The 57,671-nt window shown below is 33.4% G+C and carries 49 protein-coding genes and 1 tRNA gene (2 of these 50 cut by a window edge); 24 read left to right on the forward strand and 26 right to left on the reverse strand.

Annotation, left to right across the window (positions count from 1 at the left end):
- The 3 genes in view from cysD to AC2H4K_RS04400 are tightly spaced (each overlapping or abutting the next) and all read right to left on the reverse strand, a layout consistent with a single transcriptional unit that may run on beyond the window.
- Positions 1 to 200 carry the beginning of a sulfate adenylyltransferase subunit CysD gene (gene cysD, locus AC2H4K_RS04390; protein ID WP_493742897.1) on the reverse strand. It extends 706 nt beyond the left edge of the window, so only the first 200 of its 906 coding nucleotides appear in the window; it begins with the start codon at positions 198 to 200; its stop codon lies off the left edge, out of view.
- On the reverse strand, positions 193 to 795 hold the full coding sequence (cysC, locus tag AC2H4K_RS04395) for an adenylyl-sulfate kinase (protein WP_281138574.1): 603 nt from the start codon (positions 793 to 795) through the stop codon (positions 193 to 195). The genes cysD and cysC overlap by 8 nt, the downstream gene beginning before the upstream one ends.
- Complete coding sequence (locus tag AC2H4K_RS04400) at positions 792 to 1,232, reverse strand: DUF2061 domain-containing protein (RefSeq protein WP_281138575.1); 441 nt, start codon at positions 1,230 to 1,232, stop codon at positions 792 to 794. The genes cysC and AC2H4K_RS04400 overlap by 4 nt, the downstream gene beginning before the upstream one ends.
- A 431-nt stretch (positions 1,233 to 1,663) precedes the next feature.
- Between AC2H4K_RS04400 and AC2H4K_RS04405 the strand changes: the two genes are divergently transcribed.
- The 6 genes from AC2H4K_RS04405 to AC2H4K_RS04430 all read left to right on the forward strand — a co-directional run bounded on the left by AC2H4K_RS04405 (position 1,664) and on the right by AC2H4K_RS04430 (position 13,238).
- Entirely contained in the window at positions 1,664 to 5,242 is a 3,579-nt protein-coding gene (locus AC2H4K_RS04405; RefSeq protein ID WP_281138576.1) for a T9SS type A sorting domain-containing protein, read from the forward strand.
- A gap of 343 nt (positions 5,243 to 5,585) precedes the next feature.
- The gene (locus AC2H4K_RS04410; protein WP_281138577.1) at positions 5,586 to 9,839 is read left to right on the forward strand and encodes a T9SS-dependent choice-of-anchor J family protein; all 4,254 of its coding nucleotides are present in this window, start codon (positions 5,586 to 5,588) and stop codon (positions 9,837 to 9,839) included.
- A gap of 373 nt (positions 9,840 to 10,212) precedes the next feature.
- Positions 10,213 to 10,380, forward strand: coding sequence for a hypothetical protein (locus AC2H4K_RS04415; protein ID WP_281138578.1), 168 nt, complete (start codon positions 10,213 to 10,215; stop codon positions 10,378 to 10,380).
- 15 nt (positions 10,381 to 10,395) lie between these two features.
- Positions 10,396 to 11,520: a hypothetical protein gene (locus AC2H4K_RS04420; RefSeq protein ID WP_493742898.1), complete on the forward strand. Its 1,125-nt coding sequence runs from the start codon at positions 10,396 to 10,398 to the stop codon at positions 11,518 to 11,520.
- Positions 11,521 to 11,550: 30 nt separating this feature from the next.
- Positions 11,551 to 12,585 (forward strand): nucleotidyltransferase family protein, encoded by a 1,035-nt coding sequence (locus tag AC2H4K_RS04425; protein WP_493742899.1) that lies wholly within the window; start codon positions 11,551 to 11,553, stop codon positions 12,583 to 12,585.
- Between the two features lie 65 nt (positions 12,586 to 12,650).
- Entirely contained in the window at positions 12,651 to 13,238 is a 588-nt protein-coding gene (locus tag AC2H4K_RS04430; protein WP_493742900.1) for a hypothetical protein, read from the forward strand.
- 56 nt (positions 13,239 to 13,294) lie between these two features.
- Here AC2H4K_RS04430 and AC2H4K_RS04435 read toward each other — a convergent pair whose 3' ends face one another.
- Positions 13,295 to 14,155: a zinc-dependent peptidase gene (locus AC2H4K_RS04435; RefSeq protein ID WP_281138582.1), complete on the reverse strand. Its 861-nt coding sequence runs from the start codon at positions 14,153 to 14,155 to the stop codon at positions 13,295 to 13,297.
- Positions 14,156 to 14,276: 121 nt separating this feature from the next.
- Between AC2H4K_RS04435 and AC2H4K_RS04440 the strand changes: the two genes are divergently transcribed.
- From AC2H4K_RS04440 to AC2H4K_RS04490, 11 genes are all read left to right on the forward strand, one after another.
- A complete protein-coding gene (locus AC2H4K_RS04440; protein ID WP_493742901.1) occupies positions 14,277 to 15,038 on the forward strand; it encodes an SDR family oxidoreductase in 762 nt (253 codons plus the stop codon).
- Between the two features lie 10 nt (positions 15,039 to 15,048).
- Positions 15,049 to 15,960: a helix-turn-helix domain-containing protein gene (locus tag AC2H4K_RS04445; RefSeq protein ID WP_493742902.1), complete on the forward strand. Its 912-nt coding sequence runs from the start codon at positions 15,049 to 15,051 to the stop codon at positions 15,958 to 15,960.
- Between the two features lie 114 nt (positions 15,961 to 16,074).
- Positions 16,075 to 16,698: an SMI1/KNR4 family protein gene (locus tag AC2H4K_RS04450; RefSeq protein WP_281138585.1), complete on the forward strand. Its 624-nt coding sequence runs from the start codon at positions 16,075 to 16,077 to the stop codon at positions 16,696 to 16,698.
- A 148-nt stretch (positions 16,699 to 16,846) separates the two neighbouring features.
- Positions 16,847 to 17,278, forward strand: a complete 432-nt coding sequence (locus AC2H4K_RS04455) for a hypothetical protein (protein ID WP_493742903.1) — start codon at positions 16,847 to 16,849, stop codon at positions 17,276 to 17,278.
- A 46-nt stretch (positions 17,279 to 17,324) separates the two neighbouring features.
- A complete protein-coding gene (locus tag AC2H4K_RS04460; RefSeq protein ID WP_281138587.1) occupies positions 17,325 to 17,489 on the forward strand; it encodes a hypothetical protein in 165 nt (54 codons plus the stop codon).
- Positions 17,490 to 17,709: 220 nt separating this feature from the next.
- A complete protein-coding gene (locus tag AC2H4K_RS04465) occupies positions 17,710 to 18,045 on the forward strand; it encodes a hypothetical protein (protein WP_281138588.1) in 336 nt (111 codons plus the stop codon).
- A 163-nt stretch (positions 18,046 to 18,208) separates the two neighbouring features.
- On the forward strand, positions 18,209 to 19,693 hold the full coding sequence (locus AC2H4K_RS04470; RefSeq protein ID WP_281138589.1) for an AraC family transcriptional regulator: 1,485 nt from the start codon (positions 18,209 to 18,211) through the stop codon (positions 19,691 to 19,693).
- Positions 19,690 to 20,799 carry a tetratricopeptide repeat protein gene (locus AC2H4K_RS04475; RefSeq protein WP_281138590.1) on the forward strand — a complete coding sequence of 370 codons (1,110 nt, stop codon included), beginning with the start codon at positions 19,690 to 19,692 and terminating at the stop codon, positions 20,797 to 20,799. Before AC2H4K_RS04470 ends, AC2H4K_RS04475 begins: the two co-directional genes overlap by 4 nt.
- Before the next feature lie 191 nt (positions 20,800 to 20,990).
- Positions 20,991 to 22,643 carry an ELWxxDGT repeat protein gene (locus AC2H4K_RS04480; protein ID WP_281138591.1) on the forward strand — a complete coding sequence of 551 codons (1,653 nt, stop codon included), beginning with the start codon at positions 20,991 to 20,993 and terminating at the stop codon, positions 22,641 to 22,643.
- A 357-nt stretch (positions 22,644 to 23,000) separates the two neighbouring features.
- The gene (locus AC2H4K_RS04485; protein WP_243472777.1) at positions 23,001 to 23,645 is read left to right on the forward strand and encodes a hypothetical protein; all 645 of its coding nucleotides are present in this window, start codon (positions 23,001 to 23,003) and stop codon (positions 23,643 to 23,645) included.
- Between the two features lie 1,069 nt (positions 23,646 to 24,714).
- On the forward strand, positions 24,715 to 25,236 hold the full coding sequence (locus tag AC2H4K_RS04490) for a hypothetical protein (protein ID WP_281138592.1): 522 nt from the start codon (positions 24,715 to 24,717) through the stop codon (positions 25,234 to 25,236).
- Between the two features lie 95 nt (positions 25,237 to 25,331).
- On the opposite strand, the gene AC2H4K_RS04495 is transcribed toward AC2H4K_RS04490, so the two are convergent.
- The 16 genes from AC2H4K_RS04495 to mraZ all read right to left on the reverse strand — a co-directional run bounded on the left by AC2H4K_RS04495 (position 25,332) and on the right by mraZ (position 41,913).
- Positions 25,332 to 25,405 (reverse strand) — tRNA-Arg (locus AC2H4K_RS04495).
- Between the two features lie 37 nt (positions 25,406 to 25,442).
- Positions 25,443 to 25,895: a GatB/YqeY domain-containing protein gene (locus AC2H4K_RS04500; RefSeq protein WP_493742904.1), complete on the reverse strand. Its 453-nt coding sequence runs from the start codon at positions 25,893 to 25,895 to the stop codon at positions 25,443 to 25,445.
- A gap of 162 nt (positions 25,896 to 26,057) precedes the next feature.
- Positions 26,058 to 27,995, reverse strand: coding sequence for a cell division protein FtsZ (ftsZ, locus tag AC2H4K_RS04505; RefSeq protein ID WP_493742905.1), 1,938 nt, complete (start codon positions 27,993 to 27,995; stop codon positions 26,058 to 26,060).
- A gap of 49 nt (positions 27,996 to 28,044) precedes the next feature.
- Positions 28,045 to 29,373: a cell division protein FtsA gene (gene ftsA / locus AC2H4K_RS04510; RefSeq protein ID WP_281138595.1), complete on the reverse strand. Its 1,329-nt coding sequence runs from the start codon at positions 29,371 to 29,373 to the stop codon at positions 28,045 to 28,047.
- Between the two features lie 3 nt (positions 29,374 to 29,376).
- Positions 29,377 to 30,099 (reverse strand): cell division protein FtsQ/DivIB, encoded by a 723-nt coding sequence (locus AC2H4K_RS04515; RefSeq protein ID WP_493742906.1) that lies wholly within the window; start codon positions 30,097 to 30,099, stop codon positions 29,377 to 29,379.
- Positions 30,086 to 31,438: a UDP-N-acetylmuramate--L-alanine ligase gene (murC, locus tag AC2H4K_RS04520; RefSeq protein ID WP_281138597.1), complete on the reverse strand. Its 1,353-nt coding sequence runs from the start codon at positions 31,436 to 31,438 to the stop codon at positions 30,086 to 30,088. Before murC ends, AC2H4K_RS04515 begins: the two co-directional genes overlap by 14 nt.
- Positions 31,435 to 32,532, reverse strand: coding sequence for an undecaprenyldiphospho-muramoylpentapeptide beta-N-acetylglucosaminyltransferase (murG, locus tag AC2H4K_RS04525; RefSeq protein WP_281138598.1), 1,098 nt, complete (start codon positions 32,530 to 32,532; stop codon positions 31,435 to 31,437). The genes murC and murG overlap by 4 nt, the downstream gene beginning before the upstream one ends.
- Entirely contained in the window at positions 32,532 to 33,719 is a 1,188-nt protein-coding gene (locus tag AC2H4K_RS04530; protein ID WP_281138599.1) for an FtsW/RodA/SpoVE family cell cycle protein, read from the reverse strand. Before AC2H4K_RS04530 ends, murG begins: the two co-directional genes overlap by 1 nt.
- A 42-nt stretch (positions 33,720 to 33,761) precedes the next feature.
- Positions 33,762 to 34,187 carry a hypothetical protein gene (locus AC2H4K_RS04535; RefSeq protein WP_281138600.1) on the reverse strand — a complete coding sequence of 142 codons (426 nt, stop codon included), beginning with the start codon at positions 34,185 to 34,187 and terminating at the stop codon, positions 33,762 to 33,764.
- 2 nt (positions 34,188 to 34,189) lie between these two features.
- Positions 34,190 to 35,521 carry a UDP-N-acetylmuramoyl-L-alanine--D-glutamate ligase gene (gene murD / locus AC2H4K_RS04540; RefSeq protein ID WP_281138601.1) on the reverse strand — a complete coding sequence of 444 codons (1,332 nt, stop codon included), beginning with the start codon at positions 35,519 to 35,521 and terminating at the stop codon, positions 34,190 to 34,192.
- Entirely contained in the window at positions 35,521 to 36,762 is a 1,242-nt protein-coding gene (gene mraY / locus AC2H4K_RS04545) for a phospho-N-acetylmuramoyl-pentapeptide-transferase (RefSeq protein ID WP_281138602.1), read from the reverse strand. The genes murD and mraY overlap by 1 nt, the downstream gene beginning before the upstream one ends.
- 1 nt (position 36,763) lies before the next feature.
- The gene (locus tag AC2H4K_RS04550) at positions 36,764 to 38,227 is read right to left on the reverse strand and encodes a UDP-N-acetylmuramoyl-L-alanyl-D-glutamate--2,6-diaminopimelate ligase (RefSeq protein ID WP_493742907.1); all 1,464 of its coding nucleotides are present in this window, start codon (positions 38,225 to 38,227) and stop codon (positions 36,764 to 36,766) included.
- Positions 38,224 to 40,185, reverse strand: coding sequence for a penicillin-binding protein (locus AC2H4K_RS04555; RefSeq protein ID WP_493743061.1), 1,962 nt, complete (start codon positions 40,183 to 40,185; stop codon positions 38,224 to 38,226). The genes AC2H4K_RS04550 and AC2H4K_RS04555 overlap by 4 nt, the downstream gene beginning before the upstream one ends.
- 57 nt (positions 40,186 to 40,242) lie before the next feature.
- Positions 40,243 to 40,563 (reverse strand): FtsL-like putative cell division protein, encoded by a 321-nt coding sequence (locus AC2H4K_RS04560; protein ID WP_281138604.1) that lies wholly within the window; start codon positions 40,561 to 40,563, stop codon positions 40,243 to 40,245.
- Entirely contained in the window at positions 40,560 to 41,456 is an 897-nt protein-coding gene (rsmH, locus tag AC2H4K_RS04565; protein WP_493742908.1) for a 16S rRNA (cytosine(1402)-N(4))-methyltransferase RsmH, read from the reverse strand. Before rsmH ends, AC2H4K_RS04560 begins: the two co-directional genes overlap by 4 nt.
- Positions 41,443 to 41,913, reverse strand: a complete 471-nt coding sequence (gene mraZ, locus AC2H4K_RS04570) for a division/cell wall cluster transcriptional repressor MraZ (RefSeq protein ID WP_281138606.1) — start codon at positions 41,911 to 41,913, stop codon at positions 41,443 to 41,445. Before mraZ ends, rsmH begins: the two co-directional genes overlap by 14 nt.
- Before the next feature lie 285 nt (positions 41,914 to 42,198).
- On the opposite strand from mraZ, the gene AC2H4K_RS04575 reads away from it, so the two are divergent.
- The 3 genes from AC2H4K_RS04575 to AC2H4K_RS04585 are packed head-to-tail and all read left to right on the forward strand — an operon-like array spanning position 42,199 to position 44,184.
- Positions 42,199 to 42,963: an alpha/beta fold hydrolase gene (locus AC2H4K_RS04575; protein WP_281138607.1), complete on the forward strand. Its 765-nt coding sequence runs from the start codon at positions 42,199 to 42,201 to the stop codon at positions 42,961 to 42,963.
- A 53-nt stretch (positions 42,964 to 43,016) separates the two neighbouring features.
- Positions 43,017 to 43,631 (forward strand): ribosome biogenesis GTP-binding protein YihA/YsxC, encoded by a 615-nt coding sequence (yihA, locus tag AC2H4K_RS04580; RefSeq protein WP_493742909.1) that lies wholly within the window; start codon positions 43,017 to 43,019, stop codon positions 43,629 to 43,631.
- A gap of 13 nt (positions 43,632 to 43,644) precedes the next feature.
- Complete coding sequence (locus AC2H4K_RS04585) at positions 43,645 to 44,184, forward strand: hypothetical protein (protein WP_493742910.1); 540 nt, start codon at positions 43,645 to 43,647, stop codon at positions 44,182 to 44,184.
- Positions 44,185 to 44,340: 156 nt separating this feature from the next.
- Here AC2H4K_RS04585 and AC2H4K_RS04590 read toward each other — a convergent pair whose 3' ends face one another.
- Entirely contained in the window at positions 44,341 to 45,435 is a 1,095-nt protein-coding gene (locus AC2H4K_RS04590) for an ABC transporter permease (protein WP_493742911.1), read from the reverse strand.
- A 9-nt stretch (positions 45,436 to 45,444) separates the two neighbouring features.
- On the reverse strand, positions 45,445 to 47,625 hold the full coding sequence (locus tag AC2H4K_RS04595; RefSeq protein ID WP_493742912.1) for a carboxy terminal-processing peptidase: 2,181 nt from the start codon (positions 47,623 to 47,625) through the stop codon (positions 45,445 to 45,447).
- Between the two features lie 173 nt (positions 47,626 to 47,798).
- Between AC2H4K_RS04595 and surE the strand changes: the two genes are divergently transcribed.
- From surE to AC2H4K_RS04615, 4 genes are read left to right on the forward strand one after another with little or no spacing between them, the layout of a single operon-like run.
- Complete coding sequence (gene surE / locus AC2H4K_RS04600; RefSeq protein ID WP_493742913.1) at positions 47,799 to 48,572, forward strand: 5'/3'-nucleotidase SurE; 774 nt, start codon at positions 47,799 to 47,801, stop codon at positions 48,570 to 48,572.
- 6 nt (positions 48,573 to 48,578) lie between these two features.
- On the forward strand, positions 48,579 to 49,700 hold the full coding sequence (lpxB, locus tag AC2H4K_RS04605; RefSeq protein WP_493742914.1) for a lipid-A-disaccharide synthase: 1,122 nt from the start codon (positions 48,579 to 48,581) through the stop codon (positions 49,698 to 49,700).
- Between the two features lie 8 nt (positions 49,701 to 49,708).
- Positions 49,709 to 50,221 (forward strand): C40 family peptidase, encoded by a 513-nt coding sequence (locus tag AC2H4K_RS04610; RefSeq protein WP_493742915.1) that lies wholly within the window; start codon positions 49,709 to 49,711, stop codon positions 50,219 to 50,221.
- 32 nt (positions 50,222 to 50,253) lie between these two features.
- The gene (locus tag AC2H4K_RS04615) at positions 50,254 to 52,284 is read left to right on the forward strand and encodes a ComEC/Rec2 family competence protein (RefSeq protein ID WP_493742916.1); all 2,031 of its coding nucleotides are present in this window, start codon (positions 50,254 to 50,256) and stop codon (positions 52,282 to 52,284) included.
- A 72-nt stretch (positions 52,285 to 52,356) separates the two neighbouring features.
- On the opposite strand, the gene AC2H4K_RS04620 is transcribed toward AC2H4K_RS04615, so the two are convergent.
- The 4 genes from AC2H4K_RS04620 to AC2H4K_RS04635 all read right to left on the reverse strand — a co-directional run.
- Positions 52,357 to 52,917 (reverse strand): thioredoxin family protein, encoded by a 561-nt coding sequence (locus AC2H4K_RS04620; RefSeq protein ID WP_493742917.1) that lies wholly within the window; start codon positions 52,915 to 52,917, stop codon positions 52,357 to 52,359.
- 83 nt (positions 52,918 to 53,000) lie between these two features.
- Positions 53,001 to 55,118 carry a peptide MFS transporter gene (locus AC2H4K_RS04625; protein ID WP_493742918.1) on the reverse strand — a complete coding sequence of 706 codons (2,118 nt, stop codon included), beginning with the start codon at positions 55,116 to 55,118 and terminating at the stop codon, positions 53,001 to 53,003.
- A 76-nt stretch (positions 55,119 to 55,194) separates the two neighbouring features.
- On the reverse strand, positions 55,195 to 56,760 hold the full coding sequence (locus AC2H4K_RS04630) for a peptide MFS transporter (RefSeq protein ID WP_493742919.1): 1,566 nt from the start codon (positions 56,758 to 56,760) through the stop codon (positions 55,195 to 55,197).
- A 38-nt stretch (positions 56,761 to 56,798) separates the two neighbouring features.
- Positions 56,799 to 57,671, reverse strand: partial view of a S9 family peptidase gene (locus AC2H4K_RS04635; protein ID WP_493742920.1) — the final stretch only. The gene runs 1,356 nt beyond the window's last position; 873 of the gene's 2,229 nt are visible here — the last part of the coding sequence; its start codon lies off the right edge, out of view; its stop codon occupies positions 56,799 to 56,801.

Here is a 57,671-nt window from a genome sequence, read left to right on the forward strand (position 1 = left end):
TGACCAGTATCGATGTGGATTAATGGAAAAGGGATTTTTGCAGGATAAAACGCTTTCTTAGCTAAATGCGTTAATAAAATAGAATCCTTTCCGCCTGAAAACAATAATGCCGGATTTTCAAACTGCGCAGCAATCTCTCTTATGACGAAAATAGCTTCGGATTCTAGTTCTCTTAAATGATTAATTACGTAATTACTCATATGATGTATTTAATTTTTCTACTATAAAATCAACAATTTGCTTAGTTGATGCTTCTATAGATTGGTCATCGGTTTTTATTTCTAAATCTGGATTTGTTGGTGCTTCATAAGGTGCAGATATCCCAGTCATGTTTTTTATTTCTCCTGCTCTTGCTTTTTTGTATAAACCTTTTACATCTCTACGTTCACATTCTTCTAAAGACGTATTCACGTAGATTTCTATAAAATTCTCTGCACCAACTATTTTTTTAATGTTTTCTCTATCTTTTATATATGGCGACACAAAAGCAGCTAGTGTTACCACACCTGCGTCAACAAATAGGTTTGCAATTTCTGCAATTCTTCTGATATTTTCCGTACGATCTTCTGGAGCAAATGTGAGGTCTTTATTAATACCTTGTCTTATATTATCTCCATCCAAAGTATATGTAGAAATGTTTTGTTTATTCAATTCTACTTCTACGAGGTTTGCTAATGTAGATTTACCAGAACCTGAAAGACCCGTAAACCATAATAGAAAAGATTTGTGCTTGTGTATTTTTTCGCGATCGGCTTTAGCGATCTTGTAGTCATGTCTAACCGTATTTAGACTCATGCTTCTTTTTCATTTTTTAGTTCGTTCAAACGTCTTCTTCTTATTCTTTGATCTAAACCATAATTAATTTGGTACCAAAGTTTTTCGTGACCAAAATACAACAACATTTTGGTAATCACCTCAGCAGCTCCAATTTTTAATCCCGTAAGTGGATTACCTGTAACGAGCCAACCCAACAACATGGTATCCAATGTACCTATACCTCTCCAAGAGAAGGTTTTTAATATATGACGCTTATTAGACGATTTTATTTTAGAATGAAACCACACGCGCTCGTGAAAATAATAGAGCACCATTTTAGTTACAAGCTCAAAAACAGCAATTTTAGACCCTACCGCAAAATCTTCAGAAATAAACCATGACAGCAACAGCGTATCTAATGTTCCAAAAAAACGCCAAGTAATGGTCTTAGCTATGTGTCGTTTACTTAGTTTCAATATTAAAATTTACAAATTAGAATAGCTTTTCTTTAATCTATTAATGACAGAATTTCAACCATTTGGATTTCTACTACTCTTTTTTTTACAAAACTAAAACAAATTGTAAAACTGCCTAGATTCTTACAAAGAATATTATTAAAGTTTAAAAACCATAAAGTCTTATAATACGTAGATTGTATTGTTAATTGAAAACTAACATTAAATTATAAATCTAAAATTACTATTTGTTCAGAATAAAAAAATGGGTTATAACTGAGGTCTACATGGATATAATATTTTTACGTAAGAAAAATCTTTCTTAAAAATACCGTTTATCTAAGATTTTTTATCATAAAATATATTACCTTTGAGCCATCCTAAACTTACTGAAACCCCTTACTTATCAATAAGATAATGTTGGTAATTTTAGATAAAACAAAATTTAAAATATGAAAAAACACTTACTTTTTTGCTTGTTGACACTCTTCATTTCTATTGTTTATAGTCAATCTACAATTGTCACAATAGACCAGTCTAATGTTATAGGTCCTACTGACACAGACAATATACCCTCAATATCATCAGTTGGATTTACAAGAGGGTCTGGTGTATCAATGACAACTAACAGTTCTGCTTTTACTACTGGGTATTGGCCAGTTGGTGGAGATATCTCCACTGCACAATCTGGAAATGATTATATCCAGTGGTCTGTAACTGCCAATTCTACTTTTGAAATTGATTTAGACGAAATTGATATCAAATTAAGAAGAAATATTAACGGCCCAAGTAATTGGCAAATTTTCTACAGTTTAGACAACTTTTCTACTGCAGGAATACCTTTAACGTCTATTCAATCTCTAGCCTCTGGTACAACGACCTCATATAATTTTCCAAGTCTTGGTATATCTTCTGGTAATTCAGGAACTATAACCTTTCGTCTTTATGCTTGGGGAGCTTCTGCCTCACTTGGTTGGTTGAGAATCATATCGGAATCTTCATGGACAGGTTCTTTAGGAATACCTAATCCTGGTGCTCGATTATTAGGATCAGTCTCGACTGCATCTACCAATAGCTTTGATTCTGATATTATAACTTCTACATTTGGTTTGTTTCCAGTTCAGCAAAACATTGATTATACTTCTTATACTGCCACATCAGGGCTTAATTTTTCTAACGCTGTTAACCTAGGTGCATTTACAATAAGAGATGGTGGAGATACTTCTGATGGAGATACAGTTGGCACTACTTTAAGCTCAATTGAATTTGAAGTAATAAATAGTGAGAACATAGCTACACTAGCAATTTTAGATTTATCTACTTTTACAATAGTCTCTGAAATCGATTCGGTTACAGATTTTACCACTTTTAGTGAATTGAACTTAAGTGCTGAAGACGGTGGAACAAGACAGTTTCTAGTATTAGGATCTTTCAAAACAACAGTAACAGATAATGAACAAGTACAACTTATTATAAATACCGTAGAATCCCCAGCTTCCGGAAGCTCTCTTTTTGCACAGGCCAATGCAGGTGGATCTGCAACTTCAATAACAGGAGATGACAACCGTATTGAAGTTACGGCAAGTCAATTTATTTTTGATCAGCAACCAACAGACGGAAACCAATATGAGGTAATGGTTCCTTTCCCAACTATTTTAGCAGTAGATTCTAATTTAAACTTAGATGTAGATTCCAATATTGCTGATTTAACTTTAACTGCATCACCTAGCGGTAGCATTATTGCAGAAAATTACTCTATGACAAATGGTTTTGCTACATTTGATAATGTTGTATTTTCTGACACAGAAAGCAATATCACATTAGTCGCAACAGGAAATTCAATTTCGGGAACTAGTGCTTCATTTAATATTAATGGTCCATTAGTAAACATCATAGAACAAAATTTTGACTCCACTACCAATTGGTCATACACAAGTGACACAGCATTCTTTGGAACAGTTTCTGATTGGGGAAACCCTATCGGTTATTTTGGAGAAATAGCATTAGCAAACGCTTCACCTTTAGACAATCCTTTATTTGATACAAATATATTTGGTGAAAACGACCTAAACGATGGGACTAATGTTTTTGCTACATTAACATTTGATAACGTTGATATAAGTAATTACTCTAATGTCCGTATTGAATTTGATTGGCAAGTTATAGGGTATGATTATGCAAGCAATGATGTACAATATAGAATTGCCACAAATGGATCAGATTTTAGTGGTAGTTGGGTTTTTGTTTTTGATGGTGATACTGTTACTATTGATGGATCTGGACGTGTGAAAATTGATATTCCTAATGAAACCACAAGTGTTGCACTTCAAATAAGATTAAAAAACAATAGGGATACAGGATATTCTGGTTTTGACAATTTCAGAGTAGTAAGTGAATTTGATGGTCTTATATACACTAACGAAGATGGCTGGGCAAACAATATTGAACCAAACGAAACAACAGGAGCTTTTGATGCTTTAGTCATTGATGGTAACTATGATGTTTCCGGTGATGTACAATTAAATAATCTAATTGTAAATGAAGGTGCTACAACAACTGTTGGTTTTGGACAATCTATGACGCTTATTTCAAGTTTGACGAATCGTGGTAATGTTGAATTAAACTCTATAAGCAACAACTATTCTAGTTTAATTGTTAATGGCACTGTAGAGAATGATATTATATATAATCGTTTTGTGAACCAATTAGCAGCGCCTGGAACTACATCTGGTGATAACGACCTTATTTCACCTCCTGTAACTAATGCTTCTCAAACTTTTTTAGCATTTAGAACTACCAATCCTGATTTAGCATCAGGTACTATAGATGGTCAGCCAGCATTTTTATTCGGCCCATTTGATAATGAAACTAATTCTTATGTTATCTACACACCTGCTGATGATTCTGAAATATTAGAGTCTGGCATAGGCTACAGAACAGCTTCAGATACACCATCTGGATCTACTTTTGAATTTTCTGGCTCTGTGCTAACAGATATCAAATCAATTCCTATTTCTCAGGGTTCATCTAGTATATTTAACCTTATAGGAAACCCTTACCCTTCATACGTTACGCTTTCTGGATTCTTAGCGAGTAACAGTAGTGAATTTGAAGTTGAAACTTCTGGTATATATGGCTATAATGGTAATGCTTCACCTGCAAATCATTACACCATATGGAACCAAGCGTATTCTGATATGAATCCAAATGCTAAAATAGCTCCTGGACAAGGGTTCTATGTATCGTCTAAACCTGAAGGTGGAACTATAACTTTTGACCCTTCTATGCGAACTAATGGTACAAGCGACGACTTTATAGCGGGAAGATCTTCTTCTGAACAAAATTTAGCTTTTGTTAAGCTAAAACTTTCAAAAGAAAATAATTTCTATAGTACCGATCTTTATTTTAACAACAACGCTTCGTTAGGTCTGGATAATGGTTATGACACAGCAATGTTTGGTAACGTAACACCTAGCTTCGCACTTTATTCTCATCTTGTTGAAAATAATACAGGTAAAGATATGGCTGTACAAACAGTTAGTTTTACGGATTTGAACAATGTTACTATTCCTTTAGGAGTTAACCTTGCGCAAGGAGAACAAGCTACAATCAGTATCGCTGAGGAAATTGTACCTGATGATGCTACTATTATATTAGAAGACAATATAACTAACACGTTCACAAACTTAAAAGATGGTGATTACACATTTACACCATCCACAACTTTAACAGAAACTGGTCGTTTTTACATACATATGTCTCGCGAATCACTTAGCACGACAGAAAACATATTGAATGGATTAGAAATTTATACGGAATCTAATCCTAAAACTATAACTATTAAAGGTCAGTTAGATAGTAACACAACCTTTAACCTTTACGATATACAAGGTCGTTTGGTAAATTCTCAAGCATTAACTACCAAAAGTAACGAACAGAGAATAGATGTTTCTGATCTAACATCTGGTGTTTATGTAGTACAATTACAAAATACAACAAGTAATAGAACTCAAAAAGTGATTTTAAGATAGTAAAATCACAACTCTCAACAATTATAAGCGCATCCTTAACAGATGCGCTTTTTTATTTTATATAACTGAATAGAATTATTCATTTCTCAAAAACTTATCCTTAAAATTCACAACTTAACAAAAAGTAAACATAGGTAATGGAAACTTAACCTTATTTAACGTGAGAAAATTCTCTGTTTACTATATTTGTCACCCCCTTGTAATCAAACACTTAGCCTAGATTTTACATATTTAAGACAAAGAACATTTAACTAATGTTGTTTAGTAATATTTTGTAGCTTTTTTCTTAAAAGGTCTCATTCTGAATATTTTAATCAGCATGCTAAAATTAACTTAATTGCATATGAAAAATTTTTACAGCTTCTTATTTGCACTTTTAATAAGTGGTTTAGGCTTTGGGCAAGTAATTGAAAACTTTGACTTCAATTTTGGAACTTCTTATAGTAACTATGTTCATAATGACTTTCAAATCATTAATGGCCTTAGCGAAAGCTCATCTAATTCTTTGGGTTCAACCGGGAGATCGGTTAGGCTAAGAAACTCAGGAAGTCCAAGCCTAGAATATATTGGACCAGACGGTAATGGATTAGACGGCGGGGTAGGTACTATATCTTTTTGGTACAGGCATTGGGACGGGAGCCCTGCCATATCTACAATAAATATTGAGTATAGCATTGATAATGGCAATTATATAAATATAGGAACTATAAATAATTTTAGCAGCACTACATATTCTCAATTTTCTTATACATTAAATAACACTTCTGAAAATATTAAAGTCAGAATAACTTCTTCTGGTGAAGAACGTTTCATAATAGATCAATTTGAGATTACAGCACCTACTAGTGGCCCCAGTAATCCAGACACTTTCTCTGCTTCACCAAGCTCTTCAACACAGATAGATTTAGCTTACGATGATAATACCAGTGAAGATAACGTTATCATTCTATTTAACACTGACAATGCATTTACAACTCCTAGTGGTGCACCAACAGCTGTTGGGACTTCTTTTGCTGGCGGAACGATTTTAGTGAACAGCAATGGCACAGGCACATACAATCATACTGGATTATCCGAAAACACTACCTATTATTATATGGCTTACTCTTATGATGGAGCTGAATATTCAACAGGTTTAAGTGGTGAGGCTACTACTCCATGTTCAGCAATTTCTTCATTTCCTTTTACTGAAGGGTTTGAAAGCGGAGTACCTCCAACATGTTGGACATCTTACAGAGGAACAAACAATGAAGGGACATCTGAAGATTGGACTTCTAGTTCTGATGCTAATTCTGGTTCAGTAGCAGCCGTTGTATCTGATGAAAACGCAGGTGTGGAAACGGAGGATTGGCTTGTTACTTCTCCCTTAGACTTATCTGTATTATCTAATACCACATTGAGCTTTTATTCTAAAAATTCATATGATAATGATTACGGAACAGAATACTCTATAAGGGTATCAACTACCTCACAAACTGATCACGGAAGTTTTAGTGTAGTAGAAACTTATACTGAAACTGACTTTAATAATGTTGCTTACACACAACAGATTGTTGACTTAAGTGCTTATGATGGACAAACCATATACATTGCTTTTGTACAAACCCAAAACTGGGGTGATTCATGGTATTTGGACGATATTGAAGTATATGAAGCCATAAGCTCAGATAATGATTCTGAAGTTTATGAGTCAAGCCCACAGATAAGCGCCACTAGTATAGTTGCCGCAGATGTAACCACAAGCGGTTCTTCAGAAGATGTTTTTAGTTTTATAATTGAAGATTTTGGAACATCCGACGGCTTACCAACAAATGTAACTACTATGCGCTTTGTACCAGGTGCAAATAACTCTACAGACTGGAGTAATGCTATCGCTGGAATTACTCTGTATGATGAGAACCTTGTAGACTATACACCTTTTACAACCATTACAGATACAGAAATTATCTTGAATTTTGCTTCACCGATTGTTATCGCTAATGGCACAGCTTTAGAGTTTTTCTTAGGGATTTATTTAAACACAACTAATATCATAGATAACTCAGTAATTCAAGTTCAAATAAATGAAAGCTCTAGTGGATTTTCATCTGATAATTCTGGTTCTGGATTCTCAGATCCATTCCTTCTTGGTGATATTATTGGAAACAACATTACTATCGATGTAGAAGCAACTGAGATCATTTTTTCAGAGCAACCAACTGAGACCATTGTTAACGAAATAATGGACTCTGTTTCCATTACAGCTGTTGACACTAATGGTAATGTTGATTTGGGGTACACCTCTGACATTTCTGTAACTTCAACTGGTACTTTAAGCAGCACTCCTGTTACTGTAGCTGCGGCAAATGGAGTAGCTACTTTTTCAAACTTAACACATACTGCAACAGGAACCGCTTTAACACTTACGGCTTCCGATGACTTATTTACAGATGTTGTAAGTGAAGCTTTTAATATTATTGAAGTTCCTGTAGGCGCTACCGATTTATTTATATCAGAATACATTGAAGGTTCAGCAAGTAATAAATATATAGAAATATACAATGGCACAGGTGCAAATGTAATTCTAACGGATTATTCTGTTGAACTCTATTCAAATGGAGCTACGTCACCTACCAATACAGAAGATTTCACATCTGGTTTTCCTTCTACTTTAGCTGATGGAGAAGTGATAGTATTAAGAAACAACTCCGCAAACATACATGGTTCTCTAACTACATATACCTCTACAGTTGTTAACTTTAATGGTAATGATGCTATTGTTTTAAAACATAACGGAACAATAATAGATATATTTGGTAATATTGGCTGTGATCCTGGAAGCTATTGGAGTGGCAGTAGCAACACTACCCAAGATGAGACTTTAATTAGAAACTCAAATATCTGTGGTGGCATATTAAATGATTCGGGTTCAAATTGTCCTTTCTCTACTTTGGATAGTGAATGGACCAGTTTTCCACAAGATGACGTAAGCAATTTAGGTGTTCATACTGCAAATTGTGGCCCAACCACATACACCTATAATGACGGAGTATGGTCACCAAGTAATCCTGATGGCACTTCTACGGCATCAGAAAATATTGTTATAGAATCTGGTAATGCTACAATTTCTTCAGACACAAACATAAATTCTATCACTGTAAATCCAGGCGCAGGTTTAACCATAGATAGTGAAGTTATATTAACTGTGAACGACGTCTTACTTTTAGAATCAACCTCAACGAGTTACTCTAGTTTAATTGTGAATGGTACCGTAACTGGTACGGTTAATTATTCTCGTTATATAAACAGTGCTGCTGAATCAGGAACAACAACTGGAGATAATGATTTAATTAGCGCTCCACTAACGGGACAAACTTTCGGTGATTTCAAAACCGCCAACCCTAACATACTATCAGGTACTATTGGAGATGTTGGTCCTTACTATTTATTTGGTCCCTTTGATACTTCTAATAATGAATATGTGCTTTATTACGATACTGATAACGATGCTTCTACTCTAGATGCTGGAGTAGGTTACAGAACAGGCTCTAATGGAGGTGGTCCATACACTTTTACTGGTAATGTTGAAACTACGGATGTTACGGTTTCTATCCAAAACGAAACACAAAGCAACTGGAACTTAATCGGAAACCCTTACCCTTCTTACATTTCACTAAGTGACTTCTTAACAGAAAACTCATCTCTATTTGACACCTATAGTTCTGGTGTTTATGGTTATAATGGAGCAGATTCCAACCCTTGGGTGGTATGGAATAATGCCTATGCGTTAGCAAACCCTGGTGCTGTTATTGCACCTGGTCAAGGGTTTTATGTATCATCTCTAAACGAAAATAGCATGGTAACTTTTAACTCAACATCTAGAACTTTTGGTAGTACTGATGATTTCATCGCTGGTAGAAGTACTGAAACTGTAAGTAACATAACCTTATCGTTGAGTAATAACTCATCATCATTCTCCACCGATTTTTATTTTACTGAGTTCTCTACTCAAGGTCTTGACCCTGGTTATGATTCTAGTCTTTACTCAAGCACAATACCTTCTTTCGCAATTTATTCACATCTTGTGACTGACAATACAGGTATTCCTATGGCTATACAATCTTTAGGTGAAACAGATTACAATAATGTTACTATACCTTTGGGTGTAAACGCTAATCAAGGAGAGCAGATTACATTTAGCATTACAACAAATACAATACCTGCTAATATTGATATTTATTTAGAAGATACCGTTGAAAACACCTCAACATTACTGACCTATGGAGATTATACCTTAACTCCTAACACAACACTTAATGGCACAGGTCGATTCTTCTTAAATTTTGTTAATTCTACACTATCTACAATAAATAATGATTTAGAAACTCTTAATATTTATACTAATCAAGGTGATGACACCATTGTTATCCAAGGTCAATTAACGAAAAAAACCACTGTAAACATTTATGATATACAGGGTAGAATAATACAAACTACTCAACTATTAAACACTAAAAATTCCCAAAGTATAGATGCTAGCAGTTTAAGTAACGGTGTGTATATTGTTGAACTCAACAATAATTCACAAACTAAAACTCAAAAAGTAATTTTAAGATAAAAGAATTTAATAAAAAGTCCATGATAAGAAAAGAGTACTATAAATTGGTGCTCTTTTTTTACTTAAAATTATCTCATAATTTTTTACTAGTATAAATAAGGGTGATATTTTTCAGTTATGAACAACAATTAACTGTTACAGTTATTCCCTTTTATACTATGACAAAGAGTAGAAAAGTAAAACATATACCTAATAAAACTTCCGTTGTAAAATATTAGAGACCTTAGAGAAAAGATAATACGTTTAAACTTTTTTTAATAAAAAACCCTATCTTTAAACAAGTTAAGAAATTTAATTTATTGTAAACCTTTTTCATATTTACTTTAAAAACTGAATTATTTTGTTAAATTTGAATCAAATTTAGGCCATATCCATGAAGAAAGAAAATAACCTAGATAAAATTACTCGTAAAGAAGCTATTAGCAAAATGGGCAAATATGCTGCATTGACCGCTATTGGTACGTTTGTAGTTTTAAATCCTCTTAAGGCAGCTCAATCATCAACACCTCCAGATGATACAGGTGGGAACCCTTTTGATTAATAATCACATTTTGCATTGAATAATAGCCTATCACCAACATATAAAAGAATGTTTGGTGACTTTTGTGTTTTATGGTATCAATCTTCCAATACCTACAGTATTGTTGATTACTCGTTCAATACGATACTGGAACTTTACCTACAGTCTGAAAACATTGAAGACTTTGCCTCCTATCTTCAAAGCGAAAACTTAGACATCAAATCAATTATTGAAACAATCAATAATTATCTTAAGAGTTGCAACACTGTATCTTTTTCAGCTTCTAAAACTTCAATAGATTTTAATAATACCAAAAGAAACTTCAAACGGTTTTACAAAATCAATAAATTGATGATTCAGATAAACTACGATTCTGAATTAGTATTAAAAACCATTCATCCGTCTTTATCTCATCTAGAAATAAAAGAAACAAATGATATTCCTAATACCGTTTTCGATTTTTTTTTACAAGATGGTGAACTCCACTTATTTAAAAATAAAAAATGGGTAATCTCTTCTCCAAAAAGAGCGTATCATATTATACAAGGTAAGTTTGCCATCCAATTACTTTGTAGTATTTACGACCTTGAAGAGGCTGATTGGATTGGTACTTTTCATGGCTCTACAATTACCGATAATGATTCTTCTGTTCTATTTGTTGGAGAATCTGGTAAAGGAAAAAGTACCCTATGTGCCATATTATGTGCTTCTGGCTTTAATTTAGTTGCGGACGATGTTTCACCTTTGAGATCTGAAGACAAATATATTTATGCTAACCCATCAGCGCTTTCAATAAAGGAAGGTTCTTTTGAGGTTCTTAAAAATATAGTACCTGATTTTGATAATCTGCCAATTACAGAATTCAACAAGTCTAAAGGGCAAATCAAGTACATACCATTCACTCCTCCTCAAAAAGATTGTTACCCCTGCAAGGCCATTGTTTCTGTAAATTATACTAAAGGTTCCGATACTATTTTGGAAGAAATATCTATGAAAGAGGTTTTAGAAACAATAATTCCTGAATCTTGGGTTTCACACAATACAATTCATGCTAAACAATTTTTAGATTGGTTGGAAAATGTAGAATTTTATAAATTACATTACAGTGATAATCAGAGCGTCATTAAAGAAATTTCAAGTCTATTCAAAAGCTTGAGATAAGTAAGGTACTCTTTATTAGAAAAATCATATATGGGTAATCTAGCTAAAACTTATAAAATCATTGCGGATATCTTAGCTACTGAATCTAATGAATCTAGTTTAGCCCTTGAATTTTCAAACCCAAACTTTGATTGGGACAGTATTGTTGTTAAAGGTAGTCAACAAGTAGTATTACCAACAATATATTGTAGGTTAAAAGACAAAAAACTTCTATCCTATTTACCTGAAGAGTTACAAAGCTATTTAGAATATATAACAAACATAAACAGAAATAGAAACGTAACCTTACTAAAGCAGATAAAATCAATATCACAAATTTTAAATCAACATAGTATTGAACACGTTTTCTTAAAAGGTGCAGCATTATTAGCTTCAGGGTACTATAAAGATAATGCTGAACGTATGGTTGGTGATATAGATATTTTAGTAAAAAAGCATCAAATATTAGAAGCTTTTGATTTATTAAAAAACAATGGATACAATAAAACCTCTGGTTTTGCTTACGACAATAAAGATTTTAGGCACCTAGACAGATTAATTTCAGAAAAAGAGCTTGCTGCCATAGAGTTACATAGTGAGTTGCTAGAAAATCCTAATAGAGATTTGATAGACTTAGATTCTGTCTTTAACAGTAAAAAAATAGTAAACAACATCACTATTCCAAATGATTACTACATAAATAAACATCAAATTATAGCCTGGCAAACAAATAATTATGGCTATTATTTTAGATCCATAAGTTTCAAATTATTTTATGACAGTATTGTTTTAAATGCTTTTTCTGACAAAGAATTAATATCTGATTTATTTGAAACTAAATTTGGGCAAGGTTACTTAGCTACTGCAAAATTTTATTTTCAAGCTTTCTCGTCTGTAAATTGCAACTCATTTATGGAGTCTTATACCGAAAGTCACAATAATTATGTAGAAAAAAAAATATTTAGAAAAGTTTTAAAACCAGCTAAATACGCTTATTTAAATATAAAGAAGAGGCTGATTTTGATTGTAAACAACGTATCTTACCGAAAACATATCTTAAATTTGAGATTTCTTTTTAAGAAATAGCTGATTTTACATAGAATATACTATTTTTGAATCTATTAAAGACGAATTTCTAATTCAGAAAAAACATGAAAAGAACACTTCTCACACTTTTTATTTCTTGCTTTACTTTGATATCTATAGCACAATCTGTAAGATCTATAGATAGAAATGAATGGCTGTTTTCAGTAGGCTTAAATACCGTAAACTCATTAGGAACTCGTAACCCTGTTGAAGGAATTGGGGATTGGGGCTATCGCTTTCCTTTAACATTTGGATTTGAAACTAAATGGTTTGATGTCTTTTCTATAGAAGCTGTCTTTAGTGTCAATGGTGTTGCTGCAAACCAAAGATTAGACGCCGCAGGACCACCAAAAGAAGATTTAACTTATGTTGCTATAGATACTAATCTTAAATATTACTTTGGTGAATATATATTCCCAAGGACTGATTGGTTAGATTTTTATGTTGCTGGTGGAGTTGGTCTTTTTGTTTTTGATGACACAAATATGTCTTTCAACTTCGGAGGAGGAGCTACGCTTTGGTTAAACAGAAGAAAAACTATAGGTTTTAAACCTCAAGCAATGGCTAAATTTGGTTTAAACAGTAGTAAAGAAAGTTATGAATATCCTAATAACCATTTCCAATATAGTTTAATGGCTGTATTTGTATTGTAAGATTTCTAAAAAGATATTTGAAAAGCTTCATATTCATTTATGAAGCTTTTTTCTTTTTAGTAGTGAGCAAAGTCAAAATTCAACATTTGTTTTATATAATTATAAAGCTCCGGGAATTGAGTTTTGAATTCTAAGGGAGTCTCTATAAAGTTTTCTAACAAGACTGCAAAAAATTCAAACTGATTTGTATAAGCGTACTCTCTAAAATATCTCGAGGCGATTAATTCTTTCCTTACATCTTCATTATTTTGTAAATACGTAGTGAGGTTTTCAAAACCTATATTAAAAATCATACTACTAATATCATCACCTTTGTAAGCATTAAGGTGAATTGCATGTCCAAACTCATGAATACCCAAATTTAAGTTATCGTCACCTATTTTGTAACCGTGTTTAAAATCTTCCCACGAAAATACAATAGTCTTAAGTTGCGGATTCATTTCACCTTTATGCAAAGTGTCATTAATTTTAGAGTAGTAAGCTTTTGGATATATGATGACATGCTCAATCAAGTCAATTAGATAATCTCTAAATCCAAAAGTTAACATCACAGCTGTTGATGAAATTAAAATTTTCATTTCATCGTTAGGTACAATTCCTTCTCTACCTGTAAAAGTCTTATCGCTTATAAACTTAGATAAGCGATGCCGAAAAATAGTCTTATCTGCTTTAGATAGATTTTGATAAAAAGAAAAGTCAGATTCTAATATAGACCGATGAGCTTCCTCTAACTTGTCTGAAAACACAACTCTATTGATGTAAAAGGGTTTGTATCTTCTTAAGGCATAAAGCTTTTCTATATAAAGAAAGGTTTTATAAAGTACAATAGTTGCGATACCAACAAAAAAAATAACCAACAAAACAAGTTCGGCAATAGGACTAAGTCCTTCGTCTTGAATTAGGGCGAAATATATCATGTCTAAATATAGAATAATTTCATAAAATGTGGCTTCTAGATAATGGCTACAGATACTTTGGATTTGGCTACATTTATAGATAAATTAATGTTGAATTTTGAACCAACAAAAACATTACAACATGAAAAGAAATAAAATTGCTCTAATTACAGGTGGAAGTCGTGGCTTAGGAAAAAATATGGCTTTAAAAATTGCCGAAAAAGGGATTGACGTTATTATCACTTATCACACTAATAAAGCAGCTGCTGATGAAGTTGTATCAGAAATTGAACAGTTGGGTCAGAAAGCTCACGCTTTAAAGCTAGACACAAGTAAGACGGCTACTTTTGATAAATTCTTTGAAGAACTAAAAGATTATTTAGAGAGTGCAACAGGTAATTCTAAATTCGATTTTCTAATCAATAATGCTGGTACAGGCATCTACACTCCATTTACCGAAACGACAGAAGAACAATTAGACGACATGTTTAATATTCATTTTAAAGGAGTTTATTTTTTAACCCAAAAAGCCTTAAATTTCTTGAATGATGAAGCAAGAATCATTAATATCTCATCAGGATTGGCTAGATTTAGCTTTCCTAACTCTTCTGCTTATGCTTCAATGAAAGCTGCTGTAGAAGTGTTTACAAGGTATTTAGCAAAAGAATTAGCACCACGTAAAATACGAGCTAATGTCGTTGCTCCTGGTGCTATAGCCACCGACTTTGGCGGAGGCGAGAATAAAACCAACGAGCAAAAGCGTACTGCGGTTTCTAATGCTACAGCTTTAGGTAGAGTTGGTGAACCAAAAGATATAGGTGGTATTGTAGCCTTTTTATGTACCGAAGATGCTGAGTGGATTAACGGACAACGAATTGAAGCTTCAGGAGGTATTTTCCTTTAAAATAACAGCTTTGAAAAAGAACACTATATACAAGATAAAATCCATTAGTGATTTTCATAAAGTCAGAGGCTTATCAAAACCGCAACACCCTTTGATAAGCCTTATCGACTACAAAGCCATGATCCACAAACCAGAATACAACAATATTAGTTGGCTACAAACCTACTACTCTATTGCGTTAAAAAAGGATGTTCCTGGCAAGTACAGATATGGTATACAAGATTATGACTTTGATGATGGCCTAATGTCGTTCTTTGCACCAAACCAAATCCTGAATATTAAGTATGTACCTAATGACACTAATAAAGTGCCTACAGGTTGGATTCTTCTTATACATCCAGACTTTTTGTGGAATACCAGTTTGGCTACAAAGATAAACAGGTATGATTTTTTTAATTATTCATTAAACGAAGCATTGTTCTTGTCTGAAAAGGAACAAAAAACCATATCCGATTTATTAGAAAATATTAAACAGGAATACCAAGCTAATATTGACAAATTCAGTCAGAATATTATTATTTCCCAAATTGAATTATTGCTCAATTATGCCGAACGCTTTTACGAAAGACAATTCATCACCAGAAAGAAAAACAATCATGAAATTTTGTCTAAGCTAGATACTATTCTGAACGACTATTTTGAAAACCAAACCCAATTACCCACCGTACAAGCTGTGGCAGACAAACTGCATATCTCACCAAATTATCTTAGCAGTACTTTAAAATCTGTTGTAGGACTCAACACCCAACAATACATACACGAAAAGCTTGTTTCTAAAGCTAAGGAAATGCTATCTACAACAGAGCTTACTGTAAGTGAAATAGCTTATCTATTAGGTTTTGAGCACTCCCAATCGTTTAGTAAGCTTTTTAAAAACAAAACCAACCACTCGCCTTCTGAGTTTAGAGCGTCTTTTAATTGATATTAGTCTTGAATTACATCACCTTTTCTTCTAAAAATCATTAGATTAGCTAATGTTAATATAAGTTAGATATAGTTAATGAGTATATTCAATTGTTGTAGCCAATTCGAACAAATGGAAAAAGAAAAAATTCAAACCATTAGGAATAAAATTCATTTAATTGAAAAATACTCAAATCAAAAGTGTAACTTCAATAAGATGGTCAATGAAAAGGAAGTTTTAAAGTTTGAAAATAAATTTGACCTAAAATTACCTAAAGATTATCGTGATTTTATCATACAAGTTGGAAATGGTGGATTTATGAATTTAAATTTTTTAAATATTAACCACTATATTCATCGAGTTAGTAAATCTGATAGAATATCTGAAAAATTCCCACTTAAAAAAGCGCTTATCGATATTAACGAAAATGAAGATTTAGAAGAGCACGTAAATATTGGTGATTATGATTTTTTAAGATTGCAAGAATTGAATTTTGATTTTGATGAATTATATAACGGTCAGATTATATTAAAAAACACTGGTTGTGGCAACTACATATTCTTAGTTATAAAAGGAGCTGAATATGGAAATGTTTGGATTTGGGAATATCCATCAAATGGAGAAATTCTACCATATAACGGAAAAAAATGGAGTGATAGATTTAAATCATTTCAAAGAAAATCTTTTAGTGATTGGTTAATAGAAGAGTTAAATCAATATTTATTAGATAAAAACTGGCTACAACAAGGCGTATAATTAATTGCGGCTGAATTTCCTCGCCAGAAATTCAATCTTATTAATTATCTTTCCGCAACATCGGAAAACGACTCGCGTCCTTTCCCGCAAAAAATCATACACAAATACGTTGTGTGTAATTTAAGCAACCTAACTAAAAACAAAATGAATGGGATTCTTTGGAAATCTATTTGGAAGTAAAAAACTAAAAACGACTGACTCTGATTTTGGAGAAATCGAGAGTTTTAGCACAAGAGGAAATGATGTTGGTTGGCAGGTAAATAAAAAATATTTTAACTCTGACATTGAAATACTCATTGCAGGAAACAAAGACGGAATTGCCGAAAACCAAAAACGGATTTTACTCAATGCTCTGAATAACGAAACGGAAATCAAATCTGAATCGGAAAAGGCTCTTAAGGAACAATATGCAAATGCAGAAATGGAATTTGAATCAATTGAAAAGCATTTTGACCTGAAAGGAATTTCCGTTAGAGACGAAGGATTTGAAGTGGCTTTTCAACAAAAAAATGACCCATACTATTTTTTTAATGTTCATTTTGAGAATAACAAACAAGTTGGAGTTTCAATAGATGGTTAGTTTAGATGTAAAACATTATCTCGGAATTTATAAAACCCGACTGCAAATGCAAGAAGAAGGAATTACCAATCCTTCTGACGAAATAAAATTATTAACTAAAACAATCGTGGAGAAATTATCTCAATTACCTCTAACCGAAAAAATTGAATTAGAGAATGGCAAAATGATCGATTCAAAAGGTAATATAATTGTTGTTTTTCCGAGAAATTAAACGAATAAAAACCTCAAACAACATTGGCTATAAACAATTGCTATTACAGGCTTATCCTGAAAATTCCTGCGGAATTTTCAGCTTCGTGTGTACTTGCAAAAGTCCGTGCTAACCCACGAAACTATTCATAGCCGAGACCGTTACCCAACATTTAAAAATGACTAATAAAAAAATAAAATATACCGGAATTACAACAGGGATAATCTTGCTAACTGGATTTTTGTACTATTTTTTATTTGTAAATGACTTTGAAGCCATTGACTTTTCAGCTTGGGAACAAACATACACCAAAATCAAGTTTGATAAAGAAATCTGGAAAACTGATAAGGAGCAAAGATTTACTATGTCAAAAGATCTAATTGATAGTGGAATACTTATTGGAAAAAATTTAATCGAGGTAACGGAATTACTTGGAGAAGATTATATATCAAACTCTGAAAACACAATATCCTATTATCTAGAATTTATTCCGAGTCCAGGTAATTTGGATCCTGACTTATTAAAACTGACTTTTGAGAATGATATGGTAATTGAGGTCATCCAGCACGGAACATAAAAACGTTGGGTAAAAACGTGTATAATTAATTGCTTATTCTCGCCTACTTCTGAAAACCCTGACCTAAATAAAGTGTATATTTGCGATTAGACTGGTTTAAAAATATTGAGGCAATAATTTGCAAAATTCACTTAATTTAAAGTTCTACCCTACTAAACATTTTTTGTTTTTACTAATATGTGTAAGTCTTTTTCTTGCAACAACTAAAATCCATTCGCAATCTGAAGACGACATTTTATTAAACAAAGCTTCTTGGCTACTCTATGACCAACCTCAAGAAGCTATAAAGATTGCAGATTATATAATTAAAAAGACTTCTAGTCCCTCTGAAAAAAATTTGAAAGCTCAGCTTATTTTAGCTGAAAGCGGACTTTTGCTTAGCGACTATAAAACAGCCATAACTTGTTTATTTAATACCAAAGAAGCTCTGGATGTTTTTCCAAATCAAAAACTTAAAAATAAAAACAGCATCTTATTTGCTTCATTATATCGGCAATTAGGCTTATTAGATAAAGCAAAACAAGCACTTGAATTTATACCAAAAGACAAAGACTTAAAAGGGCGGTTTTATTTTGAACAAGGACTTATAGAAGCGAATCTTAAAAATCAAGATAAAGCAACCTCTTGTTTTAATAAAAGTTTAGATGCCTACAAATCCTTACCTCATACGCAACTTTCATCTTGCCTAATCGGTTTATCGAGATTGGCTCTAGCAGAAAACTCTTTAGAGACTTCTGAAAAACTTGACAGTGCCTTTACAGACACATCTTCACCACAACTTCTCAAGCATATCTCTAAAAAATTACAAGCAAAGTTTTTATATGATAAAGAAGCATACAACGAATCCTTAGCCTTATTAACTACATTGATGCCTTTGGAAAATTCAGTTAAAACTACTGAATTAAGAAAGCAACTTTTCGAAATTGCTTCTCGTGATTATTACGCCTTGGGTGATTTTGAAAAATATCTAGACTATGATGAGCAATTTAATGCGCTTGAAGATTCTTTAATTAACATAGAAAAAGAAGCCCATATTGCACTGTATGCCCGAATGCTGAAATATCAAAAAAAGACAGTCAACCAAAAAGGTGAAAGTAATAAAATTAAAGGGATTATAATCCTAACCATATTATCCTTGATAGTAGCCTTTCTTATCTTTTACCGAGTAAGACAGCATGTTTTAGAAAAGAAAAAAACAGGTGGTGATACTGATCATAAATCGAATAACGATCTTGTAAAACCTCAAGAGCATGAAAGTAAAACCATTGTTATTCCTGACGATACAAAATATCAAATTATTCAAAAACTGAATGCTTTTGAAAAAAATATGGAATTTCTAGATGCAAGAATCTCATTAACTTCCATGGCAAAAAAACTAAATACAAACACCAAATATCTTTCTGAAATAATCAATACTGAGAAAGAAGTAAGCTTTACACGTTATATAAATCAACTTCGAATTGATTACATACAGAAAAAATTAGCTGAAGAACCTACCTATCGAAAATATAAAATTAGCTATTTAGCTAAAGAAAGTGGATTTGTGTCTCACAGTACCTTTGCTACTACGTTTAAGTCACACACAGGAGAATCACCAACAGCTTATATCTCAAGACTTCAAAAAAAAGAAAAAAATAACAGGATATGATGCGTCAAAAAATTTACATCATACAATTATTTGTTTTCCTTCTTGGAAATTCCATTTCAGGAATAGCTCAAGAAGACACTAAAAGTATTGATAGCTTATTTAAAGAAGCCTCTTTTTTAGTCTACACACATCCAGAATTATCTATTGAAAAGGGAAACTCTTTATATGAATTAGCTAGAGAAAAAAAATTACCCAAAGTTCAATTACAGGCTCTCATCGTCATAGCAAATGGCCATGCTGCACAAAATCAATATGACAAATCTATTAGCTTCTCTCGTAAAGCTTACGATATAGCATTACAATCTCAGGATTCCATCAATCAAATAAAAACCTTAGCATTCATAGGAAGTCAATACCTCTCAATAGGCATGAATGATGAAGCCTGGATATACTTAGACAAAGCAGATAAGCTTTCTCAAACTGGCTCACTTTCAAAAGATATACAACCGCTTTTGGGGAATATCTTTTTATTGAAAGGAATCAATTATAAACATAATTTAGACTGTGCTTTTGCACAAGATTTTTTTGACCAAGCGATACAAATATTTGTTACGTATCCAGACAGCAATTATTCTAGAGGAAACATTGCCCAAGCTTGGAATCAAAAAGCAACTTGTTATTTACAAATCAAACAGTTGGTTAAAGCTGATTCTAGTTTTATTAAGGCAATAGATTATGGAGAGCAAAACTATTCCAGTGGTATTTTAGCTCATGCCTTTTGGGGACGTGCTCAAATATGTGAACAAAGGCAAGATTTTGAAAGTGCCATGAATTACCTAACCAAAGCCTTGGAATATGTTAGGGAAAACAGTATAAAAAAGCTCGAGCTAGAAATATACAGATCCTTAGCAAAAACTAATTTGCAACTCAATAATCTGGAAGACCATAAACTATATAATGAACGGTTTAGAGAGGTAAAAAAAGAGATTACAGAAACACAGCAAAAATCACTTTTATCCCTACAAAAAAGTATGCTTGATTATGAGGTATCAATAATTGAAAAACAACAAGACAAAACGAAACTTATTTTTATTATTAGTTCTGCCTTATTAATCATTTTTATTGCAGTATTATCATGGAATATCTTAAAAAGATATAAAAAATAAGCATTTCTTAACCTAAAGCTAAAAATTCTTCTGTGTTTTCACTTCCTAAACACAAACAATTGACCTACAAATATTTAAGCATCCTTTTATATTTTCTAAAACTTGAAATTTTACCGAATACAAAAAAGCAAGTTCTTGATTAGGCTCTTTAATTAGGTACTTTTGGTCAGAACTATAACTACAAATAATTTATGAAAAGCAAAATTACTTTTTTCACAATTTTAATCACTTTTATATCATTTTTAAATGCTCAAGAAGGAGTGAACTTAGAACTGGTTAAGGATATTAATATTTCAGGAAATTCTGAACCAGGTTCCTTCATTGATCTGCAAGGGAGTTTAATATTTGTTGCCACTGATGTAGATCACGGAAGGGAGTTATGGATATCTGACGGTACTGAGGGAGGAACTCAACTTTTGAAGGATATTAGGACAGGTACAGCAAGTTCTAATCCTTCGCAGTTAACTTTATATGGTAACCATGTAATTTTCACAGCTCAAACTGATGAAGAAGGTAATGAAGTTTGGATAACGGATGGTACTGAAGCAGGAACCGTGATACTAAGTGATATCAGACCAGGAACAGCTAGTTCTTTTGCCTTTGAGTTTACTGAGTATAACAATGCTATTTTCTTTAGAGCTAATAATGGTTCTGAAGGTACAGAATTATGGAAAACAGATGGTACAACAAGTGGAACTGTGATGGTAAGTGATATCAGAAACGGACAGTCTGGATCAAACCCTACAGCTTTTGTAGTATATAATGGTCTACTTTATTTTAGAGCTAATGACGGATTTGATCCTGGCCAACATGGTTTTGAATTATGGGTTTCAGATGGTACCGATTCTGGCACATCACTATTTATGGATATCAACCCAAATGGTAATAGCAACCCTCAAACCTTTTATGTATTTGATAATATGCTCTACTTTGTTGCAGATGATGGCACTAATGGTATAGAACTATGGCATACAGACGGAACTATGGCAGGTACTCAAATAGTTAGTGATATTAATCCTAATGGTAATTCGTTGCCTAGTTATTTATATGCAGCTAATAATGAGTTATTTTTTACTGCCTACACACAAGATTCAGGAAGAGAACTATGGAAAACAGATGGTACAGAAGCAGGTACAGTACTTGTTAAAGATGTTAGCCCAGGTACTGGTGATGGTATGTTTACTCAATTTAGTATCATTGAATACCAAAACAATGTCTATTTCACAGGTGTTGATGGGGTACATGGTGCAGAGATATGGGTTACAGATGGAACTGAAAGTGGCACCCATGTTTTTAAAGATATTTTTGCAGGTAGTGAGTATAGTATTTCATATGCAGGAAGAGTCGATTTCCAAATCTATAACGGGTTATTGGTATTCAGAGCTATGGATGATTTAGTTAATGGTTATCAATTATGGCTGAGTGATGGTACTATAGACGGAACTCAAGAGTTTATACCTGATTCTGTAGAAAACCCAAATGCATTATGGTTAACCCCTGGGTTTACCGTTATGGGTGACTCGTTATATTTCCAAGCCAATTTTGACGGAGCTTATGGCTCAGAATTGTACAAGCTTACATATACAGAAAACTTAAGTACAGAAGAGTTTAGCGCAACTAATTTTGAAGTCTTCCCTAACCCTACAACAGACTATGTAACGATATCTTCAGTAAATGAAGATTTACAGAGTGTTGAAGTATACAATACCTTAGGAAAACAAATTTTTAATATAGTCCCTTCTCAACAAAGAATAGATTTATCTCAATGCAATCCAGGTATATATTTCCTAAGGCTTACAAGTACATCTGGAAATTATATGATTAAGAAAATCATCAAAAACTAACTTTCACTTTCAACTAAAAGTTTAGTATTGAAAAGCCTTGTTTTAAAAACAAGGCTTTTTTTAATGCTAGTCAATGGCTTATTTAATTTTAATCAGCAAGGAAAAAACCTATACAACCAAGATTACCTTAAGCTAAATAACATAATATTAAGTTTTGTGCACTCACAATAGTTTAGTAAACTTTTTAAAGACAAAACCAACCACTCACCTTCTGAGTTTAGAGCGTTTTTTAATTGATATTAGTCTTGAATTACATTACCTTTTTCTCTAAAAATCATTAGATTAGCTAATATTAACATAAGTTGGATATAGTTAATGTGTATATTCAATAGTTATGTGCAATACTGAAAAGAACTTATGAAAAAAATTTTAGTCCCTGTTTTTCTAATGACAACACTGATTTCAATTGGACAAAGTGTTTACAGAAAAGACGCTGACCTGAAAAAACAGAATGGAATCAAGCAAACTGACATCTATATGCTAGATAAATCGAAATCAACTAATGCGATTTTGTTCCAGTCAAACCTTTATGACAGAAATGGTCGAACAATAGATACAAAAAGCTATACTCTTGATGGAAAATTGGATTCTCATTCAAAATTTGAATATCCAAATGACACAATTAGAATCAAGATTTCAGTTGACTCAACCCAAACAGAATTAAAACGGATTGAACAAAAATTTGACTTATCTGATAAGAAAAGAGAAGCACAAAAAAATAAGAATCGGAATTTTGAATACGAATATGATTCCAGAGGCAACGCAACAAAAATCTACAGAATAGTAGGAAACGAAAAATCCTTGTTAACTGAAAAAGAATATAATCAAAATAATTATCTGACAAGAGAAGGAGCTTTCTCGTTTAGGTCAGATGGAACTAAAAGATGGAAAGTTAGAATTTACGAACGAGATGAATCTGACAACATTTTACGGATTACTACAATGGACGAAAGTGAAATTGAAAATGTTGTAATATATGTTCACAAAAAGTACAGCACATAACAACGGCTATAGTTCATTGCTTCTGACTTTCCTCTCGGAAAGTCCTCGCAAATTTGCTATCTTCGGTTTACGGCAGAAAATCCTAGCGGATTTTTACGTAATGAAACCATAGCCAAACCGTTACATATCATTTGAGAAACTAATGACAATTAGAAAAATCACTCTCTTAATATTTACAATTTTTCTCATTTCTTGTTCCAACAAAAAACTGATTAGATACGAATTCAAGAACTCTGAAATTGAACTGAATTGGTTTTTTTATAGTTATTTATCAAACACAAGTTCCGATTTTATCGAAGTTAAATGTGATGATTATTTTATTACAATTTTTGAGTCTCAGCACGGATTGATGAAAGTGAAAGTCGAAGATAAAACAATAATAATATCTCATCTAAAATCTAACGGAATTCAACCTAAATTAAAGCGTACAAAAATGTTTGCGGATATAAAATTGAATATCAAGAAGTTTCCTCTCACGATATCTATCAAGAATATTTGAATGAAAAAAGTAATGAAAACAAATAAAAAAAGTATAGCAATATGTAACTATAGCGGATTCGACTTACCTTAGATTACGTTAGATACGAAGCTCTCTAATACACTAGTAATAGTTAACGTCTGTACTTTACCGAAAAAATATTAAATTTTAATCCCTAACGAACGGTTATACTAGACCGTTAGCCTCAATATGAATAAAGTGTCATTTATAAAACGAATTACAATATTATTGAGCTTTTCTATTTTACTACTTCTGACCTGTATATCGATTACTATATATGAGTTATTGAACTCTAATCCTGTAACGGATGACCTTAATTACGGAATTATGGCTCTAATTTTTATTGGTCTTTCTGGACTATTCGGAATTATAATTGATTTCATATTGTACAAATTCATAAAAAACAAATGGATCCTAAATATAATCGGACTAATAATTGTTCTATGCTTTATCTATTATTGGTATTAAATTGAGTTAAATTCTGAAGGTAACAACTCATATAATGCGTAAACAAACTGTTAACTAAAATATGAAAAAAAACATTTAACTTTTTTAATTGGATTTTTTATCTTGATTACTTCTTGCTATCAAGCAGAAAAGAAAGAACGCACCCAACTAAAAAAAAATGAACCTATTATTCAGGAAATTATTGTAGAATCTAGTGAATTTGAAGAAAAAGAAAGCCCTCAATTCATAGAAAACGATAGTATAATTCATCTCTGGGAATCTGAATTAAAATCATTGACAAAAGAATACAGCAATTTCGTAGTTAAAACGGAATTAATTGAAAATGACCACGATAATACTCAAATAGACACTATAAGAACTTTAACTTTTGACAAATCAAAAATAGTAGTTTATTCAACGACCGGATTTTATGCTGTTTGGACAGCAGACATAAAAAATTCGGAATTACCAATATGGAACTATGTAAAAGTCGGAATGAAAAAACACCAATTGGAAAAAACCCTAGCAACTAGATTAAAATCTGACACAATAAAATTTGGGAACTTAGAACAGACATCACTTTTTGAATTTTATTTTAGTAATGAAGAGTTAAAACAAGTGAAATTTGAGGGATATATTGATTAAAAATTCTGAAATAATATTTTATAAAACTACTCACAAAAAAACCACCAAAACTCATCTCAAAACAAGTCTTAGTGGCTTAAATAATTATGTATTTGTGACCGCGGAGGGATTCGAACCCCCAACCCTCAGAGCCGAAATCTGATATTCTATCCAGTTGAACTACGCAGCCTTTATTTCCTGCGAAAAGCAGGAATTTATCACTTTAATTAAGACATTAATTTTGCCTTAACTATAGAAGATATTGTTTTTCCATCAGCTTGCCCAGCTAATTCTTGGCTTACAATGCCCATTACTTTACCCATATCCTTCATGCCTTCTGCTCCAACTTGGTCTATGGTCATTACCACAACTTTTTCTATTTCCTCTTCACTCAACGCTTCTGGTAAAAACTGGCTTATAACTTCAGCTTGGTCTAATTCTGGTTGCGCTAAATCTTCACGTTTTTGCTCTAAAAATATGGCTGCACTATCTTTACGTTGCTTTACCATTTTAGACAAAATCTTTATCTCTTGTTCTTCGGTAAGGTCATCTCCACCATCTGAAGCTGTTTTAGCTAATAATATTTCAGATTTTACAGCCCTTAATGCCGCTAAAGCTGTTTGATTTTTTTCTTTCATGGCTACTTTCATAGCGCTCATAACATCATCTTGTAAACTCATAATTTGTTATTTTAATAGAAGTGCGAAGATACTAAAAGTTTCCCTGTTTTAAGTTAGAAATCCGGCTAGGTAAACTCAAAATACCACAAACAAAAAGCCCAAAAAGTTGGAGGGACTTTTTGGGCTTTGACTGGTGTTTTAACACTTAACTTAAACTTGCTATTAATCTACGTTGTCGTGTAAAAATGAATTGTTACTTCTTAATTGAATATCGTCATTTTCATCAGTATTGACAGACATTCTAGAAGAGTTAGTTTCTGAGGAATGTTGAGCATCCTCCAAGTTTACACCTTGTCTTTTGTAAGCAGGTTCCTTTTCGATTTCATCTATTTTAGCGTTGTTAAACTTATAGTTGAAATCTTTCATTTTTCTTCTGCGCTCATCTGCACGAGCTATTAATAATTCTGAAATTGGAGAGTTTAAAGGATCTATCTCACTTTCCTTCATCTCTTCAGTATCGTCTTTTGGTAATACTTTCTTTTCAAAAACAACTTCTTCCTTAACCTCTGCTTTTTCAGCTTTGGTGTTTAAAGAAGATTCAAAAGTTTCAAATTCATCTAACGTATAGCGTTTTTCGCCTTGCTCATTCACTTGCGTTACAGAAATAATCTCTACAGGCTCATTAACATCTATATCATTTATATCTTCGTCTAAGCTAAAGAACATCTTTTCTTCTTTAGATTCTGGCGCTTCAACTTCCTCAATAGTCTGATTGGTTAAAGGCAAATCGAAAGTCAATGTGATTTGCTCTTCCGGCTCTATTTCTATCTCTTCAGCCTTATTTACGATTGGTGTAATAATAAAATCTTCTGAATCGTCTACAAGTGGCTTAGCATCTATAACTTCATCATATACAACACTCATATTTTTAATGAAATCTGTTGTAGGAATGATGTCTGAATCATTATCGTTTTTACTTGAAGCTATTGTCTCATTAGTATCTTCTTCATCTAGTAATGTATGACGCACTACTGGATTTTTATTCTCATCTTCCAAAACAATATCTGGAGTGATAATCGCTGGCTCTTTATCTTTTGTGCTGATATCCTCATCCGAAGATTCACCTAAAGCATGGATTACTTTTTTTGCTTCAGTATTTGAAATTTCATTTTGCTGATCTAGATTAAAACCCGTTGCTATAATGGTAACAGAAATAGATTCTTGTAAAGATTCGTCTTCACCAACACCCATAATAATGTTAGCACCATGACCAGCTTCATTTTGAATATGATCGTTGATTTCACCTATCTCATCAATAGTGATTTCCTGAGAACCAGAAACGATTAACAACAATACATTTTTAGCTCCAGTAATTTTATTATCGTTTAATAATGGTGAATCTAAAGCTTTCATAATAGCTTCTTGCGCTCTAGTTTGACCAGAAGCAACTGCCGATCCCATAATGGCAGTTCCACTATTACTTAAAACAGTTTTAGCATCACGTAAATCGATGTTTTGTGTATAGTGATGTGTAATAACCTCGGCTATACCTCTAGAAGCTGTAGCTAAAACTTCGTCTGCTTTTGAGAAACCAGCTTTAAAACCAAGGTTACCATAAACTTCACGAAGTTTATTATTATTAATAACGATTAAAGAATCTACATGCTGACGTAAGTTTTCTATACCACGTTGAGCTTGTTCGTTTCGCATTTTACCTTCAAACTGAAAAGGCATTGTGACGATACCAACGGTAAGAACATCTAATTCCTTAGACATCTTAGCAATGACTGGTGCAGCACCTGTTCCTGTACCACCACCCATTCCGGCAGTAATAAATACCATTTTGGTATTGGTATCTAACATTCTGCGAATATCTTCTAAACTCTCAACAGCAGCTTGTTCACCAACATCTGGGTTAGCACCTGCACCTAATCCTTCGGTTAAGTTGACTCCTAGTTGAATTTTGTTTGGAACACCACTGTTTTGAAGTGCTTGCGCATCTGTATTACAGATTACAAAATCCACTCCTTTGATACCTTGCAAAAACATGTGATTGATGGCATTACTACCACCTCCACCGACACCAATAACTTTGATGACGTTAGATTGGTTTTTTGGCAAGTCAAATGAAATATTTCCAAATTCGTTACTACTACTCATACTATCTGTGATTATGGGATTTTATTTGTCTTAATTAATTTCTATTTTATTATTCTGCGTTGTCTAAAAATTCTTTGACACGCTCTGTCAATTTATCTAAAAATGAACGTCGTTCTTTTTTAGGTTCTTCAATTATTTGTTCTGCTTCTGGCTCTGTTGTTTCTTCAGCAGCATTTTCAATTTCTATTTCTTCAATTTCTTCAGCTTTCTTACGATCTTGGCGCTTAAGGCCATCCATAACTAAACCTACTGCTGTAGCAAAAAGCGGGCTTGCAATATCCTCATCACTATCACCAGCCAAATGCTCATTAGGATACCCTATTCTGGTATCCATTCCTGTGATATATTCTACTAATTGCTTAAGGTGTTTTAATTGGCTTCCACCACCTGTTAAAACAATACCAGCTATCAATTTTTTCTTTTGCTCTTCGTGTCCGTAGTTTTTAATCTCTACGTAAACTTGCTCTATAATTTCCACGACTCTAGCATGAATAATTTTAGATAAATTTTTCAGTGTTATTTCTTTTGGCTCTCTTCCACGTAACCCTGGAATTGAAACAATCTCATTGTCTTTATTTTCACCTGGCCAAGCAGAGCCAAATTTTATCTTCAGTAATTCAGCTTGCTTTTCAATGATAGAACAACCTTCTTTAATATCTTCAGTGATAACATTACCACCAAAAGGAATTACCGCTGTATGGCGAATAATACCATCTTTGAACACCGCTAAATCTGTTGTACCACCACCTATATCAATTAATGCAACACCAGCTTCTTTCTCTTCCTGACTCAATACTGCATTTGCCGATGCTAAAGGCTCTAAAGTGATGCCTTCTAGCTCTAAACCAGAACTTTTGACACAACGTCCAATATTTCGAATTGATGACACCTGACCTACAACCACATGGAAATTGGCTTCTAAACGTCCACCATACATTCCGATTGGCTCTTTTATTTCTGCTTGTCCATCAACCTTAAATTCTTGTGGCAACACATGGATGATTTCTTCACCTGGAAGCATCACCAATTTATGAACTTGATTGATTAAACGATCAATATCAGTTTCGTCAATAACCAACTCAGAATTTGCGCGCGTGATATAGTCGCTATGTTGCAAACTGCGAATATGCTGACCTGCAATACCAACTGTGACATCTTCAATTTTTTCTGAAGCTGCCGCTTCAGCCTCTTGTACCGCTTGCTGAATAGATTGAATGGTTTGAGTAATATTGTTTACCACACCACGATGCACACCCAAGCTTTTGGATTTACCTACACCTAAAATCTCAACCTTACCATACTCGTTTTTGCGACCAATCATGGCCACAATCTTTGTAGTTCCTATATCTAAACCAACCGAAATATTATGCTTTTCCATAGTTTACTTTTTGGTGCAAATAACTTGTTTATCAAACTTTAGATTAATCACTTTGTAATTGTCCAAAATTTTATCTTTCAGCGCTTTTTGATAAAAGGCTTTAAAATTGTTTATCTTTTTTTGTAGATTTTTTAGAGTTCCTACATGAACCAAAAAATCACTTTTACGTATTTTAAAATCAATGGTTTTATCGTCGTTTTGACGAATCTCAATGATATATTTTTTTAAAAACTCATCTTCATCTACAGCTTTAGCAAATTGAAAAACCGTTTCGAGATTATTTTTCATAACATTACCTGTTACAAGTGGCACTCTTGCTGTATAATTAGAGGATAAAGGCATGTAAGAACCTTCATCATCTATATAATATGAAGCATTAGTATTGACCCTTGCGATAGGTCTTTTTTGTTCTATTTCGGCTGAAAGCTCACCGTTTACTGACATAAACACCTCAGCTTTCTTTATCATTGGATTAGAATTTAGGGCAGTTTCTAATTCGTTCAAATCTATAATTTCTTTAGGTTGCTCCGTAACTGGTCGTTGATTTTGTATTAACAATTTACTAACAGTAGCATCCGTGATAAAGAGTTTATTATCGCCTAAAAACTTAATGTTTGATTTAACAACTTTCCGTGCATCGTTTCTTTTATTAGAAAACGCGAACAATCCACCAACCAAAATCAGCAAAACAATGATTTTTATGTAGTTATAATTAATTCGCAACACTAAAAGCTTCTTTTATATGTTTTACTTCTTCTCCAATATCTCCAGCACCAATCGTCATTACAATATTGGTATCAGATTTTTTTATTTCATTAATTAATTCTGATTTTTGAATTAACTTTTTGTTATCGTTTTTAATTTTATTCAACAACCATTCCGACGTCACACCTTCGATAGGCAATTCTCTTGCTGGATAAATATCTAACAGGATAATTTCATCGAATTTTGAAAGACTTTCTGCAAAACCATCTACAAAATCTCTTGTTCTACTGAACAAATGCGGCTGAAAAACTGCCAATACTTTTTTATCTGGATACATCTCTCTAACTGCTTGATGCACGGCATTAATTTCTTCTGGATGATGCGCATAATCATCTATAAAAACAAATTCATCTGTTTTTATTTGATAGCTAAATCGACGCTTTACACCTTTGTAAGATGCCAAGCCTTTAGCCAACTGCTCATGAGAACAGCCATATTCTAAAGCCATCGCCAAGGCAATTATGGCGTTAGACAAATTATGTCTACCTGGTAGATTAAACTCTAGATTTCTATAAGTACCATTCGGTGTTTTAATATCGAAAATGTATGATCCATTTTCAATCCTTACATTTTTAGCACTATAATCGGAATCATCTTCTATACCATAGGTTATACCTTTTAGTGGTAGACCATTTTTTACAAATAATTTACCATTAGGTTTTATTCTTTCAGTAAAATCTTTAAATGATTTTATCAGCTCAGAAGCATCTCCATAAATATCCAAATGGTCTGCATCCATTGATGTGATGCACGCTAAATTTGGCGAAAGAGTTAAAAAAGAGCGATCGAATTCGTCCGCTTCTACCACGGTAACTTCTGTTCCGTTTATAATCAGATTTGAATTATAATTTTCACTAATTCCACCTAAAAATGCCGTAACCGGAGCGTCACAACTATTCAACAAATGTCCTAAAATGCTTGTTGTGGTAGTTTTTCCATGTGTACCAGCCACAGCCAAACAAGTGGTTTGTTTTGTTATTTCACCTAAAATAGCCGAACGTTTTAAAACCTTAAAGTTATTGTCGATGAAATAGTTTAATTCGGTATGGGATTTTGGTATCGCTGGTGTGTAAACAATCAGAGTTTCATCTTGATTCAAAAACCTTGAGTCGACATGTTTTACATCATCTTCAAAATGAACAGTTATACCCAATTCCTCAAGTGCTCTTGTAATATCTGTCGGTACTTTATCATATCCTGAAACATGCTTACCATTAGCCACAAAATAACGTGCCAAGGCAGACATTCCAATGCCTCCAATTCCAATAAAAAAAACGTTATTTACAGCTTTTAAATTCATCTATTTTTCAATAGTTTTTCAACTTCATCAACAATATCATTTGTAGCATTTACCAACGCTAACTTTTCTATATTTTGCCTTAAAAATTTTCTCTTTTCTTCATTAGAAATCAATTCGACAAATTCAGATTCAAAATCAGTATCTAGATCTTTTTCTCTTATCAATACCGCTGCATTTTTATCCGCTACAGCCTTTGCATTTTTGGTTTGATGATCTTCTGCTACATTTGGAGATGGAATAAAAATCGTTGGCTTTCCAACAATACACAATTCCGACACAGAAATAGCTCCTGCTCTTGAAATGATAACATCTGCTGCTGCATAAGCCATATCCATATTATTCAAAAATGCATGTACCTGAACACTATTTAACTCATTATATTTTTTGTACTGATCGAAATACAATTTCCCACATTGCCAAACCACCTGAACATTATTAGCTTCAAACATTTCAATATTTGCTTCGATAAGCTGATTGATTCTTCTGGCTCCCAAGCTTCCACCCAAAACCAATAAAGTATGTTTACTATGAACTAATTTAAAAGTATCTTTTCCTTCAATTTGCTTTCCTTTTACTTCCAACAAATCTTTACGAATTGGATTTCCTGTTAGTTTAATTTTTTCTTTTGGGAAGAATTTCTCCAATCCTTCATATGCTACACAAATAGAGTTTACCTTCTTCCCCAACAGTTTATTAGTAATACCTGGATAGGAATTCTGCTCCTGTATTAAACTAGGAATTCTTTTTGAAGTCGCCACATGAAGCAATGGCCCACTTGCAAATCCACCTGTTCCAATTACTACATCTGGCTTAAAGGATTTTATTATTTTTTTAGAACGTAAAATGCTACTTATTAACTTAAATGGAAATGCTAGATTTTTTAACGTTAATTTTCGTTGAATTCCAGAAATCCAAAGCCCTTCAATTTTATAGCCAGCTTGTGGCACTTTATCCATTTCCATTCGATCTGAAGCACCAACAAATAGAAATTCGGCATCTGGATAACGAGATTTCAATTCATCCGCAATAGCTACTGCAGGATAAATATGACCTCCTGTTCCTCCTCCTGATAATATGAATTTATAACGACTCATTAAATTGCTTCACTTAAAATATCCAACGGATTTTCTTCCGATTCTTGTTCTTTTATTTCTTCGCGCTTAGCACTAACACTTAATATGATTCCGATGGCCATACAGGTCATCCAAATTGAGGTTCCACCACTACTAATAAGCGGTAAGGTTTGTCCTGTAACTGGAAACAACTCCACTGCAACTGCCATATTAATCAATGCCTGAAACACAATTGGCAAACCAACTCCAAGCACTAATAATTTACCAAAAATGGTATCTGATTTTTGAGACACAATAACAATTCTAAACAATAACCACGAATACATGATTAGCAAAAAGATACCACCAAACAAACCGTACTCTTCAATAATGATGGCGAAAATAAAATCTGATGAGGACTGTGGTAAAAAGTTTTTTTGTACGCTTTTTCCTGGACCTAGGGGTGTTATTCCTGTAGCTATTGCAATTTTGGCTTTTTCAATTTGATAATCTTCTTCAGTATCTTCACCATTAGCAAAATTTTCTATTCGGCTAATCCATGTATCCACACGGTTTGGCATAGCTTCTGGAAAAGCTTTAGCTGTCAAAATAAACATAGTCAGCGCTAACAGCCCTGTTCCTATAATAATCAAAAGATATTTTACTGGATAACCACCAATAAAAGCTAACATCATCACCATAGTAAATATGATTGCTGTTGTGGAAAAGTTAGCTGGAAGAATCAATATCAAAATCAAAAATACTGGTCCCCAAAGCGGTAACAACGTTTCTTTAAAACTAACTTCTTTATCTTTTATCTTCGACAAATATCTAGCCACATAAACCATCAAAACTACAGCGGCTAATGTTGATGTCTGAAAAGACATATTAACAATAGGAATCTGAATCCAACGGCTCGCGTTAGCACCATCAATAGTAGTACCTTGAAGCATAGTAATAATCAACAGCACGAACACTATCGGAATCATAATCATCGATAGGCCTCTGAAATACTTATAAGGCACTTTGTGCACTCCAAACATAATAGCAAAACCAAGCGCTAAATGCATAAAATGCTTTAAGAAAAAAGAAAATGTATTACCCATACCTCCAACATAAGCCAAATTACTCGCCGCACTGTATACAGGTAAAAACGAAAATATGGCCAATAGCGTTACTATTGCCCAAATCGCCTTATCTCCTTTTATTTGCTTAAAAATATTATTCATATCATCTATTATCCACAATCAATAGCCCTAGGAAGCACCTTACTAAATTTCAGCTCTTCTATAAGGTAGTATTTCATACAGTAACTCTATATCGTTATTAACCTTGTATTGATTTAAATTATTTATCACATAACTTTCTTTACCATAAAACACTTCCCATAACCAAACAAAAAATATCTTAGAATCTTTTGTTAGTTCAAATGAAGGCATAGAACGCTCAAAAACCTCTTTAAAATCAACCTCATTGGTTGTCAAAAAATACGACAGTGAATTTTTAAAAATTCGTTGAAATTGATCTTTTTTATAATTATAATAGAACGGTATTAATATTAAATATTTTATTAAACTTTTAACCTCTCGCTCATCTTCCGTATTTACATCCCCAAGAACATCTTCACATTCGTCTATATCATAAAAGCTTGCAGAAACTAAGACCTCTGAAATAAAATATTTATTTACCAAATTCATAGTTAAAGGTTTCTTACAGCATTTTTAAATTGACGACCACGATCTTCATAGTTTTCAAATAAATCAAAACTCGCACACGCTGGTGACAACAATACATTATCACCTGCTTCAGCCACTTTATATGCTATTTTTACAGCTTCGCTCATGTATTGGGTTTCAACAATAACATCAACCATATTTCCGAAGGCTTCAATTAGTTTTGCATTATCTACACCCAAACAGATAATCGCCTTTACTTTTTCATTTACGAATGGAAATAATTCCTTGTATTCATTCCCTTTATCGACACCTCCAACAATCCAAACTGTTGGCGCATCCATACTTTCCAAAGCGAAATACGTTGCATTAACATTAGTTGCCTTAGAATCATTGATGTACTGCACTTTATTGATCTTAAGCACATGCTCCAAACGATGCTCAACACCCTGAAAATTCTCTAAACTCTCTCTTATGGTTTGTTTTCTTATTTTAAGTAAATGCGCCACAGTTGATGCTGCCATTGCATTTTTTACGTTGTGCTTTCCTTCCAAAGCTAAATTTTCTGTCGGCATAATTATTTGGTTATTATCTATTGTTATTATTATTTTATTATTGTCTAAATATGCACCTTCCTCAATGACTTTAGTCAGTGAAAAAGGCAGTTTTCGAGATTGAATTGGGTTGTTTTGCAACCACTCATTGATAACCTCATCATCAGCATCATAAATGAAAAAATCTTCTTCAGTTTGATTTTCTACAATTCTAAATTTTGAAGCGATATAATTTTCAAACTTGTAATCGTAGCGATCTAGATGATCTGGCGTAATATTGGTTAAAACCGCAATTTTTGGTTTGAAATCCACGATATCATCGAGCTGAAAACTACTAATCTCCAACACATAGTTTTCGTGATTTTTCTCTAAAATCTGTTTTGCGAAACTGTCACCAATGTTACCAGCCAAACCCACATCCAATTCTTGCTTCAGCAAATGATGCGTAAGTGTTGCGGTAGTAGTTTTACCGTTACTTCCCGTTATACCGATTAAAGTTGCTTCTGTGAATTTTGATGCAAATTCAATTTCTGAAACAACGGGAATTCCTACTTCACGAATTTGTTTCACCAAAGCCACTTTATCTGGTATCCCAGGACTTTTCATTACGATGTTTGCATTCAGAATTTTTAATTCTGTATGCTGTTCATCTTCAAATTCAATCTCATTATTTAAAAGAACGTCTTTGTACTTTTCTTTAATTTTTCCTTTATCAGAAACAAAAACTTCATAGCCTTTTGCTTTTCCTAAAAGCGCCGTTCCTACTCCGCTTTCACCTCCACCAAGAATTACCAACCGTTTCATTATCTAATTTTCAATGTAACGATGGATATAATTGCCAGCAAGATTCCGATAATCCAAAATCGAGTTACAATTTTACTTTCATGATATCCTGATTTCTGATAATGGTGGTGCAATGGAGACATCTTAAAAATGCGCCTCCCTTCACCATATTTTTTTCTTGTGTATTTGAAATAACTCACCTGCATTACCACAGATAAATTTTCCGCTAAGAAAATACCACACAGTACAGGGATTAACCATTCTTTTCTTACCGCAATAGCAATTACCGCTATAATTCCACCAATTGTCAAGCTTCCTGTATCACCCATAAACACTTGTGCTGGATATGTATTATACCACAAGAACCCTATTAAAGCTCCTACGAATGCCGCAATGTAAATAGTGATTTCCTCAACCCTTGGTATGTACATAATGTTGAGATATTCCGAGAAAATGATATTACCTGAAACCCATGCAAAAATTCCTAATGTCAGTACAATTATGGCTGATGTACCTGCTGCTAACCCATCAATACCATCGGTAAGATTTGCACCATTAGAAACAGCCGTAATAATGAAAATACTCACCAGAATAAAAATGACCCATGCATATTTTTCTAAATCAGGACTGATCCATGTGATTAAGTTTGAATAATCAAACTCATTACCTTTCACAAACGGAATTGTAGTTTTTGTAGACTTTTCCTCTGCATCAAATAATTTTGCTGGTGCAATGTCTGGATCTTGAGCTAACAAAACCTGTTGCTGCTCTACTGGTAATTTTTCCTTTATAGTAACATCATCACTAAAAAATAGTGTAGCACCTACGATTATTCCCAATCCTACTTGGCCTAAAACTTTAAATTTACCTTTTAGACCTTCTTTATCATTTTTGAATTTCTTAATGTAATCATCTATAAATCCAATAGTTCCCATCCAAACTGTGGTTACCAACAAAAGAATGATGTATATATTTTCAAGTTTTGCCAATAACAACACAGGAATTATGGTTGCTAGAATTATGATGATTCCACCCATAGTTGGTGTACCTGCCTTCTCGACTTGTCCTTCTAAACCCAAATCACGAATAGTTTCACCAACCTGTTGTTTTTGCAAAAACTTTATGATGCGTTTCCCATAAATTGTCGAAATCAAAAGCGACAATATTATAGCCATAGCTGCTCTAAAGGTTATAAACCCAAAAAGCGAAGCTCCAGGTATCTGAAATTGTTGTTCTAAATATTCAAATAGGTAATACAGCATCTTACTTTTGTAATTGTTTTAAAAATTCTTGCACTATTTTAAAATCATCAAAATCGAATCGTTCTCCTTTAATTTCTTGATAGGTCTCATGTCCTTTTCCCGCGATAAGAATAATATCATTTGCTTCCGCCATTTGACACGCCGTTTTTATCGCTTGTCTTCTATCTGTTATTGATAATGTCTTTTTGAAATTTTGAGGTTCAACTCCTTTCTCCATATCTTCAATAATGGTTTCAGGAACTTCGCTACGTGGATTATCGCTAGTAAAAATCACTTTTGTACTTAAAGCCGAAGCGATGTGCGCCATTTTAGGTCGCTTGGTCTTATCCCTATCTCCACCACAACCTACAACCGTAATTAATTCTTCATTTTTAGTACGAATACTATTAATGGTTTCCAGTACATTTTTCAATGCATCTGGTGTATGCGCATAGTCTACAATCGCTGTGATTTTCTCATCTGAAATGAAATACTGAAAACGACCCGAAACATTTTCTAGCTCACTTATCAATCTCAAAATTTCATCTTTACTCAAACCTAAAAGCTCGGCAGCACCATAAATTGCTAGAATATTATAAGCATTAAAATCACCTATTAATCGTGTCCACAATTCACTTTCATTCACCTTCAACAATAAGCCACTAAATTCATTTTCTAAAATTTGCGCTCTATAATCTGCGTAATTCTTTAAAGCGTAAGTGTATTTTTTAGCTTTTGTATTTTGAAGCATTATCAAACCATTTTTATCATCCATATTAGATAATGCAAAGGCTTCTTTAGGCAACTGATCGAAAAATCGTTTTTTAACATCTCTATACTCAGCAAAAGTTTTATGATAATCGAGATGATCATGAGATAGATTTGTAAAAATTCCTCCAGCAAACTGCAATCCTTCAGTTCTACTTTGATGTATTCCATGAGAACTCACCTCCATAAAGCAGTATTCTACACCTGCCTCATTCATCAACTTTAAATATTTGTTTATCGTTAATGAATCTGGAGTAGTATGTGTCGCTTTATAAGTTTCATCAGCTACCATGATCTTAACCGTTGATAGTAAACCAACCTTGTAACCCGCTTTTTTAAAGAGTTGATACAACAAACTAGATACCGTAGTTTTTCCATTAGTACCTGTTACACCAACAAGTTTTAAGTTTTCGGATGGATGCTCAAAATAATTGGCAGCCATAAAAGCCAAAGCCTGATTTGAATTTTCAACTTCGATATAGGTAATTCCGTTTTGAAGATTTTCTGGCAAAACCTCACACACAATAGCTGTCGCGCCATCTACTATAGCTTTTTCAATGTATTTATGACCATCTGTTAAGGTTCCAGAAATTGCCACAAAAACATCATTAGTTTGAATTTGACGTGAATCAAACTCAATCTTTTGCACGGTAATGCCTGTGCTACCAACAACAGCATTAATATTAACCTTATACAATATGTCTTTCAATACCATCATGATGCTTCTAAAACTATTGTTTGGTTAGCTTGTAATTTTTGATGCTTGTCTACGGATTGCTTTCTCACCACTCCACTTCCGGTAATTTTTACCTTAACACCTACAGGCAGATTTTCCAACAAAGCCAATGCGTCCATAGCTGGCATACCAACTACGTTTGGCATTAACTCTCTATATTTTCTAGAATTTTCATAATAACCTTCAAAATCATTTTTTACTAGATTACTCTTATAATCAAGGTTTTTGATTTCATCTACAATAGGAGTATCTGTATAAATCTTTTGAGCAATTCTCTTAAACACAGGACCTGAAACGTCTGCACCATAATAACCAACACTTTTATCAGGCTCATGAATCACCACAATACATGAATACTTAGGGTTATCCGCAGGAAAAAAACCTGCAAAAGATGAGATATAGTTTAATTTATCTCTATTTCTATAATCCTTTTGACATGTTCCTGTTTTACCTGCCATAGAGAAATTTTCAGAATACAATCTATGCCCTGTTCCATGTTCCTTTTCTACCACATTCTCCAACAACTGCTTTACTTTCTTCACAGTTTCTTCTGAACAAATTCTAGGATTGATTACTTTCTTCTCAAAAGGCTCAACCACTCTATCATATTCCTTAACCTCTCTTAAAAACCTAGGCTTTACCATTTCGCCATTGTTTGCAATGGCATTATAAAAAGTTAGTGTTTGAAGCGGAGTAAAAGACACACCATAACCATAAGCCATCCACTGTAGCGCAATACCACTCCATCTACCGTTTTTCACTCTTGGATCTGGAATTATAGGACTTGGCTCACCAATTATTGGAAGATCAAGACTATCGTTAAGATTCATAGCATACAATCTATCCACAAATTTGCTTGGCTTATTTCTGTATGCATTATCAATAGCTTTTACTATTCCTGTATTTGAAGAAACCTCAAAAGCTTCAGAAACTGAAATCTTGCCATAACCACCATGTTTTGAATCTCTAACTTTTTTACCATAAAAAGTCAGAATCCCCTTTTCCGTATCAACAACATCACTAGTATCTATAACCTTATCCTCTAAAGCTGCAGTTACAGCCATTAACTTAAACGTAGAACCAGGCTCATGACTTTCTCCTACAGCATAATTCAATCGTTCGTAATAATGTCCGTTAGTATTTCTTCCTAAATTTGAAATAGCTTTTATTTCACCCGTTTCAACTTCCATAACCACCACACAACCATGATCTGCTTTGTATTTTTCTAATTGTGCTAACAATGCGTGATGCGCTATATCTTGAATATTGACATCTAAAGTTGTATAAACATCATAACCATCCTTTGGCTCTACTTTGTCAAAATCGTAAATCGGCTTCCAATTGCCATTACCTATCTTTTGTTTAGTTCGTTTGCCATTTACACCTCTTAAATATTTTTCACCAAAAGCACCGTCTAACCCAACCCTTGTCGCATAATTATTTTCATCTATACGCTCATAACCAATGGAACGCGCAGCAATTTCACCCATCGGATGTTCACGTCGTGTAGTTTGCTCCACAATTAAACCACCTTGAATTGCACCAAGCTCTAAAAGCGGAAAGTTTCGCATTCTTATATAATCTGAATAGCTAATGTTTCTTGCCAATAAGAAATATCTGTTTTTGTTATTTCTCGCTCTTCTAATAATGTTTTTGTAATACGAAGCCGGCTTTCCTTTATACACACTAAGTGAATCTGCAAGCGCGTTTATATATTTTTCAAAAACTACATCTTTAGGCTGAATCGCATCAATACGTATATCGTATTTAGGAATAGACGTTGCCAACAAGCTACCATCAGCAGAATAGACATTACCTCTATTGGCAGGTATTTCAAAATCTCGCAACGTACGCTTTTCTGCAAGCGCTCTATATTCGTCACCTTGAATAAACTGAATACTAATCAGCTTGAACACCACAGCAAGCGCAAATACAAACATGCAGCCTGCCACGAAGTACAATCTGTTTAATATGTTGGTTTCTGTTGTTGCCAAAGTTTATTCTTGGTTTGATTTTACTATTATTTTTGTTGGTGGATTTAATGAAATTTCAATTCCCCTTTCTTTCATTTTAGTCTCCACGTAAGACTCCTTTTTGAGACGCATTAATTTACCTCGCTTATCCACAAAGGCCGAACGAAGCTCTTTCACTTCATTTGTAAGCCTCGCTATTTCATATACTTTTTTATCTGCACTATGAGAACTCGCAATCATAACTATAGCCAGTACTGAAATAAAAATGATGATACGCCAATTTTTAAACGAATCATCACTAATCAGAAACCTACCTCTTAATATGCTATAGATGTTTTTCTTCATAGTTTCTCAGCAATTCTCAGCTTTGCACTCCTTGCTCTATTATTCTCTTTAATTTCTGTTTGCGAAGGCACAATTAAACCTCCCACTTTTTTTAACGGCACTTCAAAATTCCCGAACACATCTCGCACTGGCTCACCTTCAAACAATCCGTTTCTTATAAATCGTTTCACCAATCGATCCTCTAAAGAATGGTAAGAGATAAAACTTAACCTTCCTCCTTTTTTTAAAACCTCTGGCATCTGCAACAACAACTCCTTCAACACTTCAATTTCTTGGTTCACCTCAATTCTTATCGCCTGATATATTTGCGCCAATACTTTATTCTCTTTCTTATGGTTCAAAAACCGCTTCAAAACAGTTTTTAATTGCTCACTCGTTTTTATTTCCCCATTATTTCTTCCCGAAACAATCACCCTTGCCATTGCTGGAGCCTGTCTTAACTCACCATATTGCAAAAGCACATCTCTAATTTGCTCTTCGGAATACTCATTTATCACTTCAAAAGCAGATAGTTTATTAGATTGATTCATTCGCATATCTAAATCCGCTTCAAAACGTGTTGAAAACCCTCTTTCAGCAACATCAAATTGATGCGACGATACGCCAAAATCCGCAAGCACACCATCAACCTCCTTTACACCATAAAATCTTAAGAACCTTTTTATATATCTGAAGTTTTCATTTATCAACACAAAACGATCATCTTCAATTACATTCTCTAAAGCATCTTTATCCTGATCAAAGGCAAACAACTTTCCTTCTTCACCAAGTCTCGACAATATCTCTCGACTATGACCACCACCACCAAATGTTACATCTACATAAACTCCATCAGGACGAATATTCAAACCATCCACCGTTTGTTTTAACAACACTGCGTTATGATATTCCATCGACCTCATCATCTTGTCCCATTACCTCTTCAGCCAAATCCGCAAAATCTAATGCAGCATCATCAATAGCTTGCTCGTACTTATCCTTATCCCAAATCTCAATGATATTCACAGCAGAAGCCAAAACAACTTCTTTTGTAATTCCCGAAAAACCCATCAAGTCTTTCGGTATCAACAATCTTCCCGCATTATCAACCTCTACCACTTTCACACCAGCAGTGAATCGTCTTATAAAATCATTGTTTTTTTTCTTAAAACGATTAAGCTTATTGATCTTTGCCATAAGCACATTCCACTCAGCCATTGGATACAATTCCAAACACGGCTGAAACACCGCTCGCTTTAAAACAAAACCATCTTGCAAAGCCGACGACAACTGCTTTTTGAGCACAGCAGGCACCATCAGCCTTCCTTTTGCATCAGCTTTACATTCGTATGTTCCTATAAATGAATTCACAAGGTTTCGCTTACAACTTCAACGATTTAAATTCAAATATATTGAAAAATTATCCACTTTTTACCACATTATCCCACTTTGTTGATAAGTTTTGAATTTTAGAAGTCTGATTTACATCTAAATTCTAGAAATACAGACACATCACAGTTAGTTAAAATTGTGGGAGATATTAACAAGCAAAAAATATTTAGACGGTAAATGAAATGACCGATATTTTCAGCATTATATTTATATTCTAAAGGATTTAGTTATATTTGTTTTTAACATTTAACCGCTAATATGTAAATGGCACACCTTTTAAAAAAAGAAAAGGATTATAGATATATTGAAGTAGGAGAAGGCACACCAATTATAGTACTTCATGGATTAATGGGAGGGCTAAGTAATTTTGATGCCGTTACCAAATTCTTCAGCTCTAATGGGTATAAGGTTATTATACCTGAACTACCGATATACACCATGTCTTTACTTAAAACTAACGTAAAGAGCTTTGCTAATTACCTAAAGGATTTTATTGAATTCAAAGGTTTAGATAATGTTATTTTGCTAGGTAATTCCCTTGGTGGTCATATCGGTTTATACCACACAAAACTTTACCCAAATAAAGTAAAAGCCCTTATTATAACAGGAAGCTCTGGTCTTTATGAAAGCGCTATGGGTAGTGGCTACACAAAACGAAGCGACTACGAAGTAATTAAGAAGAAAGCACAAGATGTTTTTTTCGATCCTGAGGTTGCCACAAAAGAGATAGTAGATGAAGTTTACGAAACCGTAAATGACAGAAATAAACTCATTAAAACTTTAGCCATTGCAAAAAGTGCTATAAGACATAATATGGCTAAAGATTTACCAAAAATGGATACACCAACTTGTATAATTTGGGGTAAAAATGACAACGTAACTCCACCTGAAGTTGCTGAGGAGTTTCATGATCTTTTACCAGATTCTGACTTGTATTGGATTGACAAATGTGGCCACGCTGCAATGATGGAACATCCTGAAGAATTTAATAAAATACTTAATAACTGGTTAGAAAAAAGAGGCTTTTAAAAGATTACATCTTCTTAGAAACTTAAAATCTTACACACCATTTATAAGAAATTATGAAAATAAAATCTGCCGAATTTGTTGTTAGCAATTCTGATGTTGCCAAATGTCCTAAAAACCATTTGCCAGAATATGCATTTATAGGCAGAAGTAACGTAGGTAAGTCTTCTTTAATCAACATGCTTACCGACAGAAAAAGCTTAGCAAAAACTTCAGGTAAACCAGGAAAAACACAACTGATTAATCACTTCGTCATCAATGACAATTGGTATTTAGTTGATTTACCAGGTTATGGTTATGCTAGAGTTTCTAAAACCTCAAAAAAGAAATTCCAGAAATTCATAACTAATTATTTTGAACAACGTCAACAATTGGTTTCTGCTTTTGTTCTAGTAGATATTCGTCATGAGCCTCAAACTATTGATTTAGAATTTATGCTGTATTTAGGTGAAAATGGAATTCCTTTTGGTATTATTTTTACCAAAGCCGACAAATTAAAACCAAAAGCTATTGAGCGCCACGTAGATGACTATTGCCAAGAACTACTAAAAACTTGGGAAGAACTTCCACCTCATTTTATAACCTCATCTAGTAAGAAGATTGGACAAAACGAGGTTTTAGGTTTTATTGAAGCTACTAACGAAGAGATTGAAGCTTTAAAAAATGAATAACTATATGGTTCCAATGAAGACAAATTACTTAATTATTATAATATTTTTTTCACTTTTCTTCAATACCATTATAGGACAAGAGCGCATACATCTCGATATAGATGGGGACACTATTAGTAAACCAAGTTTTCAAGAAAAGTGGAGAAATAAAAACAATGCATTTATAAGATGGGATTCTTTAGGGACGAAACAACAACGTTTTTGTAAACTAAAAAAAGGACTACACCAAATTGGCAATCTAGATTTTAATCTTATAAAGAAAAAATTAGAATCAATCTCAAAATCCCAAATTATTGATTCTTCAATAATTTTAATTGAATACTATTACAAAGATGATTTGTGCTCTTCAACAAGAGACAACACATGGACAAGAACTGAAATTAATCAAAGAAAATCATTTCTTAATCCAATGAAAAAGGAATTAAATAACAAGAATATTACTCTAGTATGTTTATTTGAAAAAGGAATGATTCTTAAAAATAAGTCTAATTCAGAAAAAGAATATTTTTTTATTGATGAGGATAATTACTTCAGATCCAACCTTTTTTACTAATAGAACACTTTGTGGATCCTATGCCTTAATCAAACCCAATGGAGAAACATTAATTAGAAATGGCGAATATCGTCCAGATACATTTGCACAATACACAAAAGAGGAAAATTGGTCTTTGTTCTTCAAGCCATCAAATAAAACTAACTCAGAAGAAAACTAAGATTTTACATCTAAAGCATCCCTAAGTGCATTACCAACTAACATAAAGGCCATCACTAAAACCATAATACAAACTCCAGGAATCATAGCTAAGTATGGCTTTCCTAAAATAATGTAGTTGTAATGGTCTTTAATCATCGCTCCCCAACTAGCCATTGGAGGTTGAGCACCTATACCCAAAAAGCTTAAGCCACTCTCTATAAGAATTGCAGCTGCAAAATTTGCTGCAGAAATCACAATTAATGGTCCGAATATATTAGGTAGAATATGTTTTGTAATAATTCTGTAATCATCATAACCTAAAGCTTTCGCAGCAGTTACATATTGCATTTCCTTGGCACTAATAATTTGACCACGCACCACTCTAGCCACTTCTACCCACATAGTTAAACCCACAGCTATAAAAACTTGCCAAAAACCCTTACCCAAAGCCAATGTTATCGCAATAACCAAAAGCAATGTCGGAATGGACCAAGTCACATTAATAACCCACATAATTACAGCATCAACTTTACCTCCATAGTAACCAGCCAAACTACCCATAAGCAAACCAACAACTAAAGAAATAAAAACAGCAATAAAACCTATAAAGAAAGAAATCCTTGAACCTATTAGAATACGACTAAGATAATCTCTACCATATTTATCTGTCCCAAAAAGAAAGGTTCGGTTTTCAATAAAATCTTTATAATCTGAGTCGGTAAATTTAGTGAGTTCTACTTCTTTTTCTACCCCTTTTAATCCATCCGAAGCATATTCAACATAGCTTAAAACACCATTATCAACACTGTAAGACTGAATAGGAATTTCAGTATCTGTATTCTGTTTTCCGAAAAATAATTGTGAAAGAAAATTTTGATCCGACTCTATTCCTGATGGCATGGTTAACATTTCAACATTAAAACCAGGCGACTTAGAATGTATAGCCAAATGCATTTGATTTGCATTTTTTGTAGCATCAGGAGCAAAGAGATATGCAAAAACTGAGATAAGTCCTATGCAGAAAATTATACCCAAACTAAAAACGCCCCAAAAGTTTTTTTTAAACTTTTGAAGCGCTAATGTTGTTAGTGAATTATTTGGTTTTCCCATAGGAAGTTTTTAATTCTTCACAGAGCCTGCTAATTTATTTTTAATAGCATGTGTCATTTTTAAATCATGTAACACATTGATTGCCTCTTCTATGTACACATCTTTTGCTAAAGCTTGATGCCAACGGTCACGCTTTTCTTCAAGTACAGAATCCTTTTCCATTAATTTTATTTCATATGGAAGTGAATTGAATGTAAGATTCGTCTTGTATTCAGAAAGCTGCTCGAATCGTTTTGCTTCTTGCTCGTTTAACTCCATTTCTTTCTTATACTCACTATACTTTAACGAATACACCTCACGGTCTCTTATTTTTTTAACCCATTTAGCATTGGCGTCAATCAACTTTAATTGCTCATTAGCAGCCATACGTTGCTTACTCTTACTAATTGTAGTATCATAATCAAAATAGTTTTCCCAAACATCATATTCAGCAGCATCAATTTTATCCCAAGGTAATGGGTTTTCCTGATCTTTCTCACCAATATTAATGTAACTATAACGGTCTGGCACAACAACATCACTCTTAACACCCTCTAACTGAGTAGAACCACCATTAATTCTATAGAACTTTTGCGTAGTAAATTTTAGCGCTCCCATATCTCCATTAGTGTTGTTTCTAACCATACGGTTTAAATCGAAAACAGTCTGCACAGTTCCCTTTCCATAAGTTTGCTTACTTCCAATCACGATACCTCTTTTATAATCTTGCATTGCCGCAGCTAAAATTTCGGAAGCTGAAGCTGAAAGCTCATTTACCAAAATTACCAAAGGACCATCCCATACTATCGACTTATCTTTATCGCTTAAAACCTCTTTAGCTTCACCTGTTGTTTTAACCTGAACTACTGGACCTTGCTCAATAAACAATCCTGCAATATCAACAACTGTCTGCAAAGAACCTCCACCGTTATTTCTTAAATCTAGAACAAGACCTTCAACATTTTGTTCTTTTAAACGAAGGATTTCTTGTTTAATATCTGAAGCTGCATTTCGCTTATCATAATCTTCAAAATCGATATAAAATTTAGGAAGATTTATGACACCAAAGGTTTTACCTTCCTTTTCAACCGTAGAAGACTTCGCATAAGTTTCTTCCAACTCAACAATATCTCTGGTAATTGAAATATCCTCAATGGTACCATCTACTTTCTTAAGAGTCAAGGTTACAACAGTTCCTTTTGGACCTTTAATAAACTTGATGGCGTCATCTAAACGCATACCTACTACATTAACTGCCTCGTCCTCGTCTTCTTGTTTAACCTTAAGGATTTGATCACCTACTTCAAGTTCATTCGCTCTCCAAGCTGGACCTCCGCTAATGATTTCATTAACAACAATACCGTCCATTTTCTTTTGTAAACGTGCGCCAATACCTTCAAAGTTTCCAGACATATCTCTATCAAATCGCTCTTTATCTTCTGGAGCAAAGTAGAATGTATGAGGGTCAAATTCTTCTACAATAGCGTTTACATAAACCGAAAACCAATCTGTTCTTCTTCTGTCATCAATGTAATCGTAAAGCTCATCAAGAGAACGCTTTGTAGCATCTCTAGCCTCTGATTCAATTTCACTTAAAGTCTTTTTATCTTCTTTAGAATGCGATTTCTCACTAGTTGCAGAAAATAAACTTTCTGGCAGTTCATTAGCACCAAGTTCTATATTTCTTTGCGTGATAGCATCATCATAATTTGCGATGGTAGAAAACTTAAGTTGCTTTCTCCAACGTTCTTTCATTTCTTTTTTCGACTTTACATAAGTCAACTTTTCGTAATCCGCAGAATACTCTTCGTCTTTTGTAAAATCAAACGGCTTCTCTAAAATCTCAGTGTAGATTTTTTTAGATTCCGCTATACGTTGAAGTAAACGTTGGTGTGTTAAATTGAAAAATGACACATCGTATGCTTTAATCTGATCGTCTAATTGTTTTCTGTAAGCATCAAACTCTTCAATATCCGAAGCATAAAAATAACGCTTGAACGGATCAAGGTTATTTAAGTAGTCTTCATAAACACTTTCAGAAAAATCGTCATTTATATCTTGTGGATTGAAATGTCCCTGTTCTAAAAGATAAGTGATTAATTGAATCAATAATTTATCTTTATCAGGATCATCGAACTTTTTACTTGTAAAGCTACATGACGCAAAAGCTATCATTAATGCCAGTAGCAAGAACTTATAATTCCCTTTCATAGTCTTATTTTTAAATTTATAGGATTAAGTAGGCTTTCAATATTTCACTAAAATAGCAGAAAAAACCGTGCCATAAAAAATAGCGGCACTAATTTTTTGTTAAAGCCAATATAACCGACAAAAGGTATAGTTTTTTAGTATTTTTACAACACAATAACAATTTTTCTTACACAATGGCCAAACGCCCTTTAATTTTAGTAACTAACGACGATGGTATTACTGCTCCTGGCATACGGACTTTGATTTCGGTAATGAATACCATTGGTGATGTTGTAGTTGTTGCTCCAGATAGTCCACAAAGCGGCATGGGACATGCCATTACCGTTAACGCAACATTGTATTTAGAAAAGGTTACCATAGACGGAAAGCAACCTGAGTACAGCTGTTCTGGCACGCCTGCAGATTGCGTAAAATTAGCCGTACGAGAAATTTTAGATAGAAAACCAGATATCTGTGTTTCTGGTATAAATCACGGCTCTAACTCTTCAATAAATGTGATTTATTCAGGAACGATGAGTGCTGCTTTAGAAGCTGGAATTGAAGGCATTCCTGCAATAGGGTTTTCGTTATTAGATTATAATTGGAATGCCGATTTTGAACACTGCAAACCCTTTATAGAAACAATTACCAGGCAGGTTTTAGAACATGGTTTACCTGATGGCGTTGTGTTAAATGTTAACCTTCCTAAACTAAAGAAAGAAGATATAAAAGGGATCAAAGTTTGTAGACAAGCTAGAGCTAATTGGGTTGAAGAATTTGACAAACGCACTAACCCAATGGGAAGAGAATATTACTGGTTAGCCGGAAAATTTGTAAATCTAGACAATGGTGAAGATACCGACGAATGGGCTTTAGAACATGGCTACGTTTCTGTTGTTCCTGTTCAATTCGATCTTACAGCACACCATCTAATACAGAACCTAAACACCTGGAACCTGAACAACTAAAAAGCTATGAAATACTATATCATTGCAGGAGAAGCTTCAGGAGATTTGCATGGTTCTAACCTAATGAAAGCTTTGTTTAAACAAGATGAAAATGCTGAGATTAGATTCTGGGGTGGAGATTTAATGCAAGCTGTTGGTGGCACTTTGGTAAAGCATTACAAAGAGCGACAGTTTATGGGTTTTGCGGAAGTTATTCTCAATCTTAGGAAAATCTTAGGGCTCATTAAGTTTTGTAAAAATGATATTGAAAATTTTAATCCAGACGTTATTATTTTCATAGACAACTCTGGCTTTAACCTAAGAGTTGCCAAGTGGGCTAAAGAGCAAAATTATAGAACACATTACTATATTTCCCCTCAAGTTTGGGCATCAAGAGCAAGTAGAGTTGAAAAGATAAAACGCGACATCGACGCCATGTACTGCATCTTACCTTTTGAAAAAGCCTTTTACAATAAGTACAATTATGATGTCAACTTTGTTGGCCATCCTCTAATTGATGCTATAGCAGATAGAACTCAGATTGAAGAAGCGACTTTTAAATCTCAGAATAATCTTAATGACAAACCTATAATTGCTTTGTTACCTGGTAGCCGAAAACAAGAAATCACCAAAATGTTGGGAGTAATGCTAAGTCTTGTTAACAATTTTAAGGACTATCAGTTTGTAATCGCTGGAGCTCCAAGTCAAGATTATGAGTTTTACAAGCAATTTATAAAACAAGACAATGTTAGCTTCATTTCTAACAAAACCTACGATTTACTAAGTGTTTCTTATGCTGCTCTTGTAACTTCAGGAACTGCAACATTAGAAACTGCACTTTTTAAAGTACCACAAGTGGTTTGCTACAAGGCCAACGCTATCTCTTATCATATAGCGAAACGCATTATTACACTTAAGTTTATATCTTTAGTTAACTTGATTATGGATCGGGAGGTAGTTACTGAATTAATTCAAGGAGATTTAAACAAAAAGCGCCTCAAAAAAGAATTAAATTTAATTTTGAATGGAGAAAAGAGAGAGCAAATGTTCCTCGATTATTTTGAACTAGAGAAGAAACTAGGTGGTAAAGGAGCTAGTGAAAATGCCGCTAAATTAATCTACAAAACCATAAAAGAACCCAATATCTAAACTTACAAATGAAAAGACTATTACCTATCCTACTTTTAGTAGTAATCTCAACCAGTTGTAAATCTAAAAAAAGCTATAGCAGCAAAAAAAGGCAGACGTATTCCGTAAAGGTTGAAAACAGTTCTAAGAAACCTTCTAAAGATGCAGAAAGCATTGTGAAATTTGCCAAAACCTTTAACGGTACACGTTATAAATACGGAGGAACTACAAAAAAAGGCATGGACTGCTCTGGGTTAATATATACCTCTTTCAAAGAACACAATATTAGCTTACCAAGGTCAACTTCTGGATTACGAAGTTATGGAGATTGGGTAGATTTGAAAGAAGTTAATGTAGGTGATCTGGTATTTTTCGCCACCAGTAAAAACAGCAGAAGTGTTAACCATGTTGGTATTGTTACCGATGTTAGACCTGGAAATGTTGAATTTATTCACGCCTCAACCAGCAGAGGAGTTATGATTTCTTCTTTAGCAGAAAAATATTGGTATTTCGCTTTCGTTCAAGCTAGACGTGTTTTATAACATGACTTTTATTATATTAGTAACTCATTATCATGAAGTTACTAAAATTTCCTATAATAAAACTTACCGTTTTCCTGATTATAGGAATTGTAATTTCTCATTACCTTAAGTTAAGCCTAAATTTTATTTTAGTCTTTATAACCCTTTGTGTCATATCACTTGGGCTTTTATGGATTGTATTACGCTCAAAAATTGTAAACCACCCGTTTTTTGATATCCTGAGTTTTATTTGTTTTATTGGTATAGGAATGCTTAGTTACACTATTCAAAATGAAAAATTACTAAGCAATCACTACCTAAACATTGATAAAAGTAATGGAGCTCAAGAAATAATTTTACAGATTGAAGAACGACTAAAACCAGATAACTACAATGACAAGTATATTGCTTCGGTAAAGTCCATTAACAATAATAAATCTTCAGGTAGGCTACTCATTAACTTAAAACCAGACAGTCTTTCTAAACCTTTTGCTGTTGATGACATTGTATTGACTTCAGCAAAACTCACTAATATTCAAAAACCATTGAATCCTTATCAGTTTGATTATTCTGAATATTTAGAATTAAAGCAAGTTTACAAACAACTATATTTAAAAAAGCATGAGGTTTTTCTTCTTTCAAATTCTAAACATAGCATTTATGGATACGCGGACCAACTTAGATCAACAATCAATCAAGAGTTAGTTAATACTGGATTTAAAGGAGATGTCTTAAGCATAATGAATGCCTTACTACTTGGGCAAAGACAGTCTATAGACAAAACAGTTTACAATAACTATATCAATTCTGGTACTATACATATTCTTGCCGTTTCTGGTTTGCATGTTGGAATTTTATTATTGATCCTCAACTTCGTTTTTAGTCCACTACTCTATTTTAAACATGGTAATTTCATAAAAGGCTTAGTCATATTTGTTCTGCTTTGGTCTTTCGCTATTATTGCTGGCTTATCACCTTCGATAACTAGAGCCGTCATGATGTTTAGCATCATAAATGTTGCAATGCATTTAAAACGACCAACAAATATTTATAATACCCTAGCTGTTTCAGCTTTCCTTATTTTACTCTTTAAGCCTACATTTTTGTTTGAAGTTGGTTTTCAGATGAGCTATTTAGCTGTTTTAGGGATTGTAAGTATTCAACCTATTATTTACAAAATCTGGCAACCAAAATATTGGATTCTTGATAAATTATGGCAAATATTTACCGTAACAATAGCTGCGCAATTTGGAGTATTACCTATCAGTTTATTTTATTTCCATCAGTTTCCAGGTTTGTTTTTTATATCAAATATTGTTGTTATTCCGTTTTTAGGATTAATTCTAGGTTTAGGCTTATTGGTTATATTATTGGCATTATTAAATGTGCTTCCAAGTTTATTAGTTGATGTATATAGTACGATAATAAATTCACTTAATGGATTTATAGCTTGGGTAGCTCAATTTGAAGATTTTTTGTTTAGAGACATCCCTTTTACCATAGCTCAGGTGATTTGTGTCTATGTTTTTGTGGTTTCTCTAGTCCAAGTCCACAAACACAAAACTTTCAAATGGGTTGGATTAGCATTGATCACTGTAATCTGTTTTCAAGGTACTTTTTTCTACAATAAGCATCAAAGCGAAACTTCTGCTTTTGTTGTATTCAATAAGAGTCGGTTCTCTATGATTGGCCTACAAAAAAGCAGCAAACTTTTAATTCATCATAATTTAGATACTTCTAAGCGAAAAACAGATAATGTTATTAAAAACTATAAGGTTGGTAGAATATTAAAAACCCTTAAAGAAGATTCTTTACAACACTTTTACACCTATAAAGACTATAAAATTTTAGTAATTGATAGTTTAGGCATTTATAAAAATATAGCTACTAAAATCGATTATGTTTTATTGAGAAACTCACCAAAAGTAAATCTAAACAGAGTCTTGGACAGCTTGAAGCCTAAAACAATTATTGCAGACGCCAGTAATTATAAAACTTATGCGCAACGTTGGAAATTAACTTGCCAGCAAAAAGAAATCCCTTTCCATTACACCAATGAAAAGGGAGCTTTTATTCTTGAATAATTTCTAAAAACCTATTCTTGTTACAATTTTCCTAAACGGAAATTAGGAAAACCACCCGTATTGACGGTTAATCTATTCCTTAAATGTAGGTTTAAAGTTTTTGTAATATTCATTAAACTTTTCCTGTGTCGTCATATCCTTATGTTCATCAGCTTTAAACATTTTTAGATACAACTCTAATTGTTGCGGCTTTAAATAACCTGTAATTGGAGGCGCAATAACATTAGCGCTTTCATCAAAAAAAACCATTGAAGGATAAGCTCTTACTTGTAAATACCTTGAGAATTCATGCGCACTATTTCGTCTGTTGGCATTCGCTGGGTTATAATTAGGATTACTAAAAGTCTTATCCTTATAAGTCACTGAGGCGTTACCTTCTGCATTAAATTTTACGGCGTAATAATTCTTATTAACATAATCAACCACATCTTCGTTATGGAAAGTATTTTTGTCTAGCATTTTGCATGGACCGCACCAATTGGTGTATACATCCATTATAATTTTTCTAGGCTCTTCCTTTTGAAGTTCAATAGCCTCCTCTAGCGTTATCCAATTAATTTCCTTATCAGCCTTATCACTCACCTTGAAAGATGTAAGTAACACAATAGCAAATATGTATAGTAGATTTTTCATAACCGATTTGTTGCAATTCTTGTTCCGAACTTACAAAAAATGCTCCTTTTTAGGAGCATTTTATATTATTTTAACTGTTTTGATTAGCGTACACCGTGCATTAGTTTCTTAAGTACTGGGTTTAATAAAAATACCAAAACACCAGCTGCGACAGGGACAATTGTAAAAATCAGGAAGAATGTAGAGAGACTATACTCTTCAGTAATATTTTCAATCTGACCTCCTAAAACAGCCGCTAACTTATTACCTATAGCAATGGCCAAGTACCACATACCAAACATTAACGCAATCATTCTCGCTGGCACCAATTTACTAACGTAAGACAAACCAACTGGAGACAAACACAATTCTCCCAATGTATGGAAGAGGTAGGCTAAAATCAACCAAATCATACTTACTTTAACTCCATCAACTGCACCTGAAGAACCAAAGGCTAAAAGACCAAAACCAACACCCATAATTATCAGCCCTAATGCATATTTAGTAGCTGCACTAGGATTATATTTACTTTCCCACCATTTAGAGAACAATGACGCAAAAACAATTATAAAAAATGAGTTTAAGATACTAAACCATGATACAGTAATCTCCACTTCATTATCTCTAACTTTTGTCACCGTTGCAGACACAATTCCGTTATCTCTATTTAGTGCAATAGCATTTTCTTTAGCGAAAGCTAACCTTTCTTCATCCAAGAAACCAAATTCAGTTCCTTCGTTATTTTTTGTTATGATATTTAATTTATCACCTACATTAAATGATAATGGTTCAGCAATTGATGTTGTTCTAGTAACAACTTTTTGATTTGAATTTACTTGATTACCTTCAGTTATTGGAACGTAAATAAATTCTAAATTGCCATCTTTATCAACCTTTTGTTTTCCATCATCATCCATTGCTGGTTGTTCTATTGCAGAATATGTAACATCGTACGCAACAGTTTTAAAATCACGGTTTAGCATCCAACCAACAATTCCCCACATCAATAAGAAACAAAGTACCAGCACAATATTTGATCCTGGAATTTTCTTGAATGTTTTTTTCCACAACAGGTATAACACGTATGAGATGATGATTAAAGGAATTACCGTTAACAAGGTATTCACGATATTGAATGTCGTTGCAGCTCCACCACTTAAAAGCCTATCCACATTATCTCTAGCAAAAATAACAAGTGAAGATGCGCCTTGCTCAAAAGACAACCAAAAGAATACCGTAAAAAAAGCAAACACAATAAAGGCTATCATTCTATCTCTAACTACAGCCGTATATCTTAAAATCCTTCCGATTACCAAAACTAAAAATAGAGCAAGAGCAAATAGAACAGCTACATACTGACCTTCAAAATCTCCTATCTGTAAAGCAGAGAACATATCGATTCCTGCAATTTTAGACATCGGATCATTAATAGCATATCCCAAACCTATAACTGATGAGATTATGATTAATATTTTATCAAAAAGTGTGAAAGGATTTGGTTTTTCTTCCTTTTCAAAATTGTCATCTATTTCAACGGATTCTTCATTGATATTTTGAGGTAATTCAACTTCATGTACTTTAGATGGCTTAGCACCTATTTTTCCAAATAACGGCCCTGACAACCAAAATTGCAGCGTTCCTAAAAGCATAAAAACACCTGCTAACCCAAATCCATACGCCCAACCTATTTTCTCTGCTAAATAGCCACACAACATCATACCAAAAAAAGCTCCTGCATTAACACCCATATAATAAATAGTGTAAGCTCCATCTTTTTTCTCTGGATTTTTCTTGTACATCTCGGAAATGATAGAGGTCATTGTTGGCTTAAAAAAACCTGTTCCGATTACTAACAGTGCTAAGCCTAAATACAGAGAAAACTCAGTTTCTATTGCCATAGAAGCATGTCCCAAAGTCATGATAAGTGACCCTATAATCACAGCCCAACGATAACCCGTAAATTTATCCGCAATGTAACCACCTACAATAGGTGTGATATAAAGTAGCATTGCATAAGTACCAAAAAGAGCTCCTGCATTTTCTACACTCCATTCCCATCCAGGATTATAACCTATAGCTGCCATGGTTAAAAAATTAACCAAAAGAACTCTCATTCCATAGAATGAGAAACGCTCCCACATTTCTGTAAAAAACAATACAAATAGTCCACCAGGATGACCAAGAACCTTATCCTTAAATAGATTTTCAATATCAGTACTCATAAAATAATAGTTAGTTTTAGTTAGTGTAGAAAACCCTTATGACACATAAGGGTTTAGTTATTTAAAATATTATTTTTTAATTATTTATTTCAGAATCAGCTAATTCATATTTTTCTGTCTCTAGCAACTCTCTTTCATTATCCTCAGCTCCATGAGTTAATCTTTTTAAAGGTTTTAATAATAAGATTACTAACAGTCCAAATAAAACTGTGAACACTGTAATTCCTGAGAAAATAGCATATTCACCAAATTCTGAAGCTGACTCGCCAATAACGCCTGCTACCTTATTTCCTAAGCCAGTAGCTGCAAAATAAACTCCCATCATTAATGAAGCATATTTTACAGGTGCTAATTTTGTAATAAAAGAAAGTGCCACAGGAGAAGAGCATAATTCTCCTATAGTATGGAATAAATAAGCTAAAACTAACCAATGCATCGCAGAACTACCTTTTTCATTAAATTCAGCTGCAGCGAAAATCATAAAGACAAAACCTAGTCCCATAATCATTGTTCCTATGGCCATTTTGAAAAGAGAAGAGGCCTCTTTTCCTTTCAATTTTCTTTTTGCCCAGAAACCTGCCACTAATGTTGCAAATATGATTATAAAACCTGCATTAAGTCCTTGAAACCATGTTGCAGGAATTTCCCAACCGAACAACATTCTATCCGTATTTGTTTTAGTATAAATACTCATTAAACCACCTGCTTGTTCAAAGGCTCCCCAAAACACAATTACAATTAAGAAAGATAATAGAAGTACCAGGTATCTATCTTTTGACACTTTTGTTTCTAGGTTTTTATAAATCATCATCATGATTCCTGCCACAAAAGCTATAAACACATAAAGCGCTGTGTAGCCCCAACTATCAACTCCTTCATAAGAAAAGCCTGCATAAATAGCATAAGCTATTATTAAGAATACTATCCCTAAATTTACTGGAGACTTAATCAGGTCGCCTAATAATTTCCCGATAGAAACATCACCTTTTTTATCTTCTTCTGTAGGTTTATTACCTACAGTTATTAAAAATTTCTGTCCATATAAATACACAAGCAAACCTAACAACATAGCAATACCTGCTAATCCAAAGCCATAATGCCATCCTATTTTTTCTCCAACATAACCTACTATAAACGTTGCTAAAAGTGACCCTAAGTTTATACCTATATAAAAGATACTAAAACCTTTATCTCTTCTAATATCTCCTTGTTTGTATAAACCACCAACCATAGTCGAAATATTTGGTTTAAGTAATCCAACACCTAATACAATTAAAATTAGACCTGTATAGAATGCCCACATTTCATCAAAAGCAAGTATACCGTGACCTGCAACTAAAGTTAAAGCACCATAAAGAACAGCCTTTTTCTGACCTAAAACTTTGTCTGCAATGATACCTCCTGGAATTGACATTACATATACTAACATAGTATACCAACCATAAAGCATTATTGATTCTGAATCTAACCATCCTAAACCAGGATTGTCTGCAGTTGTTTTTTCTACGAGATACAATGTTAGTAAAGCTCTCATCCCATAATAAGAAAAGCGCTCCCACATTTCCGTGAAGAACAAAACATAAAGTCCTACTGGGTGACCAAAAAGCTCTCTTTGATGCGGTTGTTTAACTGCTGTTGACATATATTTTAATTTAGTTAGTTACTGTTATTTATTAGCTATTATCCTTTAATTTTAGACGTTTGCTTTTCTTCTTCAGTCTTTTCTAGTTTATCACCTAAAGTTTTATTGATGAAATTGGTCATCTTTTTATATAAATGCAAACGGGTGTTACCACCATAAATACCATGATTTTTATCTGGATAAATCATCCATTCAAATTGCTTATCTGCCTGAATTAATGCTTCAACCATTCTCATCGTATTTTGCAAGTGCACGTTGTCATCACCAGAACCGTGAATTAGCAGAAAATCACCTTTTAGTTTATCAACATGATTTATTGGCGAGTTTTCATCATAACCACTTGGGTTTTCTTGTGGTGTTGTCATGTAACGTTCGGTGTAGATTGTATCGTAAAATCTCCAGCTTGTTACAGGTGCGACTGCGATTGCCATTTTAAAGACATCATTACCTTTAAACAGCGCATTACTACTCATAAATCCACCATAGCTCCAACCCCAAATACCAATTCTTGAAGCGTCAATGTATGGTCTTTCTCCTAATTGCTTTGCTGCAGCTATTTGGTCTTCAACCTCGTATTTACCTAATTCATTTTGAGTAACTTTTTTAAAGTCAGCGCCTTTAAAACCTGTACCTCTACCATCTACACAAGCCACAATATAACCTTGCTGTGCTAACATTTGATACCAATAATCATTTGCTCCATTCCATCTGTTAGCGACTTGCTGAGATCCTGGTCCTGAATATTGATACATAAACAATGGGTATTGCTTTTTCGGATCAAAATCAGCTGGTTTTATCATCCACATATTTAAATCATTACCATTGACATTTATAGTACTAAATTCTTTTTTTGAAGTTACATAGTCTCCAACTTTTAGAGACAACTTATCATTATCCTTAATACTTTTGAC

This window comes from Winogradskyella sp. 266wxhm (assembly GCF_058964685.1).

What these genes read in the sequence shown, in the direction of transcription:
- cysC (WP_281138574.1), bottom strand. Translation starts at nt 795, where the DNA reads ATGAGTCTAAATACGGTTAGACATGACTACAAGATCGCTAAAGCCGAT.
- AC2H4K_RS04405 (WP_281138576.1), top strand. Translation starts at nt 1,664, where the DNA reads ATGAAAAAACACTTACTTTTTTGCTTGTTGACACTCTTCATTTCTATT.
- AC2H4K_RS04410 (WP_281138577.1), top strand. Translation starts at nt 5,586, where the DNA reads ATGAAAAATTTTTACAGCTTCTTATTTGCACTTTTAATAAGTGGTTTA.
- AC2H4K_RS04415 (WP_281138578.1), top strand. Translation starts at nt 10,213, where the DNA reads ATGAAGAAAGAAAATAACCTAGATAAAATTACTCGTAAAGAAGCTATT.
- AC2H4K_RS04425 (WP_493742899.1), top strand. Translation starts at nt 11,551, where the DNA reads ATGGGTAATCTAGCTAAAACTTATAAAATCATTGCGGATATCTTAGCT.
- AC2H4K_RS04430 (WP_493742900.1), top strand. Translation starts at nt 12,651, where the DNA reads ATGAAAAGAACACTTCTCACACTTTTTATTTCTTGCTTTACTTTGATA.
- AC2H4K_RS04435 (WP_281138582.1), bottom strand. Translation starts at nt 14,155, where the DNA reads ATGATATATTTCGCCCTAATTCAAGACGAAGGACTTAGTCCTATTGCC.
- AC2H4K_RS04440 (WP_493742901.1), top strand. Translation starts at nt 14,277, where the DNA reads ATGAAAAGAAATAAAATTGCTCTAATTACAGGTGGAAGTCGTGGCTTA.
- AC2H4K_RS04450 (WP_281138585.1), top strand. Translation starts at nt 16,075, where the DNA reads ATGGAAAAAGAAAAAATTCAAACCATTAGGAATAAAATTCATTTAATT.
- AC2H4K_RS04455 (WP_493742903.1), top strand. Translation starts at nt 16,847, where the DNA reads ATGGGATTCTTTGGAAATCTATTTGGAAGTAAAAAACTAAAAACGACT.
- AC2H4K_RS04460 (WP_281138587.1), top strand. Translation starts at nt 17,325, where the DNA reads ATGCAAGAAGAAGGAATTACCAATCCTTCTGACGAAATAAAATTATTA.
- AC2H4K_RS04475 (WP_281138590.1), top strand. Translation starts at nt 19,690, where the DNA reads ATGATGCGTCAAAAAATTTACATCATACAATTATTTGTTTTCCTTCTT.
- AC2H4K_RS04480 (WP_281138591.1), top strand. Translation starts at nt 20,991, where the DNA reads ATGAAAAGCAAAATTACTTTTTTCACAATTTTAATCACTTTTATATCA.
- AC2H4K_RS04485 (WP_243472777.1), top strand. Translation starts at nt 23,001, where the DNA reads ATGAAAAAAATTTTAGTCCCTGTTTTTCTAATGACAACACTGATTTCA.
- AC2H4K_RS04500 (WP_493742904.1), bottom strand. Translation starts at nt 25,895, where the DNA reads ATGAGTTTACAAGATGATGTTATGAGCGCTATGAAAGTAGCCATGAAA.
- ftsZ (WP_493742905.1), bottom strand. Translation starts at nt 27,995, where the DNA reads ATGAGTAGTAGTAACGAATTTGGAAATATTTCATTTGACTTGCCAAAA.
- ftsA (WP_281138595.1), bottom strand. Translation starts at nt 29,373, where the DNA reads ATGGAAAAGCATAATATTTCGGTTGGTTTAGATATAGGAACTACAAAG.
- murC (WP_281138597.1), bottom strand. Translation starts at nt 31,438, where the DNA reads ATGAATTTAAAAGCTGTAAATAACGTTTTTTTTATTGGAATTGGAGGC.
- murG (WP_281138598.1), bottom strand. Translation starts at nt 32,532, where the DNA reads ATGAGTCGTTATAAATTCATATTATCAGGAGGAGGAACAGGAGGTCAT.
- AC2H4K_RS04530 (WP_281138599.1), bottom strand. Translation starts at nt 33,719, where the DNA reads ATGAATAATATTTTTAAGCAAATAAAAGGAGATAAGGCGATTTGGGCA.
- AC2H4K_RS04535 (WP_281138600.1), bottom strand. Translation starts at nt 34,187, where the DNA reads ATGAATTTGGTAAATAAATATTTTATTTCAGAGGTCTTAGTTTCTGCA.
- murD (WP_281138601.1), bottom strand. Translation starts at nt 35,521, where the DNA reads ATGAAACGGTTGGTAATTCTTGGTGGAGGTGAAAGCGGAGTAGGAACG.
- mraY (WP_281138602.1), bottom strand. Translation starts at nt 36,762, where the DNA reads ATGCTGTATTACCTATTTGAATATTTAGAACAACAATTTCAGATACCT.
- AC2H4K_RS04550 (WP_493742907.1), bottom strand. Translation starts at nt 38,227, where the DNA reads ATGATGGTATTGAAAGACATATTGTATAAGGTTAATATTAATGCTGTT.
- AC2H4K_RS04555 (WP_493743061.1), bottom strand. Translation starts at nt 40,185, where the DNA reads ATGTTTGTATTTGCGCTTGCTGTGGTGTTCAAGCTGATTAGTATTCAG.
- AC2H4K_RS04560 (WP_281138604.1), bottom strand. Translation starts at nt 40,563, where the DNA reads ATGAAGAAAAACATCTATAGCATATTAAGAGGTAGGTTTCTGATTAGT.
- rsmH (WP_493742908.1), bottom strand. Translation starts at nt 41,456, where the DNA reads ATGGAATATCATAACGCAGTGTTGTTAAAACAAACGGTGGATGGTTTG.
- AC2H4K_RS04575 (WP_281138607.1), top strand. Translation starts at nt 42,199, where the DNA reads ATGGCACACCTTTTAAAAAAAGAAAAGGATTATAGATATATTGAAGTA.
- yihA (WP_493742909.1), top strand. Translation starts at nt 43,017, where the DNA reads ATGAAAATAAAATCTGCCGAATTTGTTGTTAGCAATTCTGATGTTGCC.
- AC2H4K_RS04585 (WP_493742910.1), top strand. Translation starts at nt 43,645, where the DNA reads ATGAAGACAAATTACTTAATTATTATAATATTTTTTTCACTTTTCTTC.
- AC2H4K_RS04590 (WP_493742911.1), bottom strand. Translation starts at nt 45,435, where the DNA reads ATGGGAAAACCAAATAATTCACTAACAACATTAGCGCTTCAAAAGTTT.
- AC2H4K_RS04595 (WP_493742912.1), bottom strand. Translation starts at nt 47,625, where the DNA reads ATGAAAGGGAATTATAAGTTCTTGCTACTGGCATTAATGATAGCTTTT.
- surE (WP_493742913.1), top strand. Translation starts at nt 47,799, where the DNA reads ATGGCCAAACGCCCTTTAATTTTAGTAACTAACGACGATGGTATTACT.
- lpxB (WP_493742914.1), top strand. Translation starts at nt 48,579, where the DNA reads ATGAAATACTATATCATTGCAGGAGAAGCTTCAGGAGATTTGCATGGT.
- AC2H4K_RS04610 (WP_493742915.1), top strand. Translation starts at nt 49,709, where the DNA reads ATGAAAAGACTATTACCTATCCTACTTTTAGTAGTAATCTCAACCAGT.
- AC2H4K_RS04615 (WP_493742916.1), top strand. Translation starts at nt 50,254, where the DNA reads ATGAAGTTACTAAAATTTCCTATAATAAAACTTACCGTTTTCCTGATT.
- AC2H4K_RS04620 (WP_493742917.1), bottom strand. Translation starts at nt 52,917, where the DNA reads ATGAAAAATCTACTATACATATTTGCTATTGTGTTACTTACATCTTTC.
- AC2H4K_RS04625 (WP_493742918.1), bottom strand. Translation starts at nt 55,118, where the DNA reads ATGAGTACTGATATTGAAAATCTATTTAAGGATAAGGTTCTTGGTCAT.
- AC2H4K_RS04630 (WP_493742919.1), bottom strand. Translation starts at nt 56,760, where the DNA reads ATGTCAACAGCAGTTAAACAACCGCATCAAAGAGAGCTTTTTGGTCAC.